The 57671-nt window shown below is 67.2% G+C and carries 54 protein-coding genes (2 of these 54 running past the window's edge); 31 read left to right on the top strand and 23 right to left on the bottom strand.

Annotated features, from left to right (window positions below):
- The 3 genes from KME78_RS28820 to KME78_RS28810 all read left to right on the top strand — a co-directional run.
- Positions 1 to 1664 carry the 3' portion of an FtsK/SpoIIIE domain-containing protein gene (locus KME78_RS28820; protein ID WP_219532509.1) on the top strand. 442 nt of this gene lie to the left of the window's left edge, so only the last 1664 of its 2106 coding nucleotides appear in the window; the start codon falls outside the window, past its left edge; it ends in the stop codon at positions 1662 to 1664.
- 570 nt (positions 1665 to 2234) lie between these two features.
- Positions 2235 to 2741, top strand: a complete 507-nt coding sequence (locus KME78_RS28815) for a DUF4365 domain-containing protein (protein ID WP_219532508.1) — start codon at positions 2235 to 2237, stop codon at positions 2739 to 2741.
- 170 nt (positions 2742 to 2911) lie between these two features.
- The gene (locus KME78_RS28810; RefSeq protein WP_219532507.1) at positions 2912 to 3898 is read left to right on the top strand and encodes a hypothetical protein; all 987 of its coding nucleotides are present in this window, start codon (positions 2912 to 2914) and stop codon (positions 3896 to 3898) included.
- 172 nt (positions 3899 to 4070) lie between these two features.
- Here KME78_RS28810 and KME78_RS67345 read toward each other — a convergent pair whose 3' ends face one another.
- The 9 genes from KME78_RS67345 to KME78_RS28765 form a co-directional block, all read right to left on the bottom strand.
- The gene (locus KME78_RS67345) at positions 4071 to 5741 is read right to left on the bottom strand and encodes a restriction endonuclease (protein ID WP_219532506.1); all 1671 of its coding nucleotides are present in this window, start codon (positions 5739 to 5741) and stop codon (positions 4071 to 4073) included.
- 584 nt (positions 5742 to 6325) lie between these two features.
- Positions 6326 to 8200 carry an NAD-dependent epimerase/dehydratase family protein gene (locus KME78_RS67340; protein WP_219532505.1) on the bottom strand — a complete coding sequence of 625 codons (1875 nt, stop codon included), beginning with the start codon at positions 8198 to 8200 and terminating at the stop codon, positions 6326 to 6328.
- Positions 8197 to 8844: a histidine phosphatase family protein gene (locus KME78_RS28795; protein ID WP_219532504.1), complete on the bottom strand. Its 648-nt coding sequence runs from the start codon at positions 8842 to 8844 to the stop codon at positions 8197 to 8199. The genes KME78_RS67340 and KME78_RS28795 overlap by 4 nt, the downstream gene beginning before the upstream one ends.
- On the bottom strand, positions 8841 to 9593 hold the full coding sequence (locus tag KME78_RS28790) for a phosphotransferase (RefSeq protein ID WP_219532503.1): 753 nt from the start codon (positions 9591 to 9593) through the stop codon (positions 8841 to 8843). Before KME78_RS28790 ends, KME78_RS28795 begins: the two co-directional genes overlap by 4 nt.
- Positions 9590 to 10354 carry a class I SAM-dependent methyltransferase gene (locus KME78_RS28785; RefSeq protein ID WP_219532502.1) on the bottom strand — a complete coding sequence of 255 codons (765 nt, stop codon included), beginning with the start codon at positions 10352 to 10354 and terminating at the stop codon, positions 9590 to 9592. The genes KME78_RS28790 and KME78_RS28785 overlap by 4 nt, the downstream gene beginning before the upstream one ends.
- 121 nt (positions 10355 to 10475) lie before the next feature.
- On the bottom strand, positions 10476 to 10988 hold the full coding sequence (locus tag KME78_RS28780; protein WP_219532501.1) for a P-loop NTPase family protein: 513 nt from the start codon (positions 10986 to 10988) through the stop codon (positions 10476 to 10478).
- A gap of 78 nt (positions 10989 to 11066) precedes the next feature.
- Positions 11067 to 12122 (bottom strand): glycosyltransferase family protein, encoded by a 1056-nt coding sequence (locus KME78_RS28775; RefSeq protein ID WP_219532500.1) that lies wholly within the window; start codon positions 12120 to 12122, stop codon positions 11067 to 11069.
- The gene (locus KME78_RS28770) at positions 12119 to 13834 is read right to left on the bottom strand and encodes a carbamoyltransferase family protein (protein ID WP_219532499.1); all 1716 of its coding nucleotides are present in this window, start codon (positions 13832 to 13834) and stop codon (positions 12119 to 12121) included. Before KME78_RS28770 ends, KME78_RS28775 begins: the two co-directional genes overlap by 4 nt.
- A 5-nt stretch (positions 13835 to 13839) precedes the next feature.
- Positions 13840 to 14787, bottom strand: coding sequence for a thymidylate synthase (locus KME78_RS28765; protein WP_219532498.1), 948 nt, complete (start codon positions 14785 to 14787; stop codon positions 13840 to 13842).
- Positions 14788 to 14998: 211 nt separating this feature from the next.
- Here KME78_RS28765 and KME78_RS28760 point away from each other — a divergent pair, with 211 nt between their 5' ends.
- Both KME78_RS28760 and KME78_RS28755 read left to right on the top strand, forming a co-directional pair.
- Complete coding sequence (locus KME78_RS28760) at positions 14999 to 16204, top strand: NsdA family TPR-like regulatory protein (RefSeq protein WP_219532497.1); 1206 nt, start codon at positions 14999 to 15001, stop codon at positions 16202 to 16204.
- Positions 16204 to 17127: a bifunctional diaminohydroxyphosphoribosylaminopyrimidine deaminase/5-amino-6-(5-phosphoribosylamino)uracil reductase RibD gene (locus KME78_RS28755; protein WP_219532496.1), complete on the top strand. Its 924-nt coding sequence runs from the start codon at positions 16204 to 16206 to the stop codon at positions 17125 to 17127. Before KME78_RS28760 ends, KME78_RS28755 begins: the two co-directional genes overlap by 1 nt.
- A gap of 86 nt (positions 17128 to 17213) precedes the next feature.
- On the opposite strand, the gene KME78_RS28750 is transcribed toward KME78_RS28755, so the two are convergent.
- Entirely contained in the window at positions 17214 to 17423 is a 210-nt protein-coding gene (locus KME78_RS28750) for a hypothetical protein (RefSeq protein ID WP_219532495.1), read from the bottom strand.
- 375 nt (positions 17424 to 17798) lie between these two features.
- Here KME78_RS28750 and KME78_RS66365 point away from each other — a divergent pair, with 375 nt between their 5' ends.
- Both KME78_RS66365 and KME78_RS28745 read left to right on the top strand, forming a co-directional pair.
- On the top strand, positions 17799 to 17930 hold the full coding sequence (locus tag KME78_RS66365) for a hypothetical protein (protein ID WP_281428887.1): 132 nt from the start codon (positions 17799 to 17801) through the stop codon (positions 17928 to 17930).
- A 106-nt stretch (positions 17931 to 18036) separates the two neighbouring features.
- Entirely contained in the window at positions 18037 to 18594 is a 558-nt protein-coding gene (locus KME78_RS28745; RefSeq protein WP_219532494.1) for a phosphate-starvation-inducible PsiE family protein, read from the top strand.
- Between the two features lie 103 nt (positions 18595 to 18697).
- Here KME78_RS28745 and KME78_RS28740 read toward each other — a convergent pair whose 3' ends face one another.
- The gene (locus tag KME78_RS28740; protein ID WP_219532493.1) at positions 18698 to 20554 is read right to left on the bottom strand and encodes an MFS transporter; all 1857 of its coding nucleotides are present in this window, start codon (positions 20552 to 20554) and stop codon (positions 18698 to 18700) included.
- A gap of 69 nt (positions 20555 to 20623) precedes the next feature.
- Between KME78_RS28740 and KME78_RS28735 the strand changes: the two genes are divergently transcribed.
- Positions 20624 to 20875 (top strand): hypothetical protein, encoded by a 252-nt coding sequence (locus tag KME78_RS28735; RefSeq protein ID WP_219532492.1) that lies wholly within the window; start codon positions 20624 to 20626, stop codon positions 20873 to 20875.
- A gap of 7 nt (positions 20876 to 20882) precedes the next feature.
- On the opposite strand, the gene KME78_RS28730 is transcribed toward KME78_RS28735, so the two are convergent.
- Positions 20883 to 21311 carry a DUF2267 domain-containing protein gene (locus KME78_RS28730; protein WP_219532491.1) on the bottom strand — a complete coding sequence of 143 codons (429 nt, stop codon included), beginning with the start codon at positions 21309 to 21311 and terminating at the stop codon, positions 20883 to 20885.
- 136 nt (positions 21312 to 21447) lie between these two features.
- Here KME78_RS28730 and KME78_RS28725 point away from each other — a divergent pair, with 136 nt between their 5' ends.
- From KME78_RS28725 to KME78_RS28645, 18 genes are all read left to right on the top strand, one after another.
- Complete coding sequence (locus KME78_RS28725; RefSeq protein ID WP_219532490.1) at positions 21448 to 23952, top strand: LuxR C-terminal-related transcriptional regulator; 2505 nt, start codon at positions 21448 to 21450, stop codon at positions 23950 to 23952.
- Between the two features lie 63 nt (positions 23953 to 24015).
- On the top strand, positions 24016 to 24147 hold the full coding sequence (locus KME78_RS66360; protein ID WP_281428886.1) for a hypothetical protein: 132 nt from the start codon (positions 24016 to 24018) through the stop codon (positions 24145 to 24147).
- Positions 24148 to 24183: 36 nt separating this feature from the next.
- A complete protein-coding gene (dnaK, locus tag KME78_RS28720; RefSeq protein WP_219532489.1) occupies positions 24184 to 26076 on the top strand; it encodes a molecular chaperone DnaK in 1893 nt (630 codons plus the stop codon).
- Between the two features lies 1 nt (position 26077).
- Positions 26078 to 26602, top strand: a complete 525-nt coding sequence (locus tag KME78_RS28715; protein ID WP_219532488.1) for a nucleotide exchange factor GrpE — start codon at positions 26078 to 26080, stop codon at positions 26600 to 26602.
- Entirely contained in the window at positions 26602 to 27576 is a 975-nt protein-coding gene (locus KME78_RS66355) for a DnaJ C-terminal domain-containing protein (protein WP_219532487.1), read from the top strand. Before KME78_RS28715 ends, KME78_RS66355 begins: the two co-directional genes overlap by 1 nt.
- Entirely contained in the window at positions 27573 to 27869 is a 297-nt protein-coding gene (locus KME78_RS28705; RefSeq protein ID WP_214640716.1) for a chaperone modulator CbpM, read from the top strand. Before KME78_RS66355 ends, KME78_RS28705 begins: the two co-directional genes overlap by 4 nt.
- A gap of 25 nt (positions 27870 to 27894) precedes the next feature.
- Entirely contained in the window at positions 27895 to 30498 is a 2604-nt protein-coding gene (gene clpB, locus KME78_RS28700; protein ID WP_219532486.1) for an ATP-dependent chaperone ClpB, read from the top strand.
- 1 nt (position 30499) lies between these two features.
- Positions 30500 to 30934, top strand: coding sequence for a thioredoxin (trxA, locus tag KME78_RS28695; protein WP_219532485.1), 435 nt, complete (start codon positions 30500 to 30502; stop codon positions 30932 to 30934).
- Complete coding sequence (locus tag KME78_RS28690; protein WP_219532484.1) at positions 30931 to 32595, top strand: FAD-dependent oxidoreductase; 1665 nt, start codon at positions 30931 to 30933, stop codon at positions 32593 to 32595. Before trxA ends, KME78_RS28690 begins: the two co-directional genes overlap by 4 nt.
- A 5-nt stretch (positions 32596 to 32600) precedes the next feature.
- Positions 32601 to 33050: a DUF1931 family protein gene (locus tag KME78_RS28685; protein WP_219532483.1), complete on the top strand. Its 450-nt coding sequence runs from the start codon at positions 32601 to 32603 to the stop codon at positions 33048 to 33050.
- A 151-nt stretch (positions 33051 to 33201) separates the two neighbouring features.
- Positions 33202 to 33468 (top strand): hypothetical protein, encoded by a 267-nt coding sequence (locus KME78_RS28680; protein WP_219532482.1) that lies wholly within the window; start codon positions 33202 to 33204, stop codon positions 33466 to 33468.
- 80 nt (positions 33469 to 33548) lie between these two features.
- Entirely contained in the window at positions 33549 to 33761 is a 213-nt protein-coding gene (locus KME78_RS28675) for a hypothetical protein (RefSeq protein ID WP_219532481.1), read from the top strand.
- 268 nt (positions 33762 to 34029) lie between these two features.
- Positions 34030 to 34908: a hypothetical protein gene (locus KME78_RS28670; RefSeq protein ID WP_219532480.1), complete on the top strand. Its 879-nt coding sequence runs from the start codon at positions 34030 to 34032 to the stop codon at positions 34906 to 34908.
- A gap of 425 nt (positions 34909 to 35333) precedes the next feature.
- Positions 35334 to 39335: a MobF family relaxase gene (gene mobF, locus KME78_RS28665; RefSeq protein ID WP_219532479.1), complete on the top strand. Its 4002-nt coding sequence runs from the start codon at positions 35334 to 35336 to the stop codon at positions 39333 to 39335.
- 549 nt (positions 39336 to 39884) lie between these two features.
- Positions 39885 to 40427, top strand: coding sequence for a winged helix-turn-helix domain-containing protein (locus KME78_RS28660; protein WP_219532478.1), 543 nt, complete (start codon positions 39885 to 39887; stop codon positions 40425 to 40427).
- Positions 40352 to 40963: a transposase gene (locus KME78_RS28655; protein WP_308127169.1), complete on the top strand. Its 612-nt coding sequence runs from the start codon at positions 40352 to 40354 to the stop codon at positions 40961 to 40963. Before KME78_RS28660 ends, KME78_RS28655 begins: the two co-directional genes overlap by 76 nt.
- A 333-nt stretch (positions 40964 to 41296) precedes the next feature.
- Positions 41297 to 41761, top strand: coding sequence for a hypothetical protein (locus tag KME78_RS28650; protein ID WP_219532476.1), 465 nt, complete (start codon positions 41297 to 41299; stop codon positions 41759 to 41761).
- Complete coding sequence (locus tag KME78_RS28645; RefSeq protein ID WP_219532475.1) at positions 41761 to 42222, top strand: DUF6197 family protein; 462 nt, start codon at positions 41761 to 41763, stop codon at positions 42220 to 42222. Before KME78_RS28650 ends, KME78_RS28645 begins: the two co-directional genes overlap by 1 nt.
- Positions 42223 to 42318: 96 nt before the next feature.
- Here the strand turns inward: KME78_RS28645 and KME78_RS28640 are convergent, their stop codons facing one another.
- Together KME78_RS28640 and KME78_RS28635 are read right to left on the bottom strand one after the other, a co-directional pair.
- Positions 42319 to 42813: a hypothetical protein gene (locus tag KME78_RS28640; protein WP_219532474.1), complete on the bottom strand. Its 495-nt coding sequence runs from the start codon at positions 42811 to 42813 to the stop codon at positions 42319 to 42321.
- 173 nt (positions 42814 to 42986) lie between these two features.
- Positions 42987 to 43322 carry a hypothetical protein gene (locus tag KME78_RS28635; RefSeq protein ID WP_219532473.1) on the bottom strand — a complete coding sequence of 112 codons (336 nt, stop codon included), beginning with the start codon at positions 43320 to 43322 and terminating at the stop codon, positions 42987 to 42989.
- Positions 43323 to 43447: 125 nt separating this feature from the next.
- Here KME78_RS28635 and KME78_RS28630 point away from each other — a divergent pair, with 125 nt between their 5' ends.
- Together KME78_RS28630 and KME78_RS28625 are read left to right on the top strand one after the other, a co-directional pair.
- Positions 43448 to 44458 carry a hypothetical protein gene (locus KME78_RS28630; protein ID WP_219532472.1) on the top strand — a complete coding sequence of 337 codons (1011 nt, stop codon included), beginning with the start codon at positions 43448 to 43450 and terminating at the stop codon, positions 44456 to 44458.
- Between the two features lie 321 nt (positions 44459 to 44779).
- A complete protein-coding gene (locus tag KME78_RS28625) occupies positions 44780 to 45373 on the top strand; it encodes a hypothetical protein (protein WP_219532471.1) in 594 nt (197 codons plus the stop codon).
- A gap of 230 nt (positions 45374 to 45603) precedes the next feature.
- Here KME78_RS28625 and KME78_RS28620 read toward each other — a convergent pair whose 3' ends face one another.
- Positions 45604 to 46251, bottom strand: a complete 648-nt coding sequence (locus tag KME78_RS28620; RefSeq protein WP_219532470.1) for a hypothetical protein — start codon at positions 46249 to 46251, stop codon at positions 45604 to 45606.
- A gap of 439 nt (positions 46252 to 46690) precedes the next feature.
- Complete coding sequence (locus KME78_RS28615; protein WP_219532469.1) at positions 46691 to 47473, bottom strand: site-specific integrase; 783 nt, start codon at positions 47471 to 47473, stop codon at positions 46691 to 46693.
- A gap of 210 nt (positions 47474 to 47683) precedes the next feature.
- Here KME78_RS28615 and KME78_RS28610 point away from each other — a divergent pair, with 210 nt between their 5' ends.
- Positions 47684 to 49306 (top strand): AbfB domain-containing protein, encoded by a 1623-nt coding sequence (locus KME78_RS28610; protein ID WP_219532468.1) that lies wholly within the window; start codon positions 47684 to 47686, stop codon positions 49304 to 49306.
- On the opposite strand, the gene KME78_RS28605 is transcribed toward KME78_RS28610, so the two are convergent.
- Positions 49287 to 49688 (bottom strand): integrase core domain-containing protein, encoded by a 402-nt coding sequence (locus tag KME78_RS28605; RefSeq protein ID WP_219532467.1) that lies wholly within the window; start codon positions 49686 to 49688, stop codon positions 49287 to 49289. The genes KME78_RS28610 and KME78_RS28605 overlap by 20 nt on opposite strands.
- A gap of 726 nt (positions 49689 to 50414) precedes the next feature.
- Between KME78_RS28605 and KME78_RS28600 the strand changes: the two genes are divergently transcribed.
- The gene (locus tag KME78_RS28600; RefSeq protein WP_219532466.1) at positions 50415 to 50606 is read left to right on the top strand and encodes a hypothetical protein; all 192 of its coding nucleotides are present in this window, start codon (positions 50415 to 50417) and stop codon (positions 50604 to 50606) included.
- Here the strand turns inward: KME78_RS28600 and KME78_RS28595 are convergent, their stop codons facing one another.
- The 6 genes from KME78_RS28595 to KME78_RS28570 form a co-directional block, all read right to left on the bottom strand.
- On the bottom strand, positions 50607 to 51095 hold the full coding sequence (locus KME78_RS28595; protein WP_219532465.1) for a phospholipase A2: 489 nt from the start codon (positions 51093 to 51095) through the stop codon (positions 50607 to 50609).
- Between the two features lie 566 nt (positions 51096 to 51661).
- Positions 51662 to 53647, bottom strand: a complete 1986-nt coding sequence (locus tag KME78_RS28590; protein WP_219532464.1) for an AfsR/SARP family transcriptional regulator — start codon at positions 53645 to 53647, stop codon at positions 51662 to 51664.
- A gap of 390 nt (positions 53648 to 54037) precedes the next feature.
- On the bottom strand, positions 54038 to 54727 hold the full coding sequence (locus KME78_RS28585; RefSeq protein ID WP_219532463.1) for a response regulator transcription factor: 690 nt from the start codon (positions 54725 to 54727) through the stop codon (positions 54038 to 54040).
- Positions 54697 to 55818, bottom strand: coding sequence for a hypothetical protein (locus KME78_RS28580; protein WP_219532462.1), 1122 nt, complete (start codon positions 55816 to 55818; stop codon positions 54697 to 54699). The genes KME78_RS28585 and KME78_RS28580 overlap by 31 nt, the downstream gene beginning before the upstream one ends.
- On the bottom strand, positions 55811 to 56938 hold the full coding sequence (locus KME78_RS28575) for a sensor histidine kinase (protein ID WP_219532461.1): 1128 nt from the start codon (positions 56936 to 56938) through the stop codon (positions 55811 to 55813). Before KME78_RS28575 ends, KME78_RS28580 begins: the two co-directional genes overlap by 8 nt.
- A 46-nt stretch (positions 56939 to 56984) precedes the next feature.
- Complete coding sequence (locus KME78_RS28570) at positions 56985 to 57305, bottom strand: hypothetical protein (protein WP_219532460.1); 321 nt, start codon at positions 57303 to 57305, stop codon at positions 56985 to 56987.
- 146 nt (positions 57306 to 57451) lie between these two features.
- Between KME78_RS28570 and KME78_RS28565 the strand changes: the two genes are divergently transcribed.
- Positions 57452 to 57671 carry the 5' portion of an alginate lyase family protein gene (locus tag KME78_RS28565; protein ID WP_219532459.1) on the top strand. It continues 1016 nt past the right edge of the window, so the window shows 220 of its 1236 coding nt (coding positions 1-220); the start codon lies at positions 57452 to 57454; its stop codon lies beyond the right edge, outside the window.

Genomic DNA, 57671 nt, shown 5'->3' with positions numbered 1-57671 from the left:
CGCGGCTGTGGACGGTCCTCGTGGGCGCGATCACGCTGCTCCTGGTGGGCATCTTCGTCGCGGTGGCCGCGCCGACATGGGCGCACTGGGCGATCGTCGGTGTGCTGGTCAGCGCGGCTGGCCTGATCGGGTCGCCAGCCGACAAGCCGCTCCTGGATCGTGCGGTCGTCCCGAGCCACGTGCGCAAGCTCACCAGCGACCAGGTGGTCGATGCGCTCGGCTCGCTCGGCATCTCGGCCATCAACCAGGCGATCGGCAAGAACGGGCGCGGCATCACCTTCCCCGCCCCAATCATGCGGGACGGGCCAGGCTGGCGGGCCGAGGTCGATCTCCCGCTCGGCGTGACCGTGTCCGAGGTGCTGGACAAGCGCGACAAGCTCGCCTCCGGCCTGCGGCGTGCACTGGGCTGCGTCTGGCCCGAACCGGTCTCGGAGGAGCATCCCGGCCGTCTGGTGCTGTGGGTGGGCGATCAGGAGATGCGCAACGCCAGGCAGCCCGCCTGGCCGCTGCTCAAGTCCGGCCAGGTCAGCCTGTTCGACCCGATCCCCTACGGCAGCGACCAGCGGGGCCGCCCGATCAAGGTCCTGCTCATGTTCGCCAACGTGCTCATCGGCAGCATGCCGCGCTACGGCAAGACGTTCGCGCTGCGGGTACTGCTGCTGGCCTGCGCGCTCGACCCGCTGGCAGAGCTGCGGCTGTTCGAGCTGAAAGGCACCGGCGACCTGTCGGCGCTGGAGAAGGTGGCCCACCACTACGCCAAGGGCGCCACCGACTCCGCCAAGGCCGCCTGCGTCGCCTCGCTAGCCGAGGTGTACGCCGAACTCGACCGGCGGGCCGAGGTCATCGACGGCCTGCCACGCCACCAGGCACCCGAATTCAAGGTCACGCCCGAGCTAGCCGCGCGGCGCGACCTCGGCCTGCACCCGACGGTGGTCGCGATCGACGAGTGTCAGGAACTGTTCTCCGACGACGAGTACGGGCAGGAGGCCGCCAAGTACGCCACCGCGATCATCAAGCGCGGCCCCGCCCTCGGGATCATCCTCATCCTGGCCACCCAACGCCCGGACAAGGACAGTCTGCCCAAGGCCATCTCGGCGAACGCTGGCATCCGCATCTGCCTGCGAGTGATGGGCTGGCAGGAGAACGACATGATCCTCGGCACCGGCATGCACCAGGCCGGAGTCAAGGCCACCATGTTCACCCTCAACGACAAGGGCATCTCCTGGGCGGTCGGCATCGCCGAAGACCCGCTCATCGTCCGGTCGGCCTACCTGGATGGGCCCACGTCCGAGCTGATCGCCGAGCGCGCTTATCAGCTCCGTCTGGCGGCCGGAACGCTGTCCGGGCAGGCGATCGGCCAGGAACCAGCCAAGCGGGCCTCTTACGACCTCCTCGCCGACGTCCTGACCGTGACCACCGCCAAGGAGGAGAAGGTCTGGAACAGCACCATCGTGGACCGGCTGGCCGAACTCCGACCGGACGCCTACGGCCAGTGGGCGGGCCTCGAAGACGACGCCAAGACCGCCACTCTGACCGCCCGCCTGAAGGAATACGGCGTCAAGACCGAGGACACCTGGGGCCGCGATACCGCCGGTAAGGGCCGCAACCGGAAGGGCTTCAATCGGGCCGACGTGGCTGAGGCACTCGCCAAGCGGAAGATCTAGCCCCTAGCAATCCGCGCTACTTGGAAGAACGTCCCCGGAGCCCAGCCGGGGGCGTTCGCATATAGCTGCTAGACCGCTAGGCCGCAGGTCAGGACGTTGTTCTTCCGCTAGCTGAGCCGCTAGACCTAGCGAGCCACCCGCTAGAGCTTCCCCTTTTCCAGGAACTTCCACGGCATGCGGTGAGGCTCTTTCCACTCACCGTTAACGACCCAGTCATGACGGCGAGAATCACCCAGGCGTCCGATGACCTCTTCGAGGAATCCGCCACCCCCTACCGCTACTGGGCATTCGGTGGCATCGATCCCCTTGCCTACCGTCGGGCGGAGAAAGACAGCAGGGTCCAGGACTGTCAACCACTCCCGAGCGTTCGCTCCCGTCGTTCACCCAACCCTCTCCACAGGAACGCGAGCTCTCGCCGTCGCTACACCTAGCTATCTGAGCTATCGCGCGGATAGGAATGCCAACATCAGTTCGACATTCCTTAATTGCCCGATGCCCCTTCCAGAGGAATGATGGTGCCTGTAACGAAATGCGCAGGATGCCAGAAGTCTCCCTCAGAGGGGAATCGGGATGGCGGAAGCGACAAGCTGGCAAAAAGAGCAGTTCAGTAGGGCCTATGTGTTGGCTGTTGCCACAAGGGGCGGCTATACGCTGGCAGACTGGAATGTTGACAAGGATGGTGTGGACGTAACCCTGCGCTGGAAGGGCCTGATGGTGGACTTCCAACTGAAGTGCACACAGAGTCCTCGGGCCGCAAAGGGCGACTACGTCTTCGACCTCGACCTCGCGACCTACAACAAGCTGCGCGATCCCGAAAGATCGGCTCCTGGATACCTGGCCCTGGCGGTGGTTCCCAAGACGCTGGACAAATGGCTGCTCCACGAGCCCGAGCGGCTCTTGATGTCGTGCCACACGTACTGGGCCAAGCTCCAGGACGAGCCCCCTCCCACCGCCTCCAAGACGACGGCTATCCATCTCCCGCGCTGCCAGACCTTGACCATTAACTCTCTTGAACGTATGTTCGAGGCCTCCCGTCAACATATCCTCAACGGCACCATCGAGGGGGGACTTGCATGAGCGATCCCGCCCCTTCAGTGCCGGCCGATGAACTCACCACCTACCTGCGTCTCACCAGTTGGACGCCCACGACGGGTGGCCCTGTGGCGCAGCTTTGGTCCCATCCGCAGTATGAGGAAGAAACGCTACTCGTCCCGCTCCGTACGTCCGCAAGTGACTACGACAAGCGCATGCGGATCCTCCTCCACCAGCTCGCCGATCTTGAACGCCGAGATCCACAAACTATTTCCAGCGAGATCTCCCTCATCTATTTCGACGTCACTCAGCTGAGAGCGGACCATCCACAGCTCATAGATGACTCCATTCCGCTGAACGCTGGTTATCAGCTATTCGAGTCAGCGCGTAAAATAGTCATATCCAGTGCGGCAGCAACAATCCGGCGACAAGGCCACTTCGGGCAGAGCGTACCTCTCAAAGCCCGAGATCACGCCCGGCACGTTCGACTTGGCCAGACACGGCGCGGATCGTACATCCTCCCTGTCATCAGCCCAGCTAGACCCGCTCCGCCCCCTCCGGACGACGAACAGCTTCACCTCGATATGGATGTAGAGGAAACGTTATTCGATCGCCGGGTCATGACCACGATGGCGCACGCACTCAAGACCCTCGAAGAAATGGCGAGCAGGGATAGGCTGCCCTCCCCGTCGGAGATCTCAGATTCTGTTGGCGAGGGAGTCTCGCGCGAACTCTGCGTTGCCCTGGACTCAATAATAACGTCAACAGAGATCACCGAACTGGACGTCGAGTTCAACTGGTCGCGCGCATCTCAGCCCATGAGTCCGGAGGTCGCGATGCTGACTTTCCCTAGGGAGTCGTCAGTCGTTGTCGAACATGTGGCCGAGAAGTTGAAGACCATTCGCCGGCAACGCGAGCACGTGCTGTTCGGGCTGATCACCGATCTCCACCGCGGCGCCGATGAGGAGGCGCTCGGCGGTCGGATTGGTATGGAAACCATCATCGACCGGCGTCGCCGAGTGGTCTGGATAGACCTCGACGAGGAGACCTATCAACAGGCAGTCCGCTACCACGGAAGCCGGACACGGGTCGTGGCAAGAGGAGTGCTACAGACGGGACGTCCCGCCACCATGGACGTCAGTCACTTCGCACCAGATTATTCGCTGAGCGAGTCATCTTTGCTCGTGAACCCCACGGACTGAACCGAGCTGGAGCGTTGGCCAGCAACGACACGATCTGGATGCGAGTGGCGCCGGTCAGCGGCTTGAACCAACTTGCGTACCTCTCGGCCACCGCGCGCCAGAAGCCCCTTGCCACCATCAATCGACAGTCGCCGATGAAGGGAAGCGGTGCCTGCGACATGCATAGGCGGCGTTAGGGCCTGGGAGACGTGTTGAAAGGCGAGCGACCGGTTCCTTGTTTGTCGATGGTGAACTCGCGATGTAGGTACTGGCGGAGAAGCCACAGGAGCCGTTCGGCGTCGTAGAGCTCGACGCCGAGCCGGGTGGCCTCTTGGTGAGCCTGGGGAGTGAAGCTGGACGTCGTGATCACGATGGCCTTGTTGAAGTCGCGTTCGGTGATGGAGCCGATGATCTCCCGGACTGTGTCGACACCTACCTTGCGGTGGGGCGCGTATCGCTTGGCCTGGATGGCGACGCGGCCGCCGATGAACTCGGTGGTGTTGATCGCGACCAGGTCGATGCCGCCGTCTCCGCGTGAGCGCGTTGGTTTGACCTCGGTGAATGCCGGGATAGCAGAGAAGAGCTGAACCATGAGCCGCTCGAACTCGAAACCGTCCAGATCGAGGAGGTTCTGGGTGGTGTCCAGGTCGATTGCCGCGTCTATTTCGTCGGCATAGGGCAGGTCGTCCCAGGGGTACTCGATGATCGGCTGGACTGGGTGGTACTGGTGCGGGGTGCGCGACACTTTCGCGTGCAGGTAGCTCAGGCAATCCAACGGTTTGATGCGGGACAGGTCGAGCCCGTCGAACACCTCGCGGGTCACCTCGACGCTGATTAGGCACCAGTGGACCTGTTGTCCTGTGGCGGTGTTGATGGTGTCGACGTAGCCATTACAGACTGCCTCGTGTAGGCGGCGCTCGCGGTCAGCGGCGAAGACCGACCGGATGGTCCGCAACGCCATCTGACCGATGACCTCGTGGTACAGCCTGTTCCGTTCCTGCTGGCTGAGCAGTTGGTATTTCAGCCTTTTGCGAGTGGTGAGGTATTCGCACGCTTTCTCTTCCGGCATGGCCTCGAGCAACGGAAGATCGATGTCGACCATCAGCCGGCCTTCGACCGGCTGATAGGCCACTTTCACGTTCGTCGGGAAGTCGGCTGGATAGCGTCCGGACCCCAAGACCTGGACGAAGTAGTCGGCGACCGCCTTACGTTTACCCTCGGCGTAGTCCGCAGCCCAGCGATCCACCGCCTCGTGCTGATGCTCGATCCGAACGTGGTCCTGGCGGCGCGACTGCTCATGCCGGGCACGGGCGGCTTCCAGGTGAGCATGGCGCTGGCGCTCGCGTTCTGCGTGCGCGGAGACATCCCGCTGGAAGCGCTCTCTTCCTTCTTGCTCGGCCAGGACGTGCGCCCGCCTTCGACCAGGGGAGAGCATTGCTAGGGCAGACAACGGAGCTGGAGCATAGTCTCGTTCGTCCGGCGGCTGGGCTGGGGTTGTCAGTTCCGGCGAAGGGCGGAATTCCGGGGTTCGCCAAGGTTGTTTCAACATCTCGAATGAGATGTACGGATCCTCGTGCAGGGTGCTGGTCAGGAGTGTTTCCAGCTCGGTGATCCGCGCCCGGAGAGTCCGGGTGATGGCGTCTGCCTCTGCGGTTGCGGCTGCGAGCTCCTTTTCCCGCGCACCTTGTCGATCGCGTGCTGCCTGCTCACGCTGTTCCCGAGCCGCGTTCTTGGCGGATTCCTTTGCCCAAGCGGCCGCAGCTTGCTGTTCAATCTTCGCGGTTTGCTGCTTGGCTCGCTGCTGATCAGCAACGACTTCGCTGATCAACCCGGTGATGGTCGGCTTACGTTTGCGCCCGCTCACGGTGATCGGCTCTCCTTGTCTTGATCCCGTTTCACGGTCCATGAGGTCATCGCGCGCGGCAAGACCCTTCGCAAACAACTCACCGATCCGACACGGTCCATAGGCCCCGATTCAGAGGGCGTTGCGTGAGTTGATATCCCCTTTCGTCTTCTGGGAAGTCGGCGGTCGAGCCAGTTGGTGCGCGACCACTCCGGCTCGGACGGCGACATGCTGGCCCAGATCAAGGGCGGTACCGGCGATTGTCTCGGAATCCTGTTTTGGCGTATTCGATCGTATTGTGGCCGTGGGATGCCGCTCGGCATCGGCATCTCACGGCCGCGCCGCCCGCCTATGCGGGGCGGCTGGGCCGCAGTTGGGCCAGGGCGGTTGGTGCACAACCACGGTGGGGGTGGTCGGGCGCGTCGAGGCGTCGTGGCTACGGCGTCTCGGGCGGCGTAGCCGTCAGCGTTGGCGACCCTTGCTGAAGGGCGCGGATCTCGGCGTCAGCGACCTCGCGGTCAAGCAGTGCGTACAGCTGGGAGGTCCCCGTGCTGGCATGGTCGAATCGGTGGCGGACCGCTTCGATGACCACCCCGGAATTCGGCTTAGACCGTCTCTACCGCAATGGTCGAACGGCTGCGATTGGCGGTGAGCCATTCGAGTTGCGCGGTCATACCGGTGAGCAGATCGGTGGTCGGCGTCCAGCCGAGCAGCCGATGCGCCGTGGATACGTCCGCGCAGGTGACCGGGACATCGCCGCTACGCGCGCTGGTTGAGCGGACGTTGATGGGCCGGCCGGTGATCTGGCGGGCCAGGTCGACGGCATCGTTCAGGCACGTGGTGCCACTGGCCCCGACGTTGATCACGCTGTTCGGCAGGTAGACGGTCCCTGCCGCGATGGTCGCGGCGACGGCGTCATCGATGTAGGTGAAGTCGCGACGCTGCTCGCCGTCCCCGTAGATCTGGAGGGTCAGGCCGGTCGTGGCGGCGGTAAGGAGCCGCTGGACGAACATGTCTTCCCGTTGGCGAGGTCCGTAGACGGTGAAGTACCGCAGGGCTACCACGGTGGTGTCACAGTCGGATCGGGCCGCGTGAGCGAGGCACAGTTGTTCTTCCGCGAGCTTGGTGACCGCGTACGGGGAGGCGGGCCGCGGGTGGTCGGATTCAGTGCTGGGCCGGCCACCGGTCGCGCCATAGACGCTTGAGGACGACGCGACTACCAGCCGCGGGATGCGCAGCCTCGTGACCGCGTGCATGAGCCGCTGGGTGGCCGAGATGTTGGAGGCGACGTAGTCGTCGAAGTCTGCGCCCCATGATGGCTGGACGCCCGGGACGCCGGCCAGGTGGAAGACGACGTCGGCGTCGAGCAGTAGGGGCTCGATGGCGCAGGTACGCAGGTCGCCGGTGGCGAAGATGAACCCGGAATGGTCACGGATGTCAGCTAGGTTCTGCGCGGTGCCGTAGTTCTTGGTGGGGTCGCGGCGGTCGACGCCGATGACGGTCACGCCCTGTTCGAGTAGCGCTTGGCATAGATGTGAGCCGATGAATCCGGCTGCGCCGGTGACGACGGCCCGGCGAGGAAGCATGGTGGGTGCGTTGTTCGAGAAGGCCGAGGCGGTCATGGTGGTCCTTCGCGGTCGGCGGAGATCGGTGATGAGCATGCGGCCATGGGCGAGCAGCTCCGCGTTGCCTGCTTCGTGGCCGCGTACCAGTGCGGTGATGGCTTCCAGAGCGCCGAAGCGCTCCAAGAGTTCCTGCTCGGAGGGGCCGAGAGAGCGGCCGTAGCCGTCCAGAAACGCCGCGCGAAGGTGAGGGGCGCGCAGCCAGTAGCGGTGTTCGAGGCGGCTGAAGTCGCGGATGCGGGCGTCGAGGCGGGTGTGCTCGAAGTCCAGGACGCCGACTTCGCCGGTTGTCCTGACGACCCAGTTGCGTGGTTGGTAGTCCAGGTGGCAGACGGTGGTTTCGAGGGTTTCGGCGGTCATCTGGTCGGCCCAGGCGTGCAGGATGCGGAGGTCGGAGGGGGTGATGAGGGCGGCCAGTTGGGCGCGGGCGGCCCACCAGCGCATGCGTTCAGCCAGGTAGGCGGACACGCCGGTGCTGCTGTGTGGGTCGGGTGAGGCTTGGTGCAACAGCCGGAGGACGCGGCCCGCGGCGCGGTGGGCCTGTCGTTCGGCGGAGGAACCCTCCGGGAGCTGTGCGGCGCGTTGTCCTGGCAGGACGGTCAGCAGCAGGGACAGGCTGTCGGGGTCGGCGTGGACCAGGTGCGGGGCGTGTTCGCCCAGGGATGGCACCCAGGTGGCATAGGCGCGGGCTTCGGCGTGGAACCGGTCCGGGCTGTCGTGGTGCTTGAGGATGTAGCGGTTGCCGTCGTCTGCGGCCAGGAGCATGAGGTGCGGCGGAAGGTCGAGGCGTGGCAGCCGCGTGACGGAGCCGAGATGGCGGCGGGCCATGGCTATGAGACCGTTTTCGACGGCGTTCACGAGCCGGCCAGCGCGGTCAAATGGGCGGTGTTGTTGTGGTGCAGCAGCATCCAGCGTTCGTCGTCGAATCGGTTGCGGTGAAGTTGCCAGTGGGTGATGGAGGCGTGGTCGACGGTGAAGCTGGTCATCAGCCCGGGGTGCAGGTCGAGCAGCAGGGTGTGGGTGGCGAGCACGGTTTCGCCGTGAGCGGCGAACAGGATGCGCGCCCCTTGGTGGTTGCGGATGAGGTCGGCGAGGACCTCGCCGGCGAGCTTGAGGTAGCCGTTCCAGGTGTCGGAGCCGGGCGCCCATGGCTGATCCGGGTGGGCGTGGGGGCCGCCTCGGAAGGCCGTCTTCACCTCGTGCCAGGGCTTGCCGTCGGCTTCTCCGTGTACGGGGCCGTCGAGCGTGTTGCTGATGATCAGTGGCAGGTCGAGGGCGTCTGCGAGGATACGGCCGCTCTCCCGAAGCCGCTGCCGAGGCCCGCAGTACAGGTGGGTGAAGGGGTTGGCCTCATGCTCGGAGACAAGGCGGGCGGCGGTCACGGTCATCTGCTGGCGGCCGAGGTCGGTCAGTCCCGTGCAGGTACGGGGTCCGCCGACGACACCGTTAACGTTGCACTGGGCCTGGCCGTGCCGGACGAAGGTCAGTTCGGTGACGATCACTTCAGATCCTCCGGAGTGGGGCGGACGGTCGACCATGGGTGCCGGTAGCCGCCCTTGCCGAGGTAGGGCAGGGTGAGCAGGTGGTGCAGTTCCGCGTATCCGAGGAACTCGTCGATGGGCACAGATGGCAGCCCGGCATGGGTGAGCGGCAGGTTGTAGCAGCTCAGTGCAGCGGTATAGGTCTCAGGCGGGAGCGGTCCGTCGGTCATGGCCAAGGCGACCAGTAGCTTGGCCAGGTCGTAGCCGAATGGAGCCAGGGTGAGATCGTCAAGGTCCACCATGACCGGCCCGCCGCTGGTGATGAGGACGTTGCGTGGGTTGGTGTCCTTGTAGAAGGCGGCTGGCGTGGCAGGGTGCGGAGACAGGAGCGGTTGGACGGCGGCCATCTGGCGCACGCTGATTAACCCGGCCTCGCAACGCCTGTGAAGCGCCGCCATCCGCGGCGAGGCGAAGTCGGCCAGTTCGTGTCCCCCGGACATCGGGTGCGCGTGGGTGAGCAGGGCGCGGTGCAGGTCGCTCGCCCAGACGTCGGCGTGGGCCTGGCCGAGGGCGGCGGCTACCGTGGGCACGTCGGCGACCACTGCGTGACGGCCGTCGACGAAGCCCAGTTCGAGGCGGTTGGCGTGCACGGCCACAAGGGGCGGCAGTTGCAGTGACTTGGCGTGTTCAGCGAGCCATGTGTGGTGGGCGACGGCCCATTCGAGGTCCTTGCGCGTGGAGTACGGCTTGCTGAAGGTGTTGAGGGTCATGGCATGTCGCCTCGCGTGGCGATCAGGTATGTGATGGTGGAGGTGGCCGCTACCGTCCCGTCCTCGATTCGGGCGCGCAGCGCCGTGGCGATCGTGTCCGGATTGGCGACCATGCCGGGCGGCAGCTCGTACTTGGGGCTGGTGGCCAGGTAGGCGGCGACGTGGTCCAAGCCGGTGAAGGCGAACCGGTGCTCCTCGTGCTCCACGTGGACGACCGTCAGACTCGGCGCGATGAGGGCCTCCAGGTTGCCGCCGTGCGCCGTCTCGTACAGGCTCGGCCGCAGCTCCGCGTGGGGGTCTATCTCGGCGGCGGCGACCAGGCGGTCGAGGGAGCGGTAGCTGTCAGCGGACTTGGTGACCAGGATGACTATCCCGTCCGGAGAGAGCATGCGGGCGATCTCGGATATGACGAGACGTGGGTCGGGTGCGTGGTAGAGGCAGAACGCGGCCACTACCAAGGTGCAGGAGGTGTTCGCGACCGGCAGCCGGTGGAAGTCTGCCCGGACATACGTGATCGCCGTGGAAGCGTCGGCGAGCTGCGCACATCGGATCTGGGCACGGGCGGCGGCCAGCATCGACGCTGAGGCGTCGATGGCCAGGAGTCGCTTCGGGCGTAGACGCTCCGCCAGAATCCGTGTGCTGGTGCCGCGGCCACAGCCGATGTCGGCGACGATCGCCTGCCGTGGATCGGCCAACTGGTCGGCGGCCAGGTCAGCGATGACCTCGGCGACGGGCCGTCCCTGAACCTTGGCCCGGTGCAACGCTGAAGTACGAGCGGCCAGGCGGGATCCGTCCCGGTACAGACCAGACGTGACGACTGGGTGAGTGAAAGCGTTGCCTGCCGACATCACGGGTGCCGCCCGTCCATGCCGCTAGGGCGGGTCAGCGGCTGGCGGCTACCTGTTCCAGCCAGCGGCGCGTCTCGGCGCGGCCGGTGAGGAAGACCACGCGTTTGCCCACGGCCAGCTCGTTGATCTTCGCCAGTACTTTGGGTCGCATGCGTCTCCGGTAGGTGGCCACGTAGGTGAGCACGCCCCAGTGGATGCGGTTGTAGACGCCGGAGGTGTGCTGGCCGGCGCCATGCCGGACCTGGCGGGAGAAGATCCCCCACAGGGCGGCCCAGGTGGGCACGTCCATCATCACCACGGTGTCGCATGCCTGGAGTCGGACGTGCAGCGAGGAGTTGTAGTTGCCGTCGATCACCCAGCGCGGTGCCGCGACCAGCTCTTGCTGGGCGGCCTCGAACTTCTCCGGAGGCAGCGGGTTCCACTCGTCGTCGAAGTAGATCGCGTCCAGATGGGTGACCGGCGCATCCAGCAGCTGGCCGAGTTCGCAGGCTATGTGGGACTTGCCGCTCCCACCTGACCCGATGATGGCGACTCGGTTCATCTGCATGGCGCTCCACGATAGCCGGGACGGACGTGACCAGCGGTGCAATGGCAGGTGGGTCGAGGAGGTCCCGCGGGGCGGTGCTCATCGGCGTGCCCCGATCGTCTGGGGACGGAGAGGGGCGAGTTCGGCCAGGATCTCCTGCAACGTCTGCAGTTGGTGGCTGAGCCGGAACATCTCCAGCTTGGCCAGGCACGCCGCGATCAGGTTGGCGTGCTCGGTGGTTGCGGCGATGGACCACAGCCGCTGCACCGCGGTGACCACCTCGGCTCCGTCATTGACGATCAGCTCGTCGGGGACGAACCGCTCTGTGTGGGCGATCGTGGCGGGCGCGAGGGGCAGGCATCCGGCCAGTAGCGCCTCGAAGATCCGCTGGGTCATCTGGCCCACGGCGGCATACCGGTCTGGCAGCAGCAGAACCGTGGCCAGGCTCTCGCCGTACATGCGGGATACCTCGCGGAACGGCACCCTGCCGACGAAGGTGACGTGGGGCCACCGGCGGGTGTCGTGCCATTTGCCGGCCACCCAGTGCGGCAGGCGGGCCGCTGCGGGCGCGAAGTAGCGGTGGAACGCCTCGTCGCGGTCGTACTGGTTGCCGATGTAGCTCAGCGGGAACGGCCGAGCCTGAGCGGCAAGCGCTACCGGGTCTGCCGCATGCAGAAGGGCGTCGTCCAGCGGGAACAGCAGCGAGCGGGCCCCCGGCGAGGGTGACACTGCGGCATCGCACACCACAACGCCGCTGCGGCGGCGCAACGGATCGCCCGCCGGGAGCTGGCGGTCCTTGTCCCAGATGATCGTGGGCAGGCCGAGCCCATCGGTGTAGTGGCCGAGGAGTTCGGCTTGCCGATGCAGGTCGCAGGTGTGCCCCTGGGCACCGCAGGCGGTGGTGTTGCGACCGGGGATCGGCCAGCGCCATTCGGTGAACAGCACGTCGACATCGGGCAGGCCCGAGTCGAACCGGTAGGGGGCGGCGATGCGGTCACCGGCTTCGGCCAGGTCACGGTCCGGTTGGAGGAATACCACCTGGTGGCCTGCGGCCTGGATGGCGTCGATGAGTGGGCGGCGGTGGCTGCGCCCGCCGTCCGGGGTGTCGGTGATGCCCGACCCTAGAAAGCCCCAGAAGCTGTAGCCGATCTTCATGATGTGATCCACCGGCCTTCCAGTAGCAGGGCGTCCAGGCCGCTGTTGGCCAGGCAGTCCAGCGCCATGTCCGGAGTGCCGCAGATCGGTCGACCCTTGACATTGAGGGAGGTGTTGATCAGGACCGGAACGCCGGTATGGCGGGCGAACGCGGTCAGCACGTCATGCATGAACGGGTTGCCGTCCTTGGTGACGGTCTGCACGCGTGCGGTGTCGTTGGCGTGCACGACGGCGGGGATCTGCTCGCGGGCCAGCTCGGTCACGCCGGATGCCATCGACATGAACGGCGCCTCCTGGCCGAGGGTGAAGTAGTCGGCGGCGCGCTCGGCCGTCACCATGGGCGCGAACGGGCGGAATGGCTCTCGGAACTTCACCGTGTCGTTGAGCCGCGCGACCACGCCAGGGATCAGCGGGGAGGCCAGGATAGAGCGGTTGCCGAGCGCCCGAGGACCTGCCTCGACACGCCCTTGGAACAGGCCGACGATCTGACCGTTGGCGAGGTGTTCCGCCAGGGACTCGGCGGGATCGCCGTGAACCTGGTGCGCCGTCAGGCCCGGCCAGGCTGCGAGGTCAAGTGGATGGTCGGGGAAGGAGGGGCCGAGGTAACACGCGCCCGCGATGCCAGCCAGAGGGCTCGCGTTTCCTTCCAGGTGTACGGCGGCGGCTGCGCCGATCGCGGTACCGGCGTCCCCCGGAGCGGGCGGCACGAACACCTCCGTGAAAAGCCCCGACTCGATGATCTTGCCGACGGACACGCAGTTGGTGGCGACGCCTCCTCCGAGGCACACCCGCTTCATCCCGGTACGTGTCCTGGCCAGGCAGGCCAGATACAGCATCACCTGCTCCGTGCGCTCCTGGAGCGCGGCGGCCAGGTCCCGATGGGCCTCGGTGATCGGCGCGTCCGGGGCTCGGCGTGGGCAGGTCTCAGCGGTGAAGCGGGGAGTCAGGCGGGTGTGGGACGACGAGAGCACTCTGGGCGCGAAGTGGTCCGGGTTCAGGGCGAACCCGGACTCGGTGATCGGGATCGCGTGGGCGAAGAGGGTACGGAAGCGCGCCGGGTCGCCCAGGGCGGCCAGCGCCATCACGGTGCCTTCCTCGTCACCGCGCCGCCAGCCCAGGTGCTCGGTGACCGCGCCGTAGGCGTAGCCGAGTGAGGCCGGATCGGTCAGAGCGTGAAGGGGGTGCAACACCGGTCGGCCCGGCTCGGGCTGGCGTCCGACCGCGAGCGTGGTGGTCTGGGCCTCGCCGAGGCTGTCCACGACCAGGACGGCCGCGCTCTCCCACCCGGACGCGGCGAAGGCGTACATCTGGTGAGTTCGGTGATGCAGCAGTGGGTGGATACGAGCGTGTGGAAACCGGCGGCTCAACCCCTGGGCTCGGCGAACGGTGCGCAGTCCGACCTTGGCGAAGCTGGCCGCGCGCATCAAGGCACGCTCACGGGTCGCGGGGTTCGTGAGCATGCCGAGGGCCGTCGGAACGGCCCGCAGGTAGTGGAGGCCGTGGAAGTTGTAGGCGACCTCGTTCACCTGGTCGGCGGTGATGCCCGCCTCGCTCAGCAGCCAGGCGACCGCGTGCTCGGGATAGGCGCGCGTGTGCTTGGCCCCGGACAGACGTTCTTCCTCGACAAACCCGGTCAGCTCACCGTCGACCAAGAGGGCAGCGGCCGAGTCGTGCGTGTAGGAGCACAGACCCAATACGACATATGGCGGCATCGCAATCACCGCGCCAACGGCGCGGACTCGCCCCGGCTCTGCAGAGCCGCGTACCAGGCCCGCAGCCCTTCGCCGAGCGGGCCACCGATGCCCTCAGCACTGCGTACCGCGACTTCGCGGTGGCCACGCTTCCATTGCTGATAGCTGGCCAGGACTGCGGCCATGGTGTCCCAGCCGGAGTGGTGGACCCGCCGGCCTGACCGGACATCGGCCAGTAGGGCGTCGAACCCCTCCCACGGCGTCTCCAGCGAGGGGAGCTTCCCGGCAGCCGTATCCGGCTGGAGAACAGTGACCGCCTTGTCCAGGTCGCGCTCGTACAAGTGGAGGGAGTCGACATGGTGGTGATAGTCGCCCAGCTCGGCACCCAGCCAACCGGCCATCAACTCGTGCAGGGTGGTGGCGGCGAAGATGTCGTAGGGCAGGCCGGTCCACAGGTCCTGGCTCCGCATCGTCGTCGCCATGTGCAGGCGCCCCTGGCGCAGATGGAAGCGGTAGCCCAGAGTGCAGGGCACGTCCCGATGCCCGCCGGCGTCGCGGGCGGGGTCGTAGAGCTGAATGACCGCCCGTCGGGAGTCGGGGTCGCCCTGGAGGGTGGCGAGCGCATGGGCGAGCTGGTCGACGTGGCCGTCCCAGCAGCGCATCCGCGGCCCGTAGGCGCCTCGTAAAATGCCGTCGTCCTCCGCGTACTGCCGGAGTTGACTGTTGAACTCGTAGATCCAGGGCGCATCGGATCCGGACAGAATCCAGACGGTCTCGGCGACAGCGAATGCGGCGTTCAAGACACGGCCAGGAGGAGCGTAGAGCAGCCGCGCGCGAGGGTCACCGAGCAGCAGACGCACATCGAGTAGCTCACGCGTGTCCATGCCGCGCGGGCTGACCTTCTCCCCGTCGATGGTCAGTCTCACCGCACTGGCGAACAACTCGGTGATCGTGCTACCGGAAATGGTCGTCACTGATGTCCCCTTCCTGGCCCGCTTCAAGGGCAGGTGTCGGGTGATAAGGAGTCCCCGAATCGAACAGCCCGGCCGGAACGTGACTCCGGCGCCGGACAGGCACAGATCCATCACAGCCTGGTGAGACACAGTGGCGGGAGGGGAGACTGAGGGAAGCACGAGGAAGGCTTTCCGCCCCCTTCCCTCCCTCTTCGCGGTGAGGTGCATACGGATGGATGATCAGGTGACGCCCGAGTGGGCCATACGGCTCCGCCAGGCCAGGCTGGACCGGCTCCTCAGCCAGAAGGGCCTGGTACGGCGCATGCGCCAGGCCGCCGGGGACGACATGCCGCTCGCGCAGACCGCGAGCCTGTGCCGGAACATCCGCTACTGGGAGGCAGGGACCTACAAGCCCAACGCCATCGACCGCATGCTGCTCTGCAAGGCCCTCGACATGAGCGAGCCTGAGCTGTTCGGCGGCCAGGCCCCGAAGAACGCGACGCCGCTTCGGCGCAACGCGCAGGCCTCGATACCCGCTGGGAAGCAGTTCGGCGACGTTCTGGATCACCTACGCGAGCAGTGGCACCTGCTGGTGCAGCGCGACAACCTGCTGGGCCCTCGGCACACGATCCCGGCGGTCTGTGAGCAGATCACCGTCCTTGAGGAACTGCTCGTCCCCGCCCGCGGAAGCGACCGCGTCGAGGTGCTCCGGTTGGCGACTCGGTATGCCGAATCGGCGGCATGGCTGCATGAGGACGCCGGAGACATGGAGCAGGCCGAACGCTGGACCGACCGGGCGGCGACCTGGGCCTACGAGATCGGCGATGACCAGATGATCGCGTGGACCATGTTCCGGGGCAGCCAGCAGGCGATGAGCGGCCGACGCGCCGGTGACGTACTCGGCCTGGCCACCTCCGCGCTCCGGCAGACTGATCTGCCCGCGCCCATGCAAGCGGCGATCATCCAGCAACAAGCCCAAGGACACGCACTCGACGAAGAGGAACGACCCTGCCAGCGGAAGCTGGACCAGGCGCACGCGCTGGCCTCCTCGGTGCACGATGACGGCGACGCCCGAGGCGGACACGGGTCGTTCTGCACGCCCGCCTACGTCGAGATCCAGCGCGCCCACTGCTGGCTGGAGCTCAAGCAGCCCGCCCGCGCGGTCGCCACCTACGAGAGCGCCCTACCTGCCTTGCCGGCGGTTTACCGACGGGACCGCGGAATGGCCCTGGCCGGTATGGCTGCCGCTTATGCCGGCCAGGGAGAGCCCGAACACGCTGCCACCACCGCAGGGGAAGCTCTCGACATCGCTCGTGCTGCCGGTTCGGTGAGGATCATCAACGTGCTGACCTCGGTCGAGCGCTCGTTGAGCATCCATCGCCGGCTCCCCTCCGTGGCCGCGTTCCGGCTGGCCCTCGCTGACGCGGTGGCAAGCTGATGGCCTCCAGTCTCGAACTCCAGGCCATGCGACGGGCCATCGCCCTGTCCGCCCACGGACTCGGCTCCACGAGCCCCAACCCGCCCGTCGGCTGCGTGATCCTCGACGCGACCGGCCAGCCGATCGGCGAGGGGTACCACGCCCGCAAGGGCGAAGCCCACGCCGAGGGGAACGCCTTGCTGGCCGCCGGCCCCGCATCAAGAGGCGGAACCGCCGTGGTGACACTGGAGCCCTGCAACCACGCCGGGCACACACCCGCCTGCCGCCAGCTCCTGATCGACGCCGGGATCGCCCGCGTGGTCATCGCCTTGATCGACCCCACCTCCAGAGGAGACGGTGGCGTGAACGAGCTGCTGAAGGCCGGGGTTAGCGTCGAAACCGACGTACTCTCCGAGGAAGCCCTACTTGTGCTCGGCCCATGGCACACCTCGCTGGCCCTGAGCCGCCCCGCCCTCACCTGGCTCTACGTCGAGACCTCCGAAGGACAGGCCGGAGCGCTCCAGCGCATCCCTTCAGCGCGCGACCTGCTCCTCATCGCCGATGCCGTCCTGGACGCCGATGGACGTCTGGACGAGGCAACGCCGCGCAGCCATGGATCGGGCATGATCCGACTGCCTGCCGACCCCCACCAGCTCGATCATCGAGAGCTCCTGGAGACGCTCCACGCGGGCGGAGTCCGACACCTACTGCTCGACGGTGGCACGGAGTTGGCCGCGCCCTTCCTGACAGACGATCTTGTGGATCACGTCGTTGCCTGCCTCCCAGATCGAGGCCCGTCCTCCCAGCCACGACTCACCAGCCAGGGGGTGATGATGCCGGACGGCTTCCAGCTCACGGGGATCAGCCGCATCCCGCGCTACGTGAAAGTCAGCGCAATCAGAAGGGACAGAACAGGACAAGATCGCTCCTCCCCGCTCTCCTAGCCCATCAGACGTCTGCGCCCTCTCTGCACCCACCTCAGAGGCCGTCGGACGTGGCAGGGAGATCGGCGACCGTGGTCTCACAGGGATTAGCCCCAGCCACGTTCGTCAGCCTTGTTGATGGTGTATACGAGCAGCATCAGGCCTGAGGTGACCAGGAACGCGCCTAGCAGGTCGGCTCCCGCGCCAAGTCCGCGGTCGGGCGTGAAGAGGTGTACGGCCAGGGCCACGATGACGACCCCGATGGGGACGTTGATGAAGAAGATCGAATGCCAGCCGGCCAGCCTGGGTGAGCACACCGCCGGCGATGACGCCGATCGCCTTGGCCTGTTCGCGCGGCTCGGTGAAGACCGTCACGATCAAGCCCAGGGTCACGGCGCTGGCCATGGCACCGCCGATGCCCTGGAGGAACCGCCCGGCAATCAGCAGTTCCTGGTTTCCCGCCAGGCCACAGAGCAGCGAGGCCGCGGTGAAAACGTCAGGCCGCTCAGGCTCAGTCCGGAAATTCGTGCCCTTCCTGAGTGGACCGTGATCTCGATGGCGGTTCCTGTCGAGCCCGCCGACGGCACACAGATCAGGCCCAGCTCTGGCGTCGGCGGAGCTTCCGCAAGCGCTCCCTACACAGGCGAGAGCGTCGGATCGGTGGATCCGATGGACGACGGCTGCAGCCGTCCTTGCGCTGGCTGCGATTGCGGCCGTCGTCCGCGCCGCCGATCCCGGCGACATCGCCCGGCTGGGTGCGCACCCCCGAGGAGACGCTGACCGTCTACCGCGCCGCGAGCGGGGTGTCCGAGCTGGGCAGTTGATGGCTGGCACCGCACCGGACCGGGAGATTCGCGCGTGCCGGACCAGGGGTATGGGCACTCTGTACGACGGTCGCCGGCACACACAGCACGATCACAGGTACAGCCCATGAACAACCCACCGGACACATCAGGCGCGCCCGGACCTCCGTCTCCGGCCGACGCCGCGGTACACAAGGTCGCCCAGAGGCCGGAGAACAGGCGGCTGCTGGCCATGCTGGCCGCCGCCGAGCACGGGATCCTCTACCTAGTGTCGTTCGCGCTGCTGGCCCTGGGCGTCGGCATTCTGGCCCTGATGATCCTTACGGTCGTCCAAGGAGGAGCGTCCGGCACTGAGAAGATCATCGTCATCCTCGAGGAGCTGCTCCTTGTGCTGATCGTGCTGGAGATCTTCGTGACGGTGCAGACCCACCTCGCGGGCGGCAGCCTGCAGCTCGAACCGTTCATCATCGTGGGCATCATCGCGATCATCCGCCACATCCTGTCCGTGGTCGTCCGGCTGACGATCCCGGGGAATCTGGCGGCGAGCCGCCAGCAGCTCATGGAGCTGGTCGTCTACGCAGGGAGCGCCTTGATGCTGGTCGCGGCGCTAGCGCTGGTGCGCTGGTCGCAGCGACGGCCCGCTTTGTCCGCCGACGGGCGCGGCGACTCCAGTGCTTCCGGATGAGGGCAGGCCGATCCCGCCGTCAGCCCTCTCCAGCGTCCACCGGCCGTGGAATATGTCCCCGGCCGGGACGGGGACGAGGTACGGCGACGGATAGGTGCGGAGTTTACCTCTGCGGCGAGCCGTACCGGCCGTCTGGCAGTGGGTGGGCACGTCCCTCTCGGATGGTCTGGCGCAGGGCGACGCGGAACCGGCCGGGACCCCATGCGCGGGCGTGGACGCGCAGTGCGAGGGTCTGCCGGTCGGCCGGGCCGTCTTCCTCCAGAGCGCGGACGAGCAGCTCGATCTCCCGATCGAGCTGCTCGTCGGAGACGGCGGTGAATCGGCTGGTCGGCCCACTGGTTCCGAGCATGCCTGGAGAGGGGAACGTGCTACCAGGTCCCAGCCGGAAGCGGCGGGAGCCTGTGGAGTCGTGTTCGCGGCGCAGGCGGGTGCGGTCTCGGCGCTCCAGGTCCCGGAGCTTTTCCTGTCGGGTCATGCCTCGCTCGCGCTCGTCCTTGATCATGGCGGCGTGCTCAGCGGGTTGGGCCTCGGCCTCCTCCGCCGTCAGCGGACGAGCGATGTTCTCCAGCGATTGCTGTTCGGCGCGGACGCCGAGTAGCAATTCGGCGATGCCGCCGATGGCCATGGCGACCGCGCCGATGAAGAATCCGAGTGCGACCAGGCTCATGTTGCCGCTGTGGATGAATTGGCCGAACAGCGCCGGTCCGGTGATGCCGCCGACCGCGGTGCCGACCGCGAAGAACAAGGCGATGGCCAGCGCGCGCGTCTCCATCGGGAAGACCTCGCTGACGGTCAGGTAGGCGGAGGCTGCTCCCGCGGAGGCGACGAAGAAGGTCAGGGCCAGCAGAGCCATGAATGAGTTGGTGGACAATGCCTGGTTGAGCAGCAGGATGGCGATCAGCCCAGTCAGAGCGGCGGAGACCAGGTAGGTTCCGGCGATCATGGGTATCCGGCCGACGGTGTCGAACCAGCGTCCCAGCAGGAGAGGCCCGAGGAAATTGCCGAGCGCGAAGACGGCCATGAAGTACGGGATATTGCCGGAGGTCACGCCGAAGAAGCCGTGCAGCAGCGTGCCCAGGTCGAAGGTGACGGCGTTGTAGAGGAACGCCTGGCCGATGAAGAGGGCCAGGCCGAGGATCACCCGGCGCGGGTAGCGCTTCATGGCCACCCTGGCGATCTCCCGGAACGGGATGGCGTCGCGTTGCCTGACCGTGATCTCGCCCTTGGGCGGGGGCAGGTCGCCGCCGATCTCAGCCTCGATCTGGTCCACGATGCGCTCGGCTTCCTCGGCGTGGCCGTGGATGAACAGCCAGCGGGGACTCTCGGGAAGGCTTCGACGGGTGAACATGATGGCGAATCCGAGCACACCGCCGATGATGAACGCCAGCCGCCAGCCGATGTCCATCGGGAAGAGGGCGGTGCTGAGGAAGGCCAGCGCGGCGACGCTGCCGATGGCCGCCCCGACCCAGTAACTACCGTTGATGGCCAGGTCCACCCGGCCCCGGTTGCGTGCCGGGATGAGCTCGTCGATGGCCGAGTTGATCGCCGCGTACTCGCCCCCGATGCCCATCCCGGTCAGGAAGCGCATGAGGAACAGGTACCAGGGCGCGAACGCGAAGGTGGTGGCCACGGTGGCGGCCATGTAGAGGCCCAGCGTGAACATGAACATCTTCTTGCGGCCAAGCCGGTCCGTGAGCTGCCCGAACAGCAGAGCTCCTACGCACGCGCCGGCGACGTAGACGGCCGCCGCAGTGCCGATGTCGGCACTGTTGACGGCGATGCCGCTGCCGCGCTCCGTCATGCGGGAGGCGACAGCGCCGACGATGGTCACCTCCAGCCCGTCGAGGATCCACACCGTTCCCAGGCCCAGCACCACTCTCCAGTGGAATCGGGACCAGGGCAGCCGATCCAGCCGGGCCGGGATGTTGGTCCGGATGACGCCAATGCCTTCTGTGGTCATGGTCAAAGCTCCTTCACGGAACGTCCTTCAGCGGTGCTCCGGAGGGATGTCGGCAGTAAGGTCGTTTTGATGCTTCTTTGTCGGATTTTCGGGCATCGTTTCCGCTTCGAGGACGAGGGGGAGACGATGCGCTGGCATTGTCAGCGCGGCTGCGGAGCAGGCGGCGCCAAGCGCTACGCGAGCGCCCGGGACGCCGGCCGCTACGCCCGCGCCTTCGACAAGGAGGACCGCGACGATCTCGGCAAGCGAGCTCCCCTGGTGGGCCTCCTGCCGCTGCGACTCCTCCGCGCCCTCCGCGAAAGCAGCCGGAGGAGGAGCTGACATGTCGCTACGGGAACATGGAGGCGAGTTCCTTCGGCATCCCGGCCTTCACGTCCTCCCACTCGCCTTCGCTGATGTGACGCTTGAGCACCTCCAGGACCGTCCTGACCATCTCCTCCGTACTCCCGTCGTGGTCGAAGGCCATCTCGGCGCCTATGCGGTCGAGGAACTGCTCGCGGTTCGCCTTCACCGGGACGCTGCTCGGCCGCCAGCCGTCGAAGTAGACGCCTCGCAACAGCAGCGGAAGCTGGGCGGCCAGGTGGGCACTCGCCTCCACCGTCAGCCTGTCACGCAGCGCGTGCAGCACGGCGCGCAGCGCGCCGTAGGAATGGTTGCGCCGCTCCGAGGGCCAGCCGCAGGCCTCCTCGATCTCGTGCAGGACGCGGTTGGTCTTGTCCACTGTCCGGTTGAACGGCGCGTAGCCGGTTTCTGCCATTTCGCCGACTCCTTTCCGGGCATCACCTCAACTCTTCTCCCGGCTGCTCCCCGGCCACATCCCCGAGACGTGCAGTGGCGCGAAAGATCTGCAGGAGCATGGGCTTCACCATTCCCCGGCGGGCAGGAGGTCTGACATGCGGGAACGCGAACTGGAATGGCATGAGGTGGCCGGCCTGCTCGACTCCGTTCAGGCGGGCAAGGCCGCGACCCTGCTGGTGGACGGAGAGCCAGGGACCGGCAAGACCCGGCTGCTCGACGAGTCCGCAGCCACCGCCGGCGAGCGCGGCATCGCCGTGCTCCGGGGCGCGCCGGAGGAACTGGGCGAGCTGGTGCCGTGTGGCATCCTGTTCGAGACCCTGGACCTGCGGCTCGACCCGGGCTCGCGGGCGCTGGAAGCGTTGCGAACGGGCTTCGAGGAACGGGCCACGGCTCCGGTCCTGGCAGTGCTCGACGACCTGCAGTGGGCCGACCCGGCGACGCTGGTCGCCCTGCGCACCCTCCACGGCCTGCTCGAACTCCAGCCGATCGGGTGGCTGCTGAGCCGCTCAACCGCCAGCGAACAGGACCAGTCCGCCTCCCTGTTTGACCTGCTGGAGCGACACGGGGCCGGCCGGGTGCGGCTCTCGTCGCTGTCCCCGTCTGCGGCCGTCGCCCTGGCCACAGACACGCTCGGAGTCGAGCCGGATCCGGAGACACTGGCCCTGGTGGACGCGGCGGGTGGCAACCCGCTGCTGATCATCGCGCTGCTCACCGGCCTGCGCGACGAAGGCCAGGTCGACGAGGGCCAGGTCCTCGACGGCATCGCCCTGCGCGTCCCCGACCGGTTCATCAGAGTGGTACGGCACTGGATCGACGGCCTGAGCACAGTCGCCAGGAACCTGGTGGAGACGGCCGCCGTGCTCGGCCGGTCGTTCGACCCCGAGCAGGCCGCGGCTCTGCTCGGCACGACACCGGCCGCGCTGCTGCCCGCGGTGAAGGAGTCCATGGCAGCGGGCATCCTTGCCGCTACCGCGCACGATCTCGCCTTCCGCCACGAACTGGTCAGGCTCGTCGTCGCCGAGCGGGTCCCGCCGCCCGTACGGCTGGCACTGCTGGGTCAGGTCGACCTGGTCGCGGTCGTCGACACCGCGATAGCCGAGGGGAGGCTGCGGGAGGCCGAGCAGTTGGTCCGCGGCGGCCTGGCCGAGAACTCCTTCGCGCACGCTTCGACGCACAGCTTGGCCGAGCTGCGCTGCGTGCTTTCGGATGTTATGTACCTGACCGGCAGCCTCGAGGAGGCCATGCGGGAGGCCGAGACGGTGCTGGCCGTGCCCGACCTTCCCGGCCACATACGCGACCGGGCACTGCTTGTGCGCCTCTCCACCATGACGCGCCTGCGCAGCGACGGGGCGTCCGTCCGCGCGTACGCGCAAGAGGTCGTCGAGGGAGGATGCCGGCACGGCGCGGTGCTCACAGCGGCGGCCCTGATCGCGCTGGCGGAGACGGAGCGGGACGAGGGCCGCCTGACCGACGCGCTGGCGCTGGCCGCCGACGCCAGGCAGCTGACCGGCGCGAACGTTTCGGCCGTGCATCCGTACGACGCCCGGCTGGCCTCCGCCGCGATGCTCACCGACTTCCACCGGCTGGACGAGGCGCGGCTGCTCGTCGAGGACGCGCGCGAGGACATGTCCGCCCACGGCCACCACGCCTGGGAGGCCGACATCTCCGCTCTCGTGGCGCGCTCCGAGCTACTCGAAGGGCGGCTGGACGGCGCCGCGAGCGAGGCCGAGCGGGCGCTGAGCCTTGCCGCTGACCGGGCCACGCCCCTGCCCGCCGCAGTGGCCACCGCCGTCCTGGCCACGGTCACGCTGCGGCGCGGCGACCTGCGGGCGGCCGCTCGGCACATGGCCGGCCTGGACGGCGACTCGCCCGGCCACGCCCTGCTGACGGCCCAGATCACGGAGGCGAGCGATGGGCCGCTGGCGGCGATGCCCCTGCTGGCCGGCCTGCTCGAACGGCAACGCTCGACGCTTGCCGTCAACCCCACCGCGAGCGCCTGGCTGGTCCGCGTCGCCCTCGCCGTGGACGACCGCGAGGTGGCCAAGACGATCGTTGCCACCGCAGAGGAACTGGAGGCCGTCAACCCGGGTGTGCTCGCCCTGACCGCGTCCGCCGCGCACGCGCGCGGCCTGCTCGACGGCGACCGCGATGCGCTGACCCAGGCCGCCGCGCGCTCCGACGACATGTGGGGGAAGGCCTCGGCCACGGAGGACCTCGGCGTCCTGCTGGCCGCCGACGGGCGGCACGACGACGCGGTGGGAAGCCTCGACCGCGCGCTCGCGATCTACCACGAGATCGGATCCGTCCGGGATTCGGCCCGCGTCCGCAAGCGGCTGCGCGGCATGGGCGTGCGCCACCGCCACTGGAGCTACGCCGACCGGCCCGTCTGCGGCTGGGGCAGCCTCACCGAGACCGAGCTCAACGTCTCGCTCCTGGTCGCCGACGGATGGTCCAACCGGGAGGTGGCGGAGCAGATGTTCATCAGCGCGCACACGGTCGCCTTCCACCTTCGGCACGTCTACCGCAAGCTGCAGATCAACTCCCGCGTCGAACTCACCCGCCTCGTGACGATCCGGGGGCGCGACGAGCCCGGCGACTGACGCGTGAGCGCCAGAACTACACGTATGGGGGATGTGACGCGGCAGCTCCCGCGAAAGCTTCAAATGGTGTGGGTCTACGGACTGATCGCGCATGCGCTGACGGGCGGCCGGCGGGACTTCGTCTCGGAGAGCGGCTTGGTGGCCGACGAGCACCAAGTCCTCGTCGAGTCGGAGAGCGCGCCCCCGGGCGCGTGAATCGCTCGAAAGCATCAATCGCTAGGGGGAGCCGCAATGGCGAAGGCAGTAGGCATCGACCTCGGCACGACCAACTCGGTGATCGCCGCCACGGAGGACGGGCATCCGACGGTGATACCGAACGCGGAGGGCGCCCGTACGACGCCGTCGGTGGTCGCGTTCACCGACCAGGGTGAGCGGCTCGTGGGCCAGCTCGCCCGTCGTCAGGCCATCCTCAACCCGAAAGGGACGATCTACTCGGCCAAGCGCTTCATCGGCCGCCGATTCGACGAGGTCAAGAGCGAGATCAACGCCGTCTCCTTCGACGTGGCGGAGGGGCCCGACGGCAGCGTCCGCTTCGACGTCAAGGGCAAGCAGTACGCGCCCGAGGAGGTCTCGGCCCTCGTGCTGCGCAAGCTGGCCGCGGACGCCGCGAAGTATCTCGGCGAGAAGGTGACCGAGGCCGTCATCACCGTCCCGGCCTACTTCAACGACGCCCAGCGCCAGGCGACCAAGGACGCAGGGCGTATCGCGGGACTGGAGGTCCTGCGGATCATCAACGAGCCGACCGCCGCGGCTCTGGCGTACGGGCTGGACAAGAAGGGAAATGAGACCGTGCTGGTCTTCGACCTGGGTGGCGGCACGTTCGACGTCAGCGTCCTGGACATCGGTGAGGGGGTCGTCGAGGTACGTTCGACCTCCGGCGACGGGCACCTCGGCGGGGACGACTTCGACCGCAGGATCGTCGACCATTTGGCCGATGAGTTCCAGAAGGAGCAGGGCATCGACCTGCGCAAGGACCCGCAGGCCCTGCAGCGGCTGTTCGAGGCGGCGGAGAAGGCCAAGGTCGAGCTGTCGGAGGTGACGCAGACCACGATCAGTCTGCCGTTCATCACGGCGGACGCCGCGGGGCCGAAGCACCTCAACACCACTCTCATGCGCTCCACGTTCGAGCAGATCACCGCCGACCTGGTCGAGCGCTGTGTCCATCCCGTGGAGCAGGCGATGGAGGACGCCAAGCTCAGGCCGTCGGACATCGACGAGGTGATCCTCGTCGGCGGGTCGACCCGCATGCCCGCCGTGCAGAACCTCGTACGCAGGCTGACCGGCGGCAAGGACCCCAACATGACGGTGAACCCGGACGAGGTCGTGGCCATCGGCGCGGCGATCCAGGCGGGCATCCTCAAGGGCGAGGTCGAGGACGTCGTCCTGCTCGACGTCACGCCCCTGTCGCTGGGCGTCGAGACGCTCGGCGGCGTCATGACGAAGGTCATCGAACGCAACACGACGATCCCGGCCCGCCGGACCGAGACTTTCAGCACGGCCGACGACAACCAGAATGCCGTCGACATCGTGATCCTTCAGGGGGAGCGGGAGCGGGCGGCCGACAACCGGGTGCTCGGGCGCTTCCGGCTGGAGAACATCCGGCCCGCGCCGCGGGGAGAGCCGCAGATCGAGGTCACCTTCGACATCGACGCCAACGGCATCCTCAACGTCACCGCCCGCGACAAGGACACCGGCGCCGAGCAGAAGGTCACCATCAGCGAGACCTCCACGCTGGACAAGCAGGAGATCGAGCGGATGATCCAGGACGCCGAGCAGCACCGCGACGAGGACCTCCGGCTGCGGCAGATGATCGAAGTCCGTAACGAGCTGGACTCGGTCGCCTACCAGGTGGAACGCCGCCTGCAAGAGCTCGGCGACGGTGTCCCCGTCCACGAGAAGGCGCGTGCCGAACAGCTCGTCCACGACGCCCGCGAGGCGATCAAGCAGGAGGCGCCGATCGACCGGCTGCGCGGCCTCAGCGGCGAACTCCAGCAGGTCAACCAGGCGCTGCAGACCAGCCAGTCGGCCAACGTGCCCCCGCAGGGCAGGTCGGAGAGCGCTTCGGGCGGCCCGGCCGACGACGACGTGATCGACGCCGAGTTCACCACCTCTGACACGGAGTGACATGAACGGCCACGAAGAGCGTACGGACCAGGATGGTGCGCGGGCGGTTCAGGCCGGCACCGACGAGGCCGAGCCGCTCGCGGAAGCGGAGGCGAAGCTGGCGGAGCTGGAGGACCGGTGGCTGCGTGCGGTCGCCGAGCTGGACAACGTCCGCAAGCGCATCGCCCGGGACACCGAGCGGCTCCGGGTCGAGGAGCGGGACAAGGTGGCCGCCCAGTGGCTGCCCGTCCTGGACAACCTGGAGCGCGCGCTGAGCGCCGCCGATGGGGACAGCGACGCCAATCCGCTCATCCAGGGGGTGCGCGCGGTGCGCGACCAGGCGGTCGCCACGCTGAACCGCCTCGGCTACCGCCGCCGGGACCAGACCGGCGTACCGTTCGATCCCCAGCACCACGAGGCGGTCTCGACCGTCGAACGCGACGACGTCGCACCCGGCACCGTCGTGGAGGTGCTGCAGCCCGGCTACGGCGACGACCAGCGGCAACTGCGCCCGGCGGTGGTGGTGGTAGCCAAGAAGGCGGAGTGATGGCCGACCGACGCGACTTCTACGAAGTGCTCGGAGTCGGCCGTAGTGCCGACCAGGACGAGATCCAGCGGGCCTACCGCAAACTGGTCCGCAAATACCATCCGGACGTCAACAAGGATCCGGGGGCGGAGGACACCTTCAAGGAGATCTCGGAGGCGTACTCCGTGCTCTCGGATCCCGAAAGGCGCCGCAAGTACGACGCGTTCGGGCACGACTTCCGCCAGGTGCCGCCCGACGTCGACCCCGAGCAGTACGCCAGGGCCCGTTCCCGCGCTCGTGCCCGCTCCGGAGCCGGAGCCGGAGCCGGAGCCGGAGCCGGAGCACGTGGCGGAGGTGGCCAATGGCGCACGAGCGACGACTTCGGGACCGGCGCCGGAGGTATCGACTTCGAGGACCTGCTCGGCGGCATGTTCGACGGCCGGGGCAGGCGCTCCTGGGGGCCGGTGCAGGGCGCGGACCAGGAAGCCGAGCTGACAATCCCGGTCGAGGAGGCCTACCACGGCGGGGGCCGGACGATCACGCTGGGCGGAGGGCGGCGGCTGGACGTCACGATCCCGCCCGGGGTGACGGACGGCCAGCGCATCAGGCTGGCCGGCCAGGGAGGCCAGGGGAGCCAAGGCGCCCAGCCGGGCGACCTCTACCTCATCGTCCGGATCGCCGAGCATCCCCGCTACCGCGTCGAGGGCCGCGACCTGCACACCTACCTGCCGCTGGCCCCCTGGGAGGCCGCGCTGGGCGCCACGGTCGCCATCGACACGCCGGGCGGCGAGGCCAAGCTGAAAGTGCCGCCGGGCACCTCGACCGGGCGCCGCCTGCGGCTGCGCGGGCGCGGCATGCCCAACCCCCGCGGCAAGCCCGGCGACCTGTTCGCCGAGGTGCGGATCGTGGTGCCGGCCAAGCTCACCGAGGAGGAGCGGCGCCTGTTCGAACAGCTCGCCGCCACGTCCCGGTTCAACCCGAGGAGGGGCTCATGACGACGTACGCGATCGTCCGCCCGACACGGCTGGGCCTGGACTCCTATGCGCGGGTCACCGGGCTGCACCCGGAGACCATCCGCCGCCTGGTGGTGCTCGGCTTGCTGGAACCGGTCAGGGACGCCAGGGGAGAGCTCTGCTTCCCGCTCTCCCAGGTCGCCGCGGCCGCCCGCATCCGGCGGCTGCACGAGGGCCTGTCGATCAACTATGCCGCGATCGGGCTGGTGACCGACCTGCTCGACCGGATCGAGGCGCTGGAGAGCTCCCTGCGTACGCACGCCTCACGACACTAGGGGGACTGGAGTGGACCCGAACAGTATGACGCAGAAGTCGCAGGAGGCCCTGCACGGCGCCCAGACGAAGGCGCTGCGCTACGGGCATACCGAGATCGACGCCGAGCACCTGCTGCTGGCCCTGCTCGAACAGCCGGACGGGCTGGCCCCCCGGCTCGTGCAGAACGCCGGAGCCGACCCGGAGGCCCTGCGCGGGGACCTGGAGCACGAGCTGGAACGCCGTCCCAAGGTCAGCGGCCCGGGCGCGCAACCCGGACAGGTCTACGTCACGCAGCGGCTGTCGCGGCTGCTGGACACCGCCGAGCGGGAGGCGAAACGGCTCAAGGACGACTACGTCTCGGTCGAGCACCTGCTGCTGGCCCTGATCGAGGAGGGCGCCGGCACACCCTCGGGCCGGCTGCTGCAACAGCAAGGGCTCACCAGGGACCGGTTCCTGGAGGCGCTGACCGCCATCCGGGGCAACCAGCGCGTCACCTCGGCCATGCCGGAGGTCGCCTACGAGGCGCTGGAGAAGTACGGCCGCGACCTGGTGAGCGAGGCCCGGGCGGGCAAGCTGGACCCGGTGATCGGCCGCGACACGGAGATCCGCCGGGTGATCCAGATCCTGTCCCGCAAGACCAAGAACAACCCGGTGCTGATCGGCGACCCCGGCGTCGGCAAGACCGCCATCGTGGAAGGGCTCGCCCAGCGGATCACGAACGCGGACGTCCCCGAGGGGCTGCGCGACAAGACCGTCTTCAGCCTGGACATGGGCGCGCTCGTGGCCGGCGCCAAGTACCGCGGCGAGTTCGAGGAACGCCTGAAGGCCGTGCTGAACGAAGTCACGGCTGCCCAGGGACAGATCCTGCTGTTCGTGGACGAGCTGCACACCGTGGTCGGAGCCGGGGCGACCGAAGGCGCCATGGACGCGGGCAACATGCTCAAGCCGATGCTCGCCCGCGGCGAACTGCACATGATCGGCGCGACCACGGTCCAGGAGTACCGCCTGCACATCGAGAAGGACGCGGCCCTGGAGCGCAGGTTCCAGCCCGTCCTGGTGGACGAGCCGTCCGAAGAGGACGCGATATCGATCCTCCGGGGGCTGCGCGAGCGGCTGGAGATCTTCCACGGCGTGAAGATCCAGGACAGCGCCATCGTCGCCGCGGTGACGCTGAGCCACCGCTACATCTCCGACCGGTTCCTCCCGGACAAGGCCATCGACCTGGTCGACGAGGCCTGCGCGATGATCCGTACGGAGATCGACTCCATGCCCGCCGAGCTCGACGAACTCACCCGGCGGGTGATGCGGCTGGAGATCGAGGAGGCCGCGCTCGCCAAGGAGGACGACCCTGCCAGCAAGGCCCGCCTCGCCGACCTGCGCAAGGAGCTGGCCGACCTGCACGCCGAGGCCGACGCCATGCGGGCGCAATGGGAGTCCGAGCGGCATGCCCTGCGTAAGGTCCAGGCCCTGCGCCAGGAGCTGGAGGCCGTGCGCCGGGAGGCCGAGCAGGCCGAACGCGACTACGACCTCAACCGCGCCGCCGAGCTGCGCCACGGCAAGATGCCCGAGCTGGAACGCCGCCTGCAGGCGGAGGAGGAGCAGCTGACCCTGCGCCAGAGCGGCCGCAGGCTGCTGCGCGAGGTCGTCACCGAGGACGAGATCGCCGACATCGTCTCCCGCTGGACCGGCATCCCGGTCACCCGCCTGAAGGAGGGCGAGCGCGAGAAGCTGCTGCGCCTGGACGAGACCCTGCACGAGCGGGTCATCGGCCAGGAGGAGGCCGTGCGGCTGGTGGCCGACGCGGTCATCCGCGCCCGTTCCGGCATCAAGGATCCGCGGCGGCCCGTCGGGTCGTTCCTGTTCCTCGGACCGACCGGCGTCGGCAAGACCGAGCTGGCCAGGACGCTCGCCGCCACGCTGTTCGACACCGAGGACAACATGGTCCGCATCGACATGAGCGAATACCAGGAGCGGCACACGGTCAGCCGCCTGGTCGGCGCCCCTCCCGGCTACATCGGGTACGAGGAGGGCGGCCAGCTCACCGAGGCGGTGCGGCGAAAGCCGTACTCGGTGGTCCTCTTCGACGAGGTGGAGAAGGCGCACGCGGACGTGTTCAACACGTTCCTGCAGGTCCTGGACGACGGGCGGCTGACGGACGCGCAGGGCCGCACGGTCGACTTCCGCAACGCCGTGATCATCATGACCTCGAACATCGGCTCGCAGTACCTGCTCGACGGGGTCACCTCCGACGGCGAGATCAAGCCGGAAGCCCGCGACCGGGTCATGAACGAGCTGCGCACGCACTTCCGGCCGGAGTTCCTCAACAGGGTCGACGACATCGTGCTGTTCAAGCCGCTGACCGAGTCCCAGATCGAACGGATCGTGGACCTGATGTTCAACGACGTCAGGCAGCGGCTGGCCGACCGGCGGCTCACGCTGCGGGTCACCGACCAGGCGCTCAAGCTCATCGCCAACCAGGGCTATGACCCCGTGTACGGGGCCCGGCCGCTGCGCCGGTTCATCGCCCGCGAGGTCGAGACCAGGATCGGGCGGGCGCTGCTGGCCGGCGACGCTCCCGACGGCTCGACCGTGATGGTCGACGTCGACCACGGCGAGCTGAGCGTCACCTTCACCGGACCGGGGAGCTGACATGATCTCGACCACCCTCGCCTGCCCGAACTGCGGCAAACGGAACAGGGTCCCGGCCGCGGCCGACGGCGCCCCCCAGTGCGGGAACTGCCATCAGCCGCTGCCGTGGACCGCCGAGGCGGGCGACGACACGTTCGCCGAAGTCGCCGAGCGATCGGCGCTACCGGTCATCGTCGACTTCTGGGCGGACTGGTGCGGGCCGTGCCGGATGGTCACGCCCGCGCTCGAACAGGTCTCCCAGGACATGGCCGGCCGCGTCAAACTCGTCAAAGTCAACGTGGACCGGTCGCCACACCTGTCCGAGCGCTTCACGATCAAGCACATCCCGACGCTCATGATGATGGTCCGCGGCGAGGTCGTCGCCCAGCGGGCGGGCGCCGCGCCCGCCCACGAGCTGCGCAGATGGGTCGAGGACGCGGTCAAGGCGCACGCATGACGCCGCCACCCGAACCGCCGGTACCCGAGACGCCGGACTTGTACGGCGCCTATCCCCGGCTGAGCGAGGCGCAGCTCGCCGAGCTCTCCCCCCGCGGCGAGCGCCGGACCGTGTCGGGAGGCGACGTCCTGTTCCGTGAGGGGGAGCCCACCACGGAGTTCATCGTCGTGCTGACCGGCAAGGTAGCCATGGTCGAGGGGCACGGCCCGGACGAGCGGACGATCGCCGTCCACGGCCCGGGCCGGTTCCTCGGCGAGCTCAGCCTGCTCACCGGCCAGGCGGGATTCCTGACCGCCATCGTCCAGGAGCCGGGCGAGGTGCTGGCCGTGCCGGCCGAGGAGGTACGCGCGCTGGTGGCGCGCGACCAGACGCTCGGCGACCTCATCCTGCGGGCCTACCTGGCCCGGCGGTCCCTGCTGATCGGGCTGGGCACCGGCTTCCGCATCATCGGCTCCCGCTATTCGGCGGACTGCCGGCGGCTGCGCGAGTTCGCCGCCCGCAACAGGGTGCCGCACCGGTGGATCGACCTGGAGGAGGACGAGGAGGCGGACGCGCTGCTGCGCGAGCTGCGTATCCCGCCCGAGAACACCCCGGTCGTGATCTGGCGCGGCGACAAGGTCCTGCGCAACCCAACCGTCGCCGACCTGGCGAAAGCGATCGGCCTGCCCGCCCCGATGCCCAGCGACGGGGTCAGCGACCTGGTCGTCGTGGGCGCGGGCCCCGCGGGCCTGGCCGCCGCCGTGTACGGGGCCTCGGAAGGGCTGACGACCATCGTGCTCGACGCCGTGGCCGCCGGCGGCCAAGCTGGCACCTCCTCCCGCATCGAGAACTACCTCGGCTTCCCCGCCGGCATCTCGGGCGCCGAGCTGGCCGAGCGCGCCATCATCCAGGCGCGGAAGTTCGGCGCGGTGCTGACCGTCCCGGCCGAGGCGACCGGCCTGCAGCCGGACGACGGCTTCTACGGCGTCGTCGTCGCGGACGGCAGCACCGTCAAGGGCCACGCCGTGATCATCGCCACCGGCGCCCGCTACCGGCGGCTGGAGGTCCCCGAGCTGGAGAAGTACGAGGGATCGGGCGTCTATTACGCGGCCACCCCATTCGAGCTGCGCATGTGCAGCCACTCGCCGGTGGTCATCGTCGGCGGCGGCAACTCCGCCGGTCAGGCGGCCCTCTACCTGGCCAGGAACGCGTCATCGGTGCGCATGATCGTACGCGGTGACGACGTGCGCGCCAGCATGTCCCACTACCTCGCCGACGAGCTCGACCGCACGCCCGGCATCGAGATCATGCACAACACCGAGGTATACGAGCTCATCGGCGACGGCACGCTGAAAAGTGTCCGCGTCCGCAACAAGCGCACGGGGAAGTCCCTGGAGATCGCAACCAGGGCGATGTTCGTCTTCATCGGCGCCGACCCGCACACCAAATGGCTGGAGGGCGCCGTGCCGCTCGACGACCGCGGCTTCATCATCACGGGACAATCCACCACCTGGAATGCACCGCTTCCCCTGGAGACCGACCACCTGGGCGTCTTCGCCGCGGGCGACGTCCGCAGCGGATCGGTCAAGCGGGTCGCCTCCGCGGTGGGAGAGGGCGCCATGGCCGTGCGCCTGGTGCACGAAAGGTTCACCACCACAGGAAATCGACAGAGAAGACGGTGATCGACATGCCGGTTATGGCACACTCCAGGTTCGAGCGCTTCTTCCGCACCGCCGCGGGACTCAACGTGGACAAGAACGACCTCAAGCGCTTCAACGACTTCGTCAACCAGAAGCTGTACGACATGCTCGTCGTCGCCGAGGCCGCGGCCAAGGAGAACAGGCGCGACATCATCCAGCCATGGGACCTGCCCATCACCAAGGGCCTGCAGGAGAACATGCACGACTTCCGAGACCTGGACGAGGAGCTGGAGCTATCGCCGATCCTGGAGCAGCTCACCGCGCTGCCACCGCTCGACCTGTCGCTCAGCGTAGACGCCGAGGCCCGGCTGCCGGCCGTGGCCGGCGGGCTGTCCATGGCGCTCGCCCGCGCGCTCAAGATCGTCGAACCCGACCTCAAGAACCCCTCCAGCGAGCATTGGCAGCGCATGACCCGGCTGTTCGGCCTGCTCCTGTGACCATGACGCGGAGCGGCGAGCGGCGGACACCCTCCGCAGGGGCGCGTGCTGTCGTGCCAGCTCGCCGGTGTCGCCGTCACCGACGGCCGGCCTCATCGGCCCGGCTTGGAGGCAACCCGCAGATCGACAGTGAAGACATCATCGGAGACGGGTGACCGAGTTCGCGGCCGAATTCGTCCGGGACGCGGACATAGCCGAGCTCGCGAGCAAGAATCTCATCCTCGGAAAGCAGGCCGTGGCGCTCAGCGAAGGAGTCGAGCACACTGACCAGGACGTCCAGGCCGACGCACACATCGCCGCCGGCGCGAGCCGTGTTGAGCGCCGACGTGACGGCTACCGACGCCGGGTCGAAATAACCGGATTTGTGATCCGCACGACAGCCGCGCACATGACGCGGGCCTGTTCCTCGGTGAAGTAGCGCGAGGCTGCTGCGTTGGTGGCCAGGATCATCAGATCTTTGACCGTGGCGTGCTCCGGCATGGGGCCCACGCGTTCTGGATGTTCGAGAAGCACCACCAACCCCTCTCGCCGCAAGCACCGCGCTCTGTCCAGAACCAGCAGAATACGCGCAGAGCCGTGTGGCGGGTGGTCGTCGATTCCGGTGATCCACAAGGCTGCGCCGATCGCGGCTTCGGGCTCGCGGCGTCGGCCAGCGCCACGGCCAGCCAGCTCAAATACAGCGCCAGTTCGCGGGCATACGAAGTGTCGTAGGTGTCCAGCACCCGGGCGAGAACCGGAATCGCGCGCATGGGCCGGCGTAATTCTGTCCAGACCCGGGCCTCCATCACCTCCGGTTCCCCGGGCACCCTGCCTGGGCATAGATCTACTGGCAGTTTCACCGTCATCGGATCGGATCAGGCCCACGCAAGAGCTACCAGGCGAGGTCTGAGTCGCTTGAGGAATGCGCCGGCACCGGCGAAGGTAAGGCCAGTTAATCGAGCAAGGCAGTCGGTCAATTCGCCTTCCCTATCCTTGCCCGATGACCCACCAGACGTCCGAACCGCCGTGGCGGCCTCTCAGCGAGCGCGTGGCCGGGCTCAATGGCGAGCGCGAACTCGTCGAAGGTGTACCCGACTACCTGCGCCCCCATCTCGCGCTCTGGTCTAGCCGCAGCATGACCGGCTTCCCCGACACTGCTCGCGCTGTCGAACTCCTCATCCACCAGAACCTCAATCTCAACCCGCAGACCTTCGACATGACGCAGGCGAACGAGGTGGTCCTCCTCGATGCCGTCGATGCGGCACTCCGTGTCAATCGGATCATGACTGGTGCTCTTGATCCCACCGTGGACGAGAGGACCGCGGAGAAGCGGAAATTGTGGCTGCTCCACGTCAGGGATCTACAGAACATACTGCGCAGCGCGGGGTCCGCCTGGCAGGTGAAGCAGGATTACGACGGACTCGAGCGCAGGGTCGATGACACTGTCGTCGAGGCAACCATCGCCACAGAGAACGCGGCCCCTTCTGACGCGTCAGGTCACCTGCGTAGAGCATGGAATGCGGCCTTCGGATACCAACCGAACCCTGCCCTGGCCTACAGCGAGGCCGTCAAGGCAGTGGAGGCGGTGGCGATTCCGCTGACGATCCCCACCGATCCTCAGCCGACGTTGGGAAAGGTTCGGGCGCATCTGGAGTTGGTGCCGCACAAGTACATCCTGGGGATCGCCGACAAGCACGGCTCGCCGGCCTCCGCGGAATCCGTCACGAAGCTGATCGCTTTGCTGTGGCACGGTCAGCGTGATCGTCACGCAGGTGGCCCAACGACCAGCCCGATCAATCAGGAAACGGCTCAGGCTGCTGTGCATGTCGCCGTCCTGCTGGTTCAGTTCTTCTCAACGGGTGTGATCAAGAAGTTGTAACCAACACAATCCGGATGTCAGTGATCACGTCTGGATCAGCCTGAGCTGCATGGAACCCCGACGGCCATTTCGACCCACCACAGCCCGACTTCAAGCGCACCGGCAGCGTCGGATTGAACTGCCGCGACTGCTGACACTCCGCAACGCCTACCCGGCCCTGCATGACAGGGCCGGGCCTAGGCGTTTACGGCCAGGGCGAACCCAGCCACATCTCATATCGTCACTGACTGTCATTGAGAGGTCGTTTCTACTGACACCTCAATGATGTTCAACGTCCGCCCTATCCAATATTGACTCATCATGTCACCATATTCCACAAGATCTAAGTCAGGAATAGACGAAAGGTATCTGCGATACGTCTTGGCTGCGCCCGCCATCAACGGTCCTGCCATCGTCGCTGTTGCCGCTGTCTGAACGGGGCTCGCATGGCATGGGTGAATGTACTCGGCCCCTGCATAGAGCAGGTGGAATACCGATTACGGGAGGGCGCCGGCTGCGGCGTGCCGCACGCCGACGAGCACGGCCACGAACACGGCGAGGAGCCCGATGGGCAGCTGAGCTACCGGCTGGGCGGCGAGCGCGCCCTGGTGTGGATCGGTGAGGGCCTACGCGAGGTAGGCATCGTCCCAGGCACTCCGCTGACATCCGACCAGCACGGCAAGGCGCGGGCGCTGATGAACGGCGAGAACCCGGACAACGGCAAGCTGCTGATAAAAGCCAAGCACGTCGTCGACCCGCGCGGCAAACTGCCCGCGGCCCCACTCGGAGAGGCGCTGGAGGCAGCCGCAGCCGAACGCGGTACCACCGTCGAGGGCCTGCTGGCCGCCCGCCCGGCGATGGTCAAGCGCGCGGCTCAGATGGCACGCGGTATCGCTCGGGAAGGCGAGGCACACCTGGTACGCATCGGCGATCTGGAACAGCTGGCCCGCGCCGCCGACGTCAACCTGGCCGAGGCGTACGAGCCGGAAGCGTTGGCTTACGCGAGTAAGTGGCGCGATGCACGAGTCCGGATCGGCAATCGTGGTTACGACCTGACCCTGGACGTGACCAAGAGCGTGTCGGTGCTGGTCGGGCTGGCCGACCCGAGCTTCGCGGCCGAGCTGGAGGACATCGTCACCACCGCGATGTTCGAGACCGTCGCGGCCGTCGAGCAGTGGGTGAGCTACGGGCAGCGGGGCCACCAAGGCGATGGCCAGTTGGCTGGGCAGATAGCCACAACGGGATTGATGGGCTGGACAATGTGGCACCGCACCGCACGCCCGGTGGGCACGGCGGCACCGGATCCGCACCTGCATGCGCATGTCGTGCTGGCCAATTTAGCTCGTGGCGTGGATGGGAAGTGGTCGGCGATCGCGTCCGGAGGGCGGGACCTGCACCGGCACGCGCACGCCGCCGACGCCTTCTTCAAGGCACGGCATCGCAGGGCGATGACCGAACGCTGCGGCATCGCCTGGACGCGGGACCCGGAGACGGGCGCGTGGGAGATCGCGGCCATCCCGGCCATGGTGCGGACGTTGTTCTCCAAGCGGGACGGCCAGGTCAAGCAGGTGCTGGCCAAACTCGGCTTCGCCGCCGGGGAGGCCTCCCGCCGGGCCAAGAAGGTGGCCTCAGCCGAAAGCCGCCAGCACAGAACCGACCCAGGCCAGGCCGAGTTGCGCGCCGACTGGCACAGCCAGCTCGAAGCGGCCGGCGTGGACCCGGTCGCGCTGGTCGCGGCCTGCCGCAGTGGCGCACGCCTGCCCGTACGGCCTTCTCCGGCGGAGATCGCGGCGTGGATCTGGCGGCCCGAGGGCGGGCTGACCTCGCATCGCAAGGAGGTCACCCGGGCCGATGTGCTGGCCGCGGTCCTCGATGCTCTCCCCGATGGCGTGGCGAACCTGGCCGAGGCCGAGATGCTCACCGATGAGGTACTGGCACTGACTCCGGCAGTGCGCCTGCCCGACGCTGGAGCCCGGCATATGGCCAACTCCACCCGCTACACCAGCACCGACATCCTGCACGCCGAACAGACGCTGCTGGCCAGTGTGCGCCACCGCTACAACGGCGGCGTGGCCGTGCTCGACCCCGACGCCGTCCACCTGGCCCTGGACACCTTCCAGATCAGCCACCATCTGACCTTCACCGGCGAGCAGCGCGCCGTGCTGGAGCGCATCCTGTGCGCCGGGCACGGGGTGGAGGCGATCATCGGCGTGCCCGGCGCGGGCAAGACCACGTTGATGGCCGCCGCCCGCACCGCGTATGAGAGCCGCGGCCTGGTCGTCCGGGGCGCGGCCACCGCGGCAATAGCCGCCGCCACTCTGCGCGCCGAATCCGGCATCGGCACCGACACCATCGCCACCTGGCTGCTGCGCATCCAGCACGGGTCGGGCCTGGCCGGGGTGGACGTGCTGGTGGTCGACGAGGCCGCCATGGTCGACGACCGCGAACTAGCCACCCTGCTCGCGGACGCCGAACGGCACGCCACCAAAGTGGTGCTCCTGGGGGACCCCAAGCAACTGCGCGCCATCGGCGTCGGCGGCGGCTTTGCCGCCATTCATCGGCAAGTCGATGGGCTGGTACTGCGGCACAACCGCCGCCAACGCGACCCCATCGAACGCCGCGCGCTGGAGCTGTTCCGGGCCGGTCAACGCCGTCAAGCCCTGCACACCTGGGCGGAGGGCGGCCGCGTATGTGCCGAGGCGGGCGCGGACGACACGATGGCGCGTCTGATCGCCGACTGGGCGAATGTCCGGCGACCGTACGGAACCGCCGAACGCCCGGGCGTGCATGACGAGCTGGTCGACCTGCTGGTACTGGCGGGAACCAACGAGGCTGCCAGTCGGCTCAACCTGGCCGCCCGAGCGATACGCCGCGAGCTGGGCGAGCTGTCCGGCTCGGACCGGGTCTACCACCTGGCCGGCGGCGCCACGATGGCCTTAGCCATCGGCGATCACGTGAGGGTACGGAAGAACGACTATCGCGCCCGCCGTGGTGAAGGCCCCGTGGACGTGCTCAACGGATACCGCGGCCACATCATCGCCATCGACAGCAGGCGCGGCGTGCAGGTCGAATGGCGCCGCACCGGCCCGGATGGAGCCGTCCTGACATGTGAATGGGTCAGCCCCGCCTACATCGCGGCCGGCGGTCTGTCGTACGGCACCGCGATGACTGTGGCCTCCGCCCAGGGCCTCACCTGCCAACGCACCTTCATCTACGGGCTCGGCCTGGACCCGCACACCCTGTACGCCGCCATGTCCCGCGACCGGCATAGTGCCTGCCTCTACCTGCCGCGCGAGCTCCTGGAAAGTGACGCAGACCGGCTCCGCCACGGCCCCGTCCACGGCCCGGACCACGAACTGCAGCGCGCCCTGGCCGCCTACGCCACGACCCTCTACGGCGACCGCGCCGACCAACTCCTGACCCCCGAACCCGAACCCATTGCCCACCAGCCAGAGCCCATCCTGTCCGCTCGGACTGCTCAGCCTCCAGACGCCGATCTGGAGCGCGCCCGTGCCGAGCTGCACGCCGCCGAACGCGAAGCACATCTGGCCGTGGAGCGCGCTCGTGCCCTGCAATCCCTTACCGACTCCCCGTATGGCGCCGGGCTGGCCAACGCTGCCGAGCTGCGCCAACGCATGGGCCAGCTCGCCAAGCGGCTCACCGCTGCGACAGCCAACGCCCAAGCCGCCGACCAGAGCATTCACCGCTTGGCCGCCGAGGGCGGCGGGCGCCTCGAACGTCACCTGCTGACCGAGCGCGCCACCCTTGAGGAGCAGACCCGCCGGATCGAGACCGCCGAGGCCGCCGCCCACCGGCTCCAGCAGACCCGCCAGACCCTCAACGAGGGCCGCAGAGACCTGACTCAACTGCGTCGGCAAGAACGCGTCATCGAGCGCGAGCTGGCCAGCCTGCGCCCCTGGCAGCGTGCCCGCCACCGCGACCTGACAGCCACCCTTACCGACCTCCACGAGCGTCAGGATCAACTCACTCAGCGGCTAGTGCCGATTCATGCGGAGGCTCCGGCGCTGGACGAGGTCGCCCGCCAGACCTCCGCGCAGGCCCCGCCCCCAGCTACCTGGCCACAGGTACGGCGACGCCACGCCGAACTGATGCGCACCTTCGACACCGCCCTTCGCACGGCACGCGAGGGCGACGTCGCGCTCGCGCGGATACGCGCTCATGAGCACCGCCAAGCGCAAGTTGCTGCCCAACAGGAACTCACCGCCATCCAACGCGAGATGTGCCGCACTGACCTGACTCCCGACCAGCGCAACCTCGAACGGGCCGCCCAAGCCGAACAGGCTGCGGCATGGCGCGCGGACGCCCGACAAAAGGCAGGCCGTCCCAACCCCGGTTGCACCGACCAGCGTGGCCCCTCCCAGGCATACCAGCCACCGACCGATCACACCGGTGGCAAACTCGACCGTGGACGCGGCTTCAGTAGGTAAGCATGCGAGCGTCAAGGCACTTCTCGGCCGGGCAGAGCGCAGCTGGCGAGAACCGCCGTCGCCCAGCTCGGTCTCTTCCTCACAGGCCGATTATGGCCGTCGCTTGCCGTAGATCCAGGTAGTCGCCCCTCGCTTCGCTCGGGCCGCTCCACCTGGATCTGCGGCTTCTCGACGGCCGATTCGGTTGTCGAGGAAGGACTCGGAGCCCCGGCAAGGACCCCCGCCTGGCCTTAAAGAGAGCTTGGAAAGGCGCGTGGACTTGCACAGCTGACAGGGTCGTTCGCCGGTCGCCTTGGGGATGGGCATGCTGGGCAGCGGCAGGCCCGGAATAGGAAGTGAAGCGGTTGCAGAAAGTAGTCTGACCAACACATCTGACCAAGAGTAATGTTACTTGTGTGGTCGACTGGGGGCAGTGATACATCCGCTACGTCGGTGACAGCGGAGCATCGAGGGGGTGAGGAGGCTGGCGGGAGAATCGCCGGTACACAGGTTGAATGCGTAGAGTCTTCGGGTCGTGACGGATAGCGCTCGGTGCGGTACGACCGTGGTATGCGGTATGGGCAAAGGGGTGGGTACACGCCCGCCGAGCAGGAACGGCGCGAGCGTGTACGGCTGCAGGCGGCCGAGTGGTTCGAGGCCGGGGAGTCGATCAAGACGGTTGCCGCGCGATTACGGGTGCACGAGCGGTCGGTGACGCGCTGGCGTAAGGCCTGGTTAGAGGGTGGGACACAGGCGCTGCGCTCCAAAGGGCCGGTGTCGAAGGAGAAACTGTCGGCGCAGCAGTGGCAGCGGCTGGAGGCCGAGCTGCGACGCGGACCGCTGGCCTGGGGATACGCCGAGAATCAGTGCTGGACGCTGGGCCGGGTCAAGACGCTGATCGGGCGGCTGTTCCACATCGGCTACACCATCGAGGGCGTGGGCAAGCTGCTGCATCGCCATGGCTGGTCGGTGCAGGTGCCGGTCCGGCGGGCGATGGAGCGCGATGAGAAGGCTATTGCGGCATGGAAGGCCGAGGTGTGGCCGGCGGTAAAAGCACCGCGGCGGACCTGGGCGCCTACCTGTGCTTCGAAGACGAGGCAGGCCAGGGGCTGAGGCCGCCGAAAGGACGCACCTGGGCGCCGGTCGGCGCCCGGCCGGTGATGACGGTGCGCGGCAAGGGCTCGGGCCGGGTGAACATGGCCGGCGTCGTGGCCTACCGGGACGGCGAGCGGCCGCACCTGTTCTACAAGCTGCACATCTACCACGGCCGCAAGGGCGAGCCCAAGACGTTCTCCTGGGCCGACTACCGGGACCTGATCGTGGCCACCCACCAGCATCTGGGCGCTCCGCTGGTGTGGTGCTGGGACAACCTGAATGTGCACCTGGCCGGACAGCTCGCCGATTTCGCCGCCGAGCACGCCGATTGGCTGCGCATCGTCCAACTGCCCGCCTATGCGCCCGAACTGAACCCCGCCGAGGGCGTCTGGTCTCTGCTCCGCCGGGCCATGACCAACTTCGTCGTCGCCGACCTGGCCGGACTCGTCCGGATCGTCAAGCGCAAGCTGAAGAAGATCCAGTACCGGCCCCACCTGCTCACCGGCTGCCTGGCCCAGACCGGACTCACCCTCGACACCCCGGCAAAGTCATGACCGACTCTACGAATTCAACCTGTGTAGCTGGGATATGGATACAACGCATGTCCGCGGCTACATGAACAGCCTAGGCCGAACTGAAGTTGTCTCTGCAATTCATTGCCAAGGAGGAGCCGGCGCCGCACTGCTTCCCGGCATCGGGCGCCGGCCTCCTGGCCAGACCACGCGAAAGGAGGTGGCCATGTTCAGCATGCCACCCATCGACGATGTTCACACCTTCTGGGTGCCACAACGACACTTATATCGGTTGCTCCACTCTCTATCGACAGAGGTCGTTCGACTGACTCTCGCCACCGCTCTGAGGCCGGTCGCGCTGCTCCAGGCGACCGCTTGGGCAAGGCGACTGACTCCAGCCCGAAGCAACTTGACAAGCTTGCACGATCGGAGTCAAGGCTGATGGCTGACACTCTCCGTCTATCCCCCGACGGCCCCCACAACGACGACTACACCTGCCAGGTCGCCGCCGCCTCTTCGGAGGCAGTCCGTGTGCTCAACCACGCCACGCTCTTTCACGCTGGCGTCACCCACCCATCCACCGTCAACGACGTACTCGGCGCTATTAGCCGCGCCACGGCCGGGCTCGACCAGCTACTACGACAGCTCGGCGAGGCGCTACGTCGCATGCAGGCATCCACGCAATTGGGCGATGACCGTGGCAATCCCGTCGAGCGAGTTGACAGAGCTCTGTCAGAGCTGAAAGCCGCTCGCGCGGCAGCCCGCACGCTCGCCGCCCGACTGGAGCGCGCCTTCAACGCCACCGCTGGCCTACATCTGACGGATGGAAGGGAGGATTGATGGGCGTCCCCCATGAGACGTACTCAGCCAAAAACGAGCCTGTCACCGGTGGCGCACCGCCCGGCCGATTAACGCTCAGCCCTGCAGCCATCCTCGCCCAAGCCGCGGACCTGATCGAACGCAATGGGCTCGCTCATGGCGCCTACGACGGACGACAACACGGCCTGAAGGTGCAGAACGCACCCATCTGCACGCTTGGTGCCATCGCCATCGCGGTCGGAGCCGAAGCGTATGCCTGGGACAACGCTGATCTCTGGAAGCGAGAGCTTGCAACTGCCGCTGTAGCGGTTGATACCCTCCTCGACTTTCTTGGCTTCGACCTTGAGGAGACGAGCGACGAGACGCTCAGCTCGTGGAACGACACTCACAGTGCCATCGCCGTTGTACACGAGCTTCGTGCCGCCGCCCGCGAAGCCACTCGCCACGAGGTCAACACGAAGGGGGCCGCGCAACTCCCCTGATGTCATCTGATCCGGGCCTGAGCCGGAGCACAAGTATTATCGCCGTACGGGGTCGTTTGGAGTTACACGTGAGCCCCCCTCCGAGAGGCGGCCTGATCAACGCGGCGGCACCGGCAACATCACCGGCTCAGGATGCCCGTCCCAAGAAACCTTGATTTGATCGGGAACAGCATGGGCGAGGCTTCCCGCCATCATGAAGCTCACCGACTCACCCGGCCTCACGGCGGCGTCCTCTGGCAGCTGCGTGGCCACCTGTTCTACGCCTTTGCCGCTGACCGTGACGCCGGTAGCAATGGCGGTGCCTGTGTTTCGCAGGAGGAACCGATCCTTGCGGCGTTCGAGCTCCCACAAGACGTGCCGCTCCTGCTCGCGCTCCACCTGAGATCGCGGTGCGGATTCGAGCTGGAGACGAAGCGCAAGTTCGGCAAGCGCTTTCGCTCGTTCGTCGGCGTTCGCCGACCGCATGGCTGCCAGCGCGCCGTTCTTCTGCCATTTCAGGCCCAGCAGCGAGATGATGAACGCCGCGAGAGAGAAGAGGAACGACAAGACAATCGCAACCCAGGCGGGGGCATCTCCCCAGTCGATGGTCATGTCGGGACCGTAGCGACTTGATCTCAGACCGTGTAGGCCCTATTCGACCCCGTGTTTTCTCGACCCGCTGCAGAGGCGGAGCGAGAAGCGGGCGCTCACAAAGATGCTCGTCTCTGTGGAACATACGAAGGAGCCCCGCCCCCGTCGTAGCAGAGCGGGGCTGCTGGCTGCGACTAGCCGATGCCGCCGGGGGCCGTGTACTTGCCTTCTGCATCCCGACGCGTCCCGTACCGAAGCGTTCCCTCGGTCATACCTGCGACTCCGCAGGCGTCAGCGAAGTCCTTTATGTCGAAGTTCGGGTCCGCGTGCCCCAGAACCTGCGCGACCACCCACATGACGTTGGTCTTCACGAAGCGCGTTTCCTGGAGGTCGAGCACCCGCACGCTCTGCTTGCCGGCTCCGTCGTGCTCCCTCTTGTGACCTGCTCGGTCGAGGCGATACGGGGCGTCGTTCCAGTCGTGGTTGTCGATCTCTGCCGCGAATTCGCGGGCAAGACGGCTGAGTGCCATCGATGTCCCTCCTAATAGGACTGGCGGCCTTGTGACCCTCCGAATAGGTCGCCGCACGGATGTGACTCTACAGAACAAAGAGGAGCTCTGGCGGACAACAGCCAATCCGGTCAACCATTAGAGGTATGCGCGAGGAGCATCCGGTGGTTCTGATCGCCCCTGACCATATTCCGGAGGAACTGGGCGGCAGCTACGCTGACGCATGCCGAGCCCTCGAACTGGAACCGGAGCCCGGCGGGTACGCCGTCTACCTCATCGACGAGCTGAACACGCGCGCGATACTGGTCAGTGCCGACACCGCGCCGCTGCGCGAGACCAAGCCCGACCTACGGCCTGGCGACCACGCCTGGTTCGCCGCCAACCGGGTCGCCATCATGAGCGTTCTCACCAGCCCGGGCGTAGTGGGGCTCAGGCTCGGCTGGCCCGTCGAGCTGGGTGGAGACCCGCGCTGCCAGTTCTGCCGCGACCCAGAGCCTGCATGGGTGTACGAGGGAGCTGACGTGCGTGTCCGCCTGGGCAAGCCCCTGCTAGACATCGGCCCTCCGGACGTGCTCGGCACCGACGTGGTTGGCGTGATGGACTGGACAACCTGCCAGGCGTGCCACGAGCTCATCCAGGCGAGCGAGCCAGCGTCCTACCAGCAGCTGCTCCAACGCTATGGAGATGAGCTGCCCCCGATGCCGCTGCAGGCCGCCTGGCGCGAATTCTGGATCAATCACCGACGACGCGCCCGGCCATGCCTGCGGCCGCCCTGGACGGCCGCACGGCGACGGCGAATGGCCCATGACATCCGCACTCACTGGACCGACTGGCGGGCCCGTTTTCCCTTGGACCAGGTGACCTTCACCGGCGAGCCGCTCCCCGAGTTGGCGGGCATGGACGCCGCGCTGGATGCTGCCCGCACCTACCTGGATGACCCGCCTCCTTTCGGCCGGGTCCGCGCTTATCCGGCCACCGACGCCGCACCGGAGTTGGTGCGCGCCGATGGCAACGACTGGAGCCTGATTGGCGCCCTCGGGGACGACCCTGCTGCCTTCGCTCTATTGGACTCTGCCCCCGAGACGCTGCACCCGGCGCGTGGGCCGCAGACCACCATCCTCCTCCGTGGCTTGGCGTTGCTCGCCCACTCAAGCTAGCCGTGTGATGGATGCCGCATTCGGCGACTCAATGTCTTCAGCGGTCCAAGGCCCTTACTCCTCGGCCACCTTGCGGGCATAGGCTAGAATCACTGGGCCATCGGTCACGGCGTCTCATTTCGCAGGTCAAGCCACCGCTTGCTGTCGTCCCACATGTGTATCCGCTAGTCCAAAAGGTGTCTTGGCGGGACCTCTTCCGCGTCATACCTTCATTGTGTGGGCCGACGCCGAGAGATCCCAGCCGCCGTACAAGCCGCACTCTGGGCACTGAGTAACGGACACTGCTACGCACCAGCCTGCCCCTTCCCTGTCGTCTACGAGGTGCGACCCGGCGTCTTCAAGAAGAACGCCCAAATAGCACATATATATGCAATCAAGTCAGGCGCTGCTCGTTATCGCCCATGCCGTACGCGCGAGGAGGAGCGAGAGCGGGACTCCTTTAAGAACCTCGTGCTTGTATGCCTGGCTCACCACGCAGCCATCGACGACAAAAAGGACGGGGAGCGGCTCTATCCGCCAGAGCTCCTTTCCAAGTGGAAACGGGAGCACGAAGGGAAGCACGGCCCTCAGCTCGCCAGTATCGGACCAATCAGCGAAGAAGTTCTCGAAAGCCTCCTCACTTCAGCCTTCACTCCACCAGTCACCCGTCTAGAGCAGATCGCGGACCAGCTCGAGCGTACTGGCACTCTCAACGCGGAGACTCTCGGTGAACTGCGCCAGATCATCGCCGTGATGCAGGAGATTCCCGGAGGTCCAGACGCCCGAACAGCGAGCAACCTAGCGTTCGCCGCAGACGTGTTCTCTAATCTCGACCTTCGGAGGTCGGCGACCTCGCTCGGCCATGCTGCAGACGTCCTTCCAAGCATTCTGAAGGACTTGGATGCCAAGATCAGGCGGCTTGGAGACATGATGTGACCCTTGTGAGGCAGCACAGGGCAAAGATGACGCCCGTGATCGAGCGACTGGTACGGCAGATGGTCTTGCTTCCAAGCACGATCACCCCTCTGGGAGAGCGTGATAACCAGCTACGGCGACACCACCGTGATGATGTCGATGCGTTGGTTCGTCGGTGACGCAGCGAAGATGTGGCCCAACACCTCCGACGCTGGCGCGAGAATCTTGTAAACGATGTGATCAATATCGCCTTACAGTAGTTTGGTCTTGCCGGCGTCGTTGGTCTGCCAACAATTCCCCGCGTCGTCCTTAAAACACACCACTACTCGTAGATGAGGAACGTCTGCTTCGTCAATGCCTGGATGAACGAAGTAGGCCGTAGCACCACGGGGAAGGTAGTCAAGCCGCGGCTCGTATTGCAATCGTTCGCGGCCTTGTATCCAGCAGTACCGTGCTGCAATGTCTCCAAACTCGGAATCCACGTTCATGATGGGTGAGTCCGATTCGTTAGTCACTCGGACATAGGCCGCCGGGTAGACGGAGCTAGCGTTCGCACCCTGCGATCGATTGATGAGCGACACCAGGGTGATCGTCTCGTTGCCGGGGTCGACCTCCCCCGTACGGACCGCGATCCGCCTGGCTTGCGCGAGATACGCGCGCCGCCGATTCTCCTCTTGCTCACGATCATGCTGTTCTCGGCGGTCACGGTCTTCTTCGAGTTGCTTGATCTGCTCCTTGAACACCGCGTTTTGGCTCTTGTACGCCTTTGTAGCCACAATAAGAGTACCTACAGCAGCCACCGCGGCGGCAAGGGCGAGCGCAGCGGTTGCGAAGGTGCTCCAGGCTGATAGCTGGTCAGCCCAGTTCGGAGGATCGGCAAGAAGCATGGTGACCATCATGCAGGAGTCTCATTCTTAACCTGCCTGGCCTGCGACACTGATCTCTTCCTAGCCGCGGGGATGCTCGATCATACCTGCCTGGGCGGTTCCACCGTCATCTCGGCTGGACCCGAGCCACGTACCGCTAGGAGCGGAGACCTTTCATCGACATTGGGGGTAGCCGAGAATCGGAGACAGGGAGACCGTAGGGAGACCGGCAGTTCTAGACGGTCTCGGCTTCGCACGGCTTTTGTGTCACCGATTGGTCGATGCGCTAGTCTTCTACCTGCGCAAACACCGGAGCGTGACATTATCCGTCACCGTCCGAAACGGAGCGCTGCGGACTTTTAATCCGTAGGTTCCGGGTTCGAGCCCCGGGCGCCCTACCACCTCCGCCTGCGGTTCCTTCCCTTATGGGAAGGTTGCGCTGATCGTGAGACACATGTGGGTCACACCTGGGTCACTTGGTCAGGCCGCCGCCTTCCGGAGATTGCGGGCGGTCCTGCGCGCCTTGCCCAGGACCAGCCGCGCGATCGCCTGGGCTGAGCGGTGATACACCTCTGGCAGCACTGAGGTGTAGATGTCGGAGGTCACCACGATGCTGCACGACCCGCAGGTCGGAGCCGCAGGCCAAGGCAAGGCTGGCGGTGCCGCTCGGTCTGCTCGTGACGGCGCAGCAAGCGAACAGTTTCCGTATCCAGGACGATGATCCGCTGGCTGGCGGCGCTTTCGGCGGGCAGACGATCACCCCGGCGTCGGTGCGCACCAGTTGCCGGTTGACGGCCAGTTCCCGCCGGTCCAGGTCCAGGTCCAGGTCGATCCAGCGTAGCCCGGCTGCCTCTCCGCGGCGTAGCCCGCGCAGCGCGATCAACTGCCACAGCACGTGCAGCCGATCGTGTCGGGCGAAGGTGAGGAACTCGGCGAGTTGATCGGCGGTCCACACCGCCACCGTCGGGTGTTCGCCCTCGCGCCGCCAGGCGGCCACCCGCCGGTCGGTCCACACCTGCGGATACGGCCGGGAGGACGCGGGCAGCCGGGTCATGCGTGCCGGGTTGGAGGCGATCAGGCCCTCACGCACTGCGGCGTTCAATGCCGCGCGCAGCGTGGCGCGGATGCGGTGCAGGGTGGAGGGCGCGATCGGCTTGCCGTAGCGGGTGCGCCGTCCGGCGAGGGCGGCGAACATGCGGCCGATGTCCCGGGTGGTCAGCTGGGTCGCGTCCGAGATGCGGTGCAAATAGATCACGAGCGTAGGTTCCGTGTTGAACCTCGTACTCGGCGATCAACTCAGCGAGGTGAAACGGCACAACCTATGTAAACCAGTGAGTACCAGGAGAAACCAGACGAACGGCGATATTCTGCGCCCGCCGGATGGAGCGGACATCCGGAAAAGTGTTATGGGGTCGCCCCCAGCCAGTCTCCTCGGGACAAGAGATCGTCTCGCGAAAGGACTCACATGGTTCTCCACACCAGCCGACGGAGCCTGCTGAAGGCCGCGGCCGGGATCGCGGTGCTGCCGGCGCTGCCCTCCGTGGCGCGGGCGTCGTCGGCGGCGGCGTTCAAGCACCCGGGGCTGCTGCACACCCAGGCGGACTTCGACCGGATCGCGGCCGCGGTGCAGGCGGGAGCGCAGCCGTACAAGAGCGGGTGGGACAAGCTCGTCGCCAACGGGCACTCCAAGAGCACGTGGAAGGCGCGCCCGCTGGAGACGGTGGTGCGCGGTGGGACCGGGCAGAATTACGTGCAGTTCTACAACGACGTGCACGCCGCCTACCAGAACGCGCTGCGCTGGAAGATCTCCGGTGAGAAGGCGTACGGCGACGCCGCCCGGGACATCCTGAACGCCTGGTCGGGCATGTTGAAGACGATCACCGGCAACGCCGACCGGTTTCTGGCGGCGGGCATCTACGGCTACCAGTTCGCCAACGCCGCCGAGCTCATGCGCGGCTACCCGGGCTTCAACGTCGAGCGGTTCCAGAAGATGCTGCTGAACATCTTCTACCCGGTGAACGACAACTTCCTGCGTGAACACAACGGTGCCTGCATCACCAACTACTGGGCCAACTGGGACCTGTGCAACATGGCCTCGGTCATGGCGATCGGGCTGTTCTGCGACGACCAGGCCAAGTTCGAGCGGACCGTCGACTACTTCAAGAACGGCAAGGGCAACGGGTCCATCATGAACGCCATCCCGTTCCTCCACCCGGGCGGTCTCGCCCAGTGGCAGGAGAGCGGGCGCGACCAGGGGCACACCATGATGGGCATCGGCCTGATCGGCACCATCGCGGAAATGGCCTGGAACCAGGGCGTCGACCTGTACGGCTACGCCGACAACCGGATCATGAAGGCGGCCGAGTACGTCGCCAAGTACAACCTGGGCCAGGACGTGCCGTTCACCACGTATAAGTGGGGCCTCGGCACGAAATGCGCCCCCCGGGAGCAGACGGTCATCTCGAGCACGGCGCGCGGCCAGGACCGTCCCGTGTGGGAACTGCTCTACAACCACTACGCCAACCGGCGCGGGCTGGCGTTGCCGTACACGAAGGCGTACGCCGAGCGGGTGCGGGCCGAGGGCGGTGGCGGCGACTACGGGCCGAACAGCGGCGGGTTCGACCAGCTCGGCTTCGGAACCCTGCTGTTCACCCGCGCCGCCGCCTCCGACGGGGGCGGCGGCGGCGCGCTGCCGACCGGGGTGACACGCACCCTCCAGTCGATCAACTTCCCGAAGGAAGGGATCGCCGTCTCAGGTGCTCTCGGCGTTCTCGGGGAGGCGGCGCCGCTGCGGATCGTGCCCGGCCTGGCCGACGCCAAGGGCTACTCGTTCATGGACGGGGACGGCCGCTACCTGCGGCACAAGGATTACCGGCTGCGGTTCGACGCCGACAACGGCACCGAGCTGTTCGAGCGGGACGCGACCTTCCTCGCCCGGCCGGCCTCGGGCGCGGGGAGGGTGCGGCTGGAGTCGCTCAACTATCCCGGCCGGTTCATCCGCCACCGCCACCGCCAGCTGTGGCTCGACAAGGACCAGGACACCTCCGCCTTCCGAGCCGACAGCACCTTCAAACCTGCCACTTCCTGATCACCTGCGCACCTCGCGCACGACGATTCATCCTGTGGGTGCCGAATATCGTGTCTCCTCGTGCGACCTGCGCGTATTCGTGGAGGAGGCCGCCGAGCCGGTCTCGCCGAGTGACCTTGATGTCGGCGTCGACTGGATCGGGTAGCGCTCGCAGTGGGCTGGCCTGCTTCAGAGCTCGGTGCGGACGATGCCTATTGAAGTGGGTCTCGTACTCGGCGAGGACCTTGCGCAGGTGGCGTTCGTTCATGATGAGGATCCGGTCGAGTAACTCGCGCCGTACGCTGCCGACCCACCGCTCCATGATCGCATTCATCCGAGGGGCCTGGGGCGCGGTGAGCACCACGCGGATGCCCTCGGTCGTGAACACCTCATCGAACAGCACGGTGTACTTGCTGTCCCGGTCTCTGATCAGGTATCGGAAACCACTGATCCGATCGCCCAGGTCGAGTACCAGGTTGCGGGCCTGCTGGGCAACCCAGCCGGCGGTGGGGCGCGCCGTGACCCCGGCACGTGGACCCGCCGGGTGGCGTGCTCGACCACAGCGAAGCAGTACAGCCGCGCAAGCATCACTGTCTCCACGCTGAAGAAGTCGCAGGCAAGAATCCCGGACGCTTGAGCCTTGAGAAGACCCACCGACGCAACAGCAGCACGACCACGAGCCAAAAGACACTCATCACCACAGCACCCGCAGCCACGGCTTCTCACCGTTTCCCCCTCAAACCTCTACAAGCACGAAACGCTTACGCCACTGCCTACTATCCTGACCGACCAGATGATCCGCAGTGGAGTGCACAAGAGCGTCCAGTCCCTGGAGCAGGACATCCGGGACTGGATCGCTCAGTGGAACGACAATGCCCGCCCCTTCGTGTGGAAGAAGACCGCCGAAGAGATACTTGAATCCCTCGCTAAATATCTCCGACGAATTTCCGGCGCATGACACCAGCGGCGTCTCCGGGGTGCAGAAGGCGGAGCTGTCGCTGACCGGCCGGCGCGGACTCGGAGTACGGCTACCGGCTGTCCCGTTTCTTCTTCGCCGGGCCGCTGGTGCTCGGGCGCTTTCAGGAGCGCGTGGCCCTCGTCATCACCGAACGGACAGGGCGCAGGGACCATGAGGCCTACGTTCGCGACAACCGGGTGCACGTCTACTACCGCCGGGGGGAGACACGAGGAGGCCAGGGAGTCCTGGCGGGAGTCGCTGGAGCTCCTGCGCGAAGCCCGCCTCCTCGCCCCCGTCGAGGTGGCGGGCTACCTCGCGCAGCCGGTCCCGGACACGCCGGAACCGATCAGGAACCAGCTGTGACTATCCGAACAGCTTGACCGCGGCGTAGAACTCGTACGCCACGGTCTTGCAGGCAGTCTTCTTCGCGCCGGAGAAACTCTTGTCGCACGTCCTCTTCATATCTCCGTAGAATGCCAAATCCACGCCCTTCTTGTACGTATTCTTCCAGCTGCTCGTACTCGCGAGTTTCTTGACATTTCTGTAGCCGAAGTCGTGTCGGGTGCAGGGAATCAGGAAAACGAACTTCCAGGAGTCGGCGTTCTTTATTCCCTTCGGCACCGAGCAGCCGTTGGAACTCCAGTCGAACTTGTAGGCCTTGACGGCCTCGGTGTTCCGGTTCACACGAGCCTTTACCCACTTGTCGAAGCTGGACTTGGAGTCCAGCGTGAGCTGCACTGCCATCATGAGCCGCTCCGCCTTGCTCTTGCCAAGTGCCACGGCCTGCGCCGGAGTGGCCAGCGCGGCGCTCGCTGCCAGAGCTGCCACGGTAACGGCCAGTGTCTTTTTCATGGTTACTCTTTTCTTTGCCTGGAGGAGTACTGAAAAAGAGTCGCAGCGCCGCTGGACCTACCGCAACAAAACATGTCGCGATGGCTGAAGAAACATACCCCAGACATACCGGCTCACGGAATTCAGGCCGGATTGAGGTATTCACGGCTTCTTTGGATTGTCGTGCGGCAGGGCCCCGGAAAAGTTAGTTGATCATGTGAGCCCGAGGATGGTCAGGGGGCGGGTGGCGTCTCGGGAGAGGTGCCGGATGGCTTGGGCGAGGTTGGTCGCGCCGGTCAGGCGTAGAGCGCCGATGGCGAGGTTGCGCAGGGCGGCCTTGCGGGGTGCGTTGCCGGTGGGGGCTTGGGAGGGGTCTTCGCCGTAGGCGACGTCGCGGACGTAGCCGAGCCGGTTTTTCGATGCTCCAGTGGCCGTGGATACAGGTGGCGAGGTCGGCGGGGCCGGCAGACCGGGCGGCGTGGTCCCGCGTACCTTGGCGAATACGTCGATGACGACCAGGCGCGCGCCTGGTCGTCATCGAGCCCATCTCGGATTGTGACCTCACGCCGCCAGTCAGGTTGGTAGCTCTATGAGCCGGCCCTTACGCCAGGAGAGCCAATTGGTGGTTGCGGCGAGACATTGTGCGGTGGCCGCGGCGCCGGAGGCGACTGCTGCCTGCCGGTCGATGGCGAGGAGGCTGTCACGTTCGTTCGCGACCCAGCTGTTCGCCTCGCCCGGGGTGGCGAGCCAGGACCGCGCTGATCGCCGGGCACGTGACGGGCGGCCTGCTCGCCGGCGTAGAGGCGGATCAGGTGGTGCATCCGGTAGCGGCCGGGCCCGGCGGATTCGACAAGGCGGGCGTCCAAGAGATGGTCGAGGGCGGCTTCCGCACGGTGTTCCGGCCATTCGGTGAGAGCGGACGCGGCAGCCACCGTGTGGGTGGGGGTTTCCAGGACGCCGAGCAAGAAGAATGCGTGGGCGGCGTCGTGACCTGCAGGATCTTTCGGAAGGTGCTGGAGGCTGACCGCGATGCTGTCCCGTATCGACAGGTCGGCGTGTTCGAGGGCATCGAGGCGGCGGCCTGGGTGGGCGAGCTGATCGGCCAGATGGGACAACGTGCGATCGGGGCGAGCAGCCAGGCGCGCCGCCGAGATGCGGAGCGCGAGAGGAAGGCCGCTACAGTGCCGTACGATCTGGCGTGCCGCTTCCGGCTCGGCACAAACTCGGTCTGGATCCACGAGGCGGGCGAACAGCGCGGCCGCGTCGGCTTGGTCGAGCCCAGTCAAGTGCAGATGCCTCGGCATATCGAGTGAGGCCATGATCTGGCGGCTGGTGATGATGACCGCGCACGCGGGCCCGGCGGGAATGAGAGGCCGGACCTGGCTCGCGTCGAACGCGTCATCGAGGATGATCAGGAGGTTGCGCGTCGAGGTAAGGGAGCGGTATCGGTCGGCGGCCTCGTCCAGGGTGGGCGGTATGGCGGCACCGTCGAGCCCGAGTGAGCGCAGCACCCGGCTCAGAGCTTCGATCGGCGACAGCGGCTGGAATCCGGCGGTGGCGGCGCGCAGATCGACGTAGAGAACGCCGTCAGCGAAGTGATCGGCGATGGCGTGCGCGGCGTGGACTGCCAGCGCGGATTTGCCGATCCCACCGGGGCCATGTATCGCAACGACGGCTGGCGATGCGCGCACGGTGTCGGTGAGCGTCTTGCGCAGCCAGGCGATTTCGGTGGCGCGCGCGGTGAACGCCCGGGTGTCGGCGGGGAGTTCGGCCGGAATGACGGGCTTGGTGAGCATGGTTCGCTGCGCCGGGGAGGGGAGGTCGAGTGCAGGATCTCGCCGGAGTACCGCCTGCTGCAGCCGACACAACACCGCTCCTGGTTCGATGCCCAGCTCATCGACCATGACGCGGCGAGTCTCCTGGTACACCGCGAGGGCTTCGGACGATCGGGAGGCCCGGTACAGCGCCAGCATCAGCTGGGCGCGAGGGCGTTCCCGAAACGGGTGGGCCTCGGCGTGGGCCGTGAGTGCCGGCACCAACGCGTGATGATCACCGGCCGCCAGGCGGAGGTCGCTATGGTCTTCCAGTGCGGTCAGGTGCTCCTCTTCCAGGCGGGCTGACTCGATCTGGGCCCATGAGGCGGTTATGTCGGCCAGCGCGTTACCCCGCCACAGAGCCAGAGCCCGCTGGAACAGTGCGTCCGCCCTCGCGATCTCGCCCTGGGCCCGCGCGGCGCGTGCCTGGTGGGCCAGGAGCGTGAACAGGTGGGCGTCGATGCGCTCGCACGCGAGGTTCAGCTGGTAGCCGCCGGAGACGGTCGCGATGATGTCGTCGCCTTGGTGCGGTGAGAGTACGCCGCGAAGCTTCGACACCACGATGTGCAGTTGTTTGCCTGCCGTCGTCGCTGTGCTCTGGCCCCATACTTGGGTAAGGAGTTCCTCTGCGGGGACCGGCTGCCCAGCGCTCAATGCCAGCCTGGTCAAGACCCCAACCCGCCGTTTACCGGTTACCTTCACCGGCTCACCGTTCGCCGTGGCCTCCCATGGCCCAAGGAATTTGATCTTCAGTCCCATCAGGGCTTTTCCTGTCCTCTTGGATAGCCGACGTGAAGGGCAGAAGACATCTGCTGGTAAGTGCAGGACAGCCGGCTCGTGTTGGAACGGTGTCATCGCCCGGTGGCGGCGCTGTCTCCCATCAACGCCGCCGCCGACTCCGTCTAGGTGCCGGTGCACGTTTCCGCGTTCGACATCGATCCAGAACTAGTCGATCACTTCACACACGAATCCTCACCTGTGCGAGCAATCGTGAACGCGCCCATCGCGAAGATCAACGGCAGTCAGGAACCTTTCCATCGCTTTCACATCCACCCCTGCTGACCCGTCGCAGAGGGTATCCGCACGGCTGCGCCGCGACTGATCACCACTCTACGAAGGCGCAGGGCGCACCGGTGTCAGGTGATCGCCCTACATCGGGATAACCGTTTGATTGAGCTCGGCGAGCGTGATGAGTCCGTCATCGAGGGCGCGGCCGACGAGCTCACTCTTGGTACGAGCGGCCCGCCCCACGTTGGCGTACTTCACCCGCACCCGCGCGATATAGGTGTCAACGGTCTTGACAGTGATGTTGAGCTTCGCGGCGACGAGTTCCTTGGACGAGGACACGAACCACGCCCGCAGCACTTCCGTCTCGCGCTGGGACAGGCGCGGCCGGCCAGGATCGTCGTCGGCGATGAGCGCCCCGGACAGCGACGGAGGGGTGTAGGGCTCGCCCCGCCCGGCCGCCCGGATGGCGGGTACCAGGTGGTCAGGTCCCTCGCGCTTGGTCAGGTAGGCGAGCGCGCCGAGGTCTACACACTTGATGGCGGTCGCATCGTCGGTGTGCTGGGAATACACGATCACGCGCCTGCCGCTGTCTACCAGCCTGCGAAGCTCGCCGAAGTCCGGTCGGCGCGGCACCAGCTCCAAATCGAAGATCACCACCTCGGCGGCGGCGCCAGGGCCGGTCCAGACATCAGCGAGCCGGTCCCCGGCATCGATGAGATTGATCGGCGGCACGGCTTGGGAGCACCAGGAGCGCACACCTGCGGCGATGGCCGCGTGATCGTCCACGATCACCGCGGTGATCAGCTCGTCCGCTGCCGAATCGGCTGCCATCGGGCCTCCATCCAGACCGTATCGTCGTTCTTCAACGCCTCGACCCGTACGCCGGGTGTCACAGGGCTCGGCACGTTCACCTCACCGCAGTCCGCGACCACACTGACCGACACCAGGTCCGCACTGCCCACGACGGTGACCCGTGCCCGAGAGACGGCGGTGGCGAGGACGATGAGCACCGCCTCGGTGAGATCGCGCCGAACGGCCACGGGCGGCTCGGGCCACTGACCGCGTGCGTCCAGTTCCACCACGACGCCCTTGCGGTCCGCCACGTCAATGCAGTGGCGCAGTTCGTGCAACAGGGGATTCGCGACAGTGTCGGTCTCGGCGAACAGTCTCCGCATCCGGGCCGCCTCGATGGCGCACCGCCGCTGGACCACCGGGTCCTCGGGACGCAACGAGCCGTCGGCGAGCCCCTCCAGGAGCGGGACCGTGGTCGCCGACAGCGCGGCGAACCGCTGCTGCCTTCGGCGGTGGGACTCCGCTGCGACGGCCTCGGCGATGCGTACCTGCTCGATCTCCCTGCGGGAGGTCGCCGCCGCCGCGCTGAGGCCGCGCATGACGGCCGCCACCACGGCCACGCACAAAGGAAGGCCGAACACGGTCACCGAGCCGGTGGCGAACCGTGCCAGGTCCTTCCGACTGGGGTCATCGAGAAGGAGCAGGTGGAGCAGGGCGGTGAGCTCGTGGGCCAGCAGAAACGACGCGGCGGTCCGCAGTGGGCGATCGAGCAGTACGACGACGCCCACCCAGTTGGCGGCGCCAAAAATCCAATCCACGGTGGTCGATGTACGCCCATCAGGCAGGGTCACATACGACAGCGCGGACGCGCTGAGCACGATGGCGATGGCGGGCCCGCGCAGCCGACCCCACGAACGCCCTCGGACGAGCAGCGTCGCCTCGCCGGCGAGCACGGCTCCCAGCGCTGCCAAGGCGGCCAGCTGCGTGAGCGGTGACTCATAGGCGTCCAAGTGATGCAGTAAGTTGGCCAGTCCGAGCCCGAACACGGTTACCATGGCGACGAGCAGCGTGGCGATCCGCAGGCCGTGCCTCAGCTGCGCACGCGTCACCTCTTCGACGGTGTCACTCATGGCCGGCATGCCATTCCAGCCGTACGAGGGTGCCCTCGCCCTCGGCGGAGGTGATCGTGGCCGTGCCGCCGACGCGGCTCATCCTGCCGCGCACGGACTCGCGTATGCCGCGCCGGGTGGCCGGCACGTCCGTCGGCGAAAATCCCTTCCCCTGGTCGGCGATGTCAAGTCGCAGCGTCCGCGCGTCCCCACGCAGCCGGACGGTCGCGCGCGTCGTGCCCGCGTGGCGACGTACGTTGGTGAGGGTTTCCCGTGCCGCGTCGGCGATCATCCTGGCGACGTCGAACGGAAGCCGCAACTGCGCGGGGGCTTCGAACTCCACGGTCAGATGCGTGGCGTCGAGGTCGGCGCGCAGCAGGTCGACGAGGTCGGCGTCCTGCTGTGCCCGCCCGCTGTCGGAGCGCAGCCTGTCCAGATCGCGGCGCGCCTGCGATGCCAGCCAGTCCGCGTCCGAACGCACCTGCCCGATGCCGACCATCAACAGGGTCGTCGCCGCCGTGTCGTGTAACGCGTTGGCGAGCTCGCGTTCCTCGGCACGAATTGCCGCGGCCACCAGCGACTCGCCGCGCGCCCGCACGGCCTCGGCCGCCATTTGGTCGGCCCGTTTCGCGGCGCGCTGGACGAGCACCCAAGCCGCTCTGGACAGCGCGGCCGCCGGCACCATCCACACCGTCCCTCTGATCAGGCTCGCGTCCGTGTCCGCCGCTCCCGCCGCGGTGAGGAGGACCGCCGCCCCGCCCCCGGCCGCCAGCGCCGCCGCGCCGCCTGCCAGTGGCGAAGTGTGCCACTGGCACGTCACACAGGCGAAAGTGGCCAGAAGCCGCAGCCACCCGGTGTTCCTGTCCTCGACGGCGCCGGTCAAGAAGACACTCGCAAACAGCCCCAGCAGGACGACCACGTCCAGGCCCACCGGCCCACTTCCCCGGCCCGAGCGCAGCCACCACGCGTATCCGCAGGTCCAGGCGGCAGCGACGCCGACCACGTACGCGGTGGTCGTCAAGTGCCCGGAAGGGGCACGGAACAGGGCGATCCCGCAGATCGGAACCAGCGTCGCCAGACGCACTGCGGCCGCATACCGGCGGCCGAAGCGCACCAGCAGCCGCGCTGCTTCCCCAGCCACCCGTCACCTCTCAGCTCACCCGCTCGCGATCTCGCTGTGACGCAGCCTAACGAGTCGCCCTGTCCATCCGAGGATGACGGTGATTGCCGCGATCGACGCTGAGCCGAAGGGAGAAGTCCTGGGCGCTGCCGAACGGGACGTCGTGCAGCGTCCATGTGCGCGCCTTGCCGTACAGCGTGAGTTCCAGACCTGATGCCACCAGGACGTTTCTGCCGTCCGCGTCGAGGATTCTGCCGGTTTTCTCGCCCTTCCAGGTGACCCTGCCCGTGGCCGGATCGTCCTCGTCGTCGTCTTGCCGGAATTCTGACCCCGAGAGGTGTCCAACCGTGGGTCCGGTATGCGGCGGGTATATCGGGCCCATGCTCACGGCATGATCGCCTTGACGGCTGATCCGGCGGCTAGCGGAATGGGCGTCCTCATCTTGGAAGGAAGCCCGTGCGTCTCGCTCGTCCTCTTGCCGCCACCATGCTCGTGGTCGGCGCTTTATCCGTCCCGCAACCTGCACAGGCTGCCGTGTTCAAGCATCCTGGCGTCCTGGTCAGCCGCGCTCAGCTCGACTTCGTCAGAGCCAACCTCGGTAACGAGCCGTGGAAGTCTGCCTGGAACGACCTGCAAGGCAGTCCCTATGCCTCGCTGTCCTACACGGCCAAGCCCCGCGCGGACGTGGAGTGCGGCCCGTCGTCGAATCCCGACAACGGCTGCTCGGACGAACGCAAGGATTCCATGGCGGCCT

Source organism: Nonomuraea guangzhouensis, assembly GCF_019396345.1.
GTDB classification, from domain to species: Bacteria; Actinomycetota; Actinomycetes; order Streptosporangiales; family Streptosporangiaceae; genus Nonomuraea; species Nonomuraea guangzhouensis.
The sequence above is the reverse complement of the archived record's forward strand: the minus strand, read 5'-3'. Positions and strand labels throughout refer to the sequence as shown.

Coding starts and splice junctions, on each gene's coding strand:
- KME78_RS28590 (WP_219532464.1), bottom strand. CDS start 53,647: ATGGGACTGAAGATCAAATTCCTTGGGCCATGGGAGGCCACGGCGAAC.
- KME78_RS28815 (WP_219532508.1), top strand. CDS start 2,235: ATGGCGGAAGCGACAAGCTGGCAAAAAGAGCAGTTCAGTAGGGCCTAT.
- KME78_RS28715 (WP_219532488.1), top strand. CDS start 26,078: ATGAACGGCCACGAAGAGCGTACGGACCAGGATGGTGCGCGGGCGGTT.
- KME78_RS28660 (WP_219532478.1), top strand. CDS start 39,885: ATGCGGTATGGGCAAAGGGGTGGGTACACGCCCGCCGAGCAGGAACGG.
- KME78_RS66360 (WP_281428886.1), top strand. CDS start 24,016: ATGGTGTGGGTCTACGGACTGATCGCGCATGCGCTGACGGGCGGCCGG.
- KME78_RS28610 (WP_219532468.1), top strand. CDS start 47,684: ATGGTTCTCCACACCAGCCGACGGAGCCTGCTGAAGGCCGCGGCCGGG.
- KME78_RS28690 (WP_219532484.1), top strand. CDS start 30,931: ATGACGCCGCCACCCGAACCGCCGGTACCCGAGACGCCGGACTTGTAC.
- trxA (WP_219532485.1), top strand. CDS start 30,500: ATGATCTCGACCACCCTCGCCTGCCCGAACTGCGGCAAACGGAACAGG.
- KME78_RS28640 (WP_219532474.1), bottom strand. CDS start 42,813: ATGACCATCGACTGGGGAGATGCCCCCGCCTGGGTTGCGATTGTCTTG.
- KME78_RS28735 (WP_219532492.1), top strand. CDS start 20,624: ATGCTTCTTTGTCGGATTTTCGGGCATCGTTTCCGCTTCGAGGACGAG.
- KME78_RS28745 (WP_219532494.1), top strand. CDS start 18,037: ATGAACAACCCACCGGACACATCAGGCGCGCCCGGACCTCCGTCTCCG.
- KME78_RS28685 (WP_219532483.1), top strand. CDS start 32,601: ATGCCGGTTATGGCACACTCCAGGTTCGAGCGCTTCTTCCGCACCGCC.
- KME78_RS28780 (WP_219532501.1), bottom strand. CDS start 10,988: ATGCAGATGAACCGAGTCGCCATCATCGGGTCAGGTGGGAGCGGCAAG.
- KME78_RS28770 (WP_219532499.1), bottom strand. CDS start 13,834: ATGCCGCCATATGTCGTATTGGGTCTGTGCTCCTACACGCACGACTCG.
- KME78_RS28595 (WP_219532465.1), bottom strand. CDS start 51,095: ATGAAAAAGACACTGGCCGTTACCGTGGCAGCTCTGGCAGCGAGCGCC.
- KME78_RS28600 (WP_219532466.1), top strand. CDS start 50,415: ATGAGGCCTACGTTCGCGACAACCGGGTGCACGTCTACTACCGCCGGG.
- mobF (WP_219532479.1), top strand. CDS start 35,334: ATGGCATGGGTGAATGTACTCGGCCCCTGCATAGAGCAGGTGGAATAC.
- KME78_RS28585 (WP_219532463.1), bottom strand. CDS start 54,727: ATGGCAGCCGATTCGGCAGCGGACGAGCTGATCACCGCGGTGATCGTG.
- clpB (WP_219532486.1), top strand. CDS start 27,895: ATGACGCAGAAGTCGCAGGAGGCCCTGCACGGCGCCCAGACGAAGGCG.
- KME78_RS28580 (WP_219532462.1), bottom strand. CDS start 55,818: ATGAGTGACACCGTCGAAGAGGTGACGCGTGCGCAGCTGAGGCACGGC.
- KME78_RS28740 (WP_219532493.1), bottom strand. CDS start 20,554: ATGACCACAGAAGGCATTGGCGTCATCCGGACCAACATCCCGGCCCGG.
- KME78_RS28630 (WP_219532472.1), top strand. CDS start 43,448: ATGCGCGAGGAGCATCCGGTGGTTCTGATCGCCCCTGACCATATTCCG.
- dnaK (WP_219532489.1), top strand. CDS start 24,184: ATGGCGAAGGCAGTAGGCATCGACCTCGGCACGACCAACTCGGTGATC.
- KME78_RS28620 (WP_219532470.1), bottom strand. CDS start 46,251: ATGATGGTCACCATGCTTCTTGCCGATCCTCCGAACTGGGCTGACCAG.
- KME78_RS28635 (WP_219532473.1), bottom strand. CDS start 43,322: ATGGCACTCAGCCGTCTTGCCCGCGAATTCGCGGCAGAGATCGACAAC.
- KME78_RS28730 (WP_219532491.1), bottom strand. CDS start 21,311: ATGGCAGAAACCGGCTACGCGCCGTTCAACCGGACAGTGGACAAGACC.
- KME78_RS28810 (WP_219532507.1), top strand. CDS start 2,912: ATGCGGATCCTCCTCCACCAGCTCGCCGATCTTGAACGCCGAGATCCA.
- KME78_RS28670 (WP_219532480.1), top strand. CDS start 34,030: ATGACCCACCAGACGTCCGAACCGCCGTGGCGGCCTCTCAGCGAGCGC.
- KME78_RS66355 (WP_219532487.1), top strand. CDS start 26,602: ATGGCCGACCGACGCGACTTCTACGAAGTGCTCGGAGTCGGCCGTAGT.
- KME78_RS28775 (WP_219532500.1), bottom strand. CDS start 12,122: ATGAAGATCGGCTACAGCTTCTGGGGCTTTCTAGGGTCGGGCATCACC.
- KME78_RS28755 (WP_219532496.1), top strand. CDS start 16,204: ATGGCCTCCAGTCTCGAACTCCAGGCCATGCGACGGGCCATCGCCCTG.
- KME78_RS28760 (WP_219532497.1), top strand. CDS start 14,999: ATGGATGATCAGGTGACGCCCGAGTGGGCCATACGGCTCCGCCAGGCC.
- KME78_RS28705 (WP_214640716.1), top strand. CDS start 27,573: ATGACGACGTACGCGATCGTCCGCCCGACACGGCTGGGCCTGGACTCC.
- KME78_RS28790 (WP_219532503.1), bottom strand. CDS start 9,593: ATGACCCTCAACACCTTCAGCAAGCCGTACTCCACGCGCAAGGACCTC.
- KME78_RS28645 (WP_219532475.1), top strand. CDS start 41,761: ATGGGCGTCCCCCATGAGACGTACTCAGCCAAAAACGAGCCTGTCACC.
- KME78_RS28675 (WP_219532481.1), top strand. CDS start 33,549: ATGTTCGAGAAGCACCACCAACCCCTCTCGCCGCAAGCACCGCGCTCT.
- KME78_RS28725 (WP_219532490.1), top strand. CDS start 21,448: ATGCGGGAACGCGAACTGGAATGGCATGAGGTGGCCGGCCTGCTCGAC.